The 56769-nt window shown below is 66.4% G+C and carries 53 protein-coding genes (2 of these 53 running past the window's edge); 15 read left to right on the top strand and 38 right to left on the bottom strand.

Going from position 1 to position 56769, the window contains the following annotated elements:
* Positions 1-414, top strand: the 3' end of a protein-coding gene (gene flgE / locus GJG85_RS29155; RefSeq protein ID WP_050011277.1) for a flagellar hook protein FlgE. The gene continues 831 nt to the left of window position 1, outside the view; only the last 414 of its 1245 coding nucleotides appear in the window; its start codon lies off the left edge, out of view; the stop codon is at positions 412-414.
* A 99-nt stretch (positions 415-513) separates the two neighbouring features.
* On the opposite strand, the gene asd is transcribed toward flgE, so the two are convergent.
* From asd to GJG85_RS29115, 8 genes are all read right to left on the bottom strand, one after another.
* Positions 514-1635, bottom strand: coding sequence for an aspartate-semialdehyde dehydrogenase (gene asd / locus GJG85_RS29150; protein ID WP_069618461.1), 1122 nt, complete (start codon positions 1633-1635; stop codon positions 514-516).
* A gap of 85 nt (positions 1636-1720) precedes the next feature.
* The gene (locus tag GJG85_RS29145) at positions 1721-1840 is read right to left on the bottom strand and encodes a hypothetical protein (protein ID WP_006756675.1); all 120 of its coding nucleotides are present in this window, start codon (positions 1838-1840) and stop codon (positions 1721-1723) included.
* Between the two features lie 120 nt (positions 1841-1960).
* Positions 1961-3028: a 3-isopropylmalate dehydrogenase gene (leuB, locus tag GJG85_RS29140; RefSeq protein WP_011548096.1), complete on the bottom strand. Its 1068-nt coding sequence runs from the start codon at positions 3026-3028 to the stop codon at positions 1961-1963.
* A 79-nt stretch (positions 3029-3107) separates the two neighbouring features.
* The gene (gene leuD, locus GJG85_RS29135) at positions 3108-3758 is read right to left on the bottom strand and encodes a 3-isopropylmalate dehydratase small subunit (RefSeq protein WP_050011279.1); all 651 of its coding nucleotides are present in this window, start codon (positions 3756-3758) and stop codon (positions 3108-3110) included.
* Between the two features lie 68 nt (positions 3759-3826).
* Positions 3827-3973: an entericidin A/B family lipoprotein gene (locus GJG85_RS29130; RefSeq protein WP_011548098.1), complete on the bottom strand. Its 147-nt coding sequence runs from the start codon at positions 3971-3973 to the stop codon at positions 3827-3829.
* 3 nt (positions 3974-3976) lie between these two features.
* Entirely contained in the window at positions 3977-5386 is a 1410-nt protein-coding gene (gene leuC / locus GJG85_RS29125; RefSeq protein WP_050011280.1) for a 3-isopropylmalate dehydratase large subunit, read from the bottom strand.
* Positions 5387-5562: 176 nt separating this feature from the next.
* Positions 5563-6492, bottom strand: a complete 930-nt coding sequence (locus GJG85_RS29120) for an alpha/beta hydrolase (RefSeq protein ID WP_050011281.1) — start codon at positions 6490-6492, stop codon at positions 5563-5565.
* A 168-nt stretch (positions 6493-6660) separates the two neighbouring features.
* A complete protein-coding gene (locus GJG85_RS29115) occupies positions 6661-7266 on the bottom strand; it encodes a TetR/AcrR family transcriptional regulator (protein ID WP_080334131.1) in 606 nt (201 codons plus the stop codon).
* A gap of 173 nt (positions 7267-7439) precedes the next feature.
* Here GJG85_RS29115 and GJG85_RS29110 point away from each other — a divergent pair, with 173 nt between their 5' ends.
* Positions 7440-8165, top strand: a complete 726-nt coding sequence (locus tag GJG85_RS29110; RefSeq protein WP_050011282.1) for a glutathione S-transferase — start codon at positions 7440-7442, stop codon at positions 8163-8165.
* Positions 8166-8217: 52 nt separating this feature from the next.
* On the opposite strand, the gene GJG85_RS29105 is transcribed toward GJG85_RS29110, so the two are convergent.
* The 5 genes from GJG85_RS29105 to GJG85_RS29085 form a co-directional block, all read right to left on the bottom strand.
* Positions 8218-9810 carry an amino acid permease gene (locus tag GJG85_RS29105; protein WP_204384144.1) on the bottom strand — a complete coding sequence of 531 codons (1593 nt, stop codon included), beginning with the start codon at positions 9808-9810 and terminating at the stop codon, positions 8218-8220.
* A gap of 102 nt (positions 9811-9912) precedes the next feature.
* The gene (locus GJG85_RS29100; RefSeq protein ID WP_050011284.1) at positions 9913-10377 is read right to left on the bottom strand and encodes an Lrp/AsnC family transcriptional regulator; all 465 of its coding nucleotides are present in this window, start codon (positions 10375-10377) and stop codon (positions 9913-9915) included.
* A gap of 111 nt (positions 10378-10488) precedes the next feature.
* Positions 10489-11247 carry an arginine deiminase family protein gene (locus tag GJG85_RS29095; protein ID WP_050011402.1) on the bottom strand — a complete coding sequence of 253 codons (759 nt, stop codon included), beginning with the start codon at positions 11245-11247 and terminating at the stop codon, positions 10489-10491.
* Between the two features lie 209 nt (positions 11248-11456).
* Complete coding sequence (locus GJG85_RS29090; RefSeq protein WP_050011285.1) at positions 11457-12707, bottom strand: DUF1479 domain-containing protein; 1251 nt, start codon at positions 12705-12707, stop codon at positions 11457-11459.
* 111 nt (positions 12708-12818) lie between these two features.
* The gene (locus GJG85_RS29085) at positions 12819-13208 is read right to left on the bottom strand and encodes a VOC family protein (RefSeq protein ID WP_050011286.1); all 390 of its coding nucleotides are present in this window, start codon (positions 13206-13208) and stop codon (positions 12819-12821) included.
* A gap of 71 nt (positions 13209-13279) precedes the next feature.
* On the opposite strand from GJG85_RS29085, the gene GJG85_RS29080 reads away from it, so the two are divergent.
* Both GJG85_RS29080 and GJG85_RS29075 read left to right on the top strand, forming a co-directional pair.
* Positions 13280-14245 (top strand): AraC family transcriptional regulator, encoded by a 966-nt coding sequence (locus GJG85_RS29080; protein WP_050011287.1) that lies wholly within the window; start codon positions 13280-13282, stop codon positions 14243-14245.
* 580 nt (positions 14246-14825) lie between these two features.
* The gene (locus GJG85_RS29075; protein WP_124593214.1) at positions 14826-15563 is read left to right on the top strand and encodes a hypothetical protein; all 738 of its coding nucleotides are present in this window, start codon (positions 14826-14828) and stop codon (positions 15561-15563) included.
* A 284-nt stretch (positions 15564-15847) separates the two neighbouring features.
* Here the strand turns inward: GJG85_RS29075 and gltA are convergent, their stop codons facing one another.
* The 7 genes from gltA to GJG85_RS29040 form a co-directional block, all read right to left on the bottom strand.
* Positions 15848-17149 carry a citrate synthase gene (gene gltA / locus GJG85_RS29070; RefSeq protein WP_050011289.1) on the bottom strand — a complete coding sequence of 434 codons (1302 nt, stop codon included), beginning with the start codon at positions 17147-17149 and terminating at the stop codon, positions 15848-15850.
* A gap of 66 nt (positions 17150-17215) precedes the next feature.
* Positions 17216-17488, bottom strand: coding sequence for a succinate dehydrogenase assembly factor 2 (locus GJG85_RS29065; RefSeq protein ID WP_050011290.1), 273 nt, complete (start codon positions 17486-17488; stop codon positions 17216-17218).
* 6 nt (positions 17489-17494) lie between these two features.
* Entirely contained in the window at positions 17495-18196 is a 702-nt protein-coding gene (locus tag GJG85_RS29060; RefSeq protein ID WP_050011291.1) for a succinate dehydrogenase iron-sulfur subunit, read from the bottom strand.
* A 21-nt stretch (positions 18197-18217) separates the two neighbouring features.
* Positions 18218-19993 carry a succinate dehydrogenase flavoprotein subunit gene (sdhA, locus tag GJG85_RS29055; RefSeq protein WP_050011292.1) on the bottom strand — a complete coding sequence of 592 codons (1776 nt, stop codon included), beginning with the start codon at positions 19991-19993 and terminating at the stop codon, positions 18218-18220.
* 3 nt (positions 19994-19996) lie between these two features.
* Entirely contained in the window at positions 19997-20365 is a 369-nt protein-coding gene (gene sdhD / locus GJG85_RS29050; RefSeq protein WP_006487767.1) for a succinate dehydrogenase, hydrophobic membrane anchor protein, read from the bottom strand.
* A 4-nt stretch (positions 20366-20369) separates the two neighbouring features.
* Positions 20370-20786 carry a succinate dehydrogenase, cytochrome b556 subunit gene (sdhC, locus tag GJG85_RS29045; protein WP_023474464.1) on the bottom strand — a complete coding sequence of 139 codons (417 nt, stop codon included), beginning with the start codon at positions 20784-20786 and terminating at the stop codon, positions 20370-20372.
* Between the two features lie 168 nt (positions 20787-20954).
* Complete coding sequence (locus GJG85_RS29040) at positions 20955-21779, bottom strand: GntR family transcriptional regulator (RefSeq protein WP_006479356.1); 825 nt, start codon at positions 21777-21779, stop codon at positions 20955-20957.
* Between the two features lie 288 nt (positions 21780-22067).
* Here GJG85_RS29040 and GJG85_RS29035 point away from each other — a divergent pair, with 288 nt between their 5' ends.
* The 5 genes from GJG85_RS29035 (at position 22068) to acnA (ending at position 29484) form a co-directional block, all read left to right on the top strand.
* Complete coding sequence (locus GJG85_RS29035; protein ID WP_006479357.1) at positions 22068-23054, top strand: malate dehydrogenase; 987 nt, start codon at positions 22068-22070, stop codon at positions 23052-23054.
* A 184-nt stretch (positions 23055-23238) separates the two neighbouring features.
* Positions 23239-24246, top strand: a complete 1008-nt coding sequence (locus GJG85_RS29030) for an aldolase/citrate lyase family protein (RefSeq protein ID WP_204384142.1) — start codon at positions 23239-23241, stop codon at positions 24244-24246.
* Positions 24247-24476: 230 nt separating this feature from the next.
* Positions 24477-24992: a hypothetical protein gene (locus GJG85_RS29025; protein WP_050011294.1), complete on the top strand. Its 516-nt coding sequence runs from the start codon at positions 24477-24479 to the stop codon at positions 24990-24992.
* Positions 24993-25014: 22 nt separating this feature from the next.
* Positions 25015-26466, top strand: coding sequence for a bifunctional 2-methylcitrate dehydratase/aconitate hydratase (locus tag GJG85_RS29020; RefSeq protein WP_124630531.1), 1452 nt, complete (start codon positions 25015-25017; stop codon positions 26464-26466).
* A gap of 300 nt (positions 26467-26766) precedes the next feature.
* A complete protein-coding gene (acnA, locus tag GJG85_RS29015; RefSeq protein WP_050011296.1) occupies positions 26767-29484 on the top strand; it encodes an aconitate hydratase AcnA in 2718 nt (905 codons plus the stop codon).
* A gap of 173 nt (positions 29485-29657) precedes the next feature.
* On the opposite strand, the gene GJG85_RS29010 is transcribed toward acnA, so the two are convergent.
* The 3 genes from GJG85_RS29010 to GJG85_RS29000 are packed head-to-tail and all read right to left on the bottom strand — an operon-like array spanning position 29658 to position 30849.
* On the bottom strand, positions 29658-30098 hold the full coding sequence (locus GJG85_RS29010; RefSeq protein WP_089489157.1) for a DUF1801 domain-containing protein: 441 nt from the start codon (positions 30096-30098) through the stop codon (positions 29658-29660).
* A complete protein-coding gene (locus GJG85_RS29005) occupies positions 30095-30526 on the bottom strand; it encodes an SRPBCC domain-containing protein (RefSeq protein WP_089489156.1) in 432 nt (143 codons plus the stop codon). The genes GJG85_RS29010 and GJG85_RS29005 overlap by 4 nt, the downstream gene beginning before the upstream one ends.
* The gene (locus tag GJG85_RS29000) at positions 30526-30849 is read right to left on the bottom strand and encodes a metalloregulator ArsR/SmtB family transcription factor (RefSeq protein WP_050011403.1); all 324 of its coding nucleotides are present in this window, start codon (positions 30847-30849) and stop codon (positions 30526-30528) included. The genes GJG85_RS29005 and GJG85_RS29000 overlap by 1 nt, the downstream gene beginning before the upstream one ends.
* A 647-nt stretch (positions 30850-31496) precedes the next feature.
* On the opposite strand from GJG85_RS29000, the gene GJG85_RS28995 reads away from it, so the two are divergent.
* On the top strand, positions 31497-33230 hold the full coding sequence (locus GJG85_RS28995; RefSeq protein ID WP_050011299.1) for a S53 family peptidase: 1734 nt from the start codon (positions 31497-31499) through the stop codon (positions 33228-33230).
* A gap of 62 nt (positions 33231-33292) precedes the next feature.
* On the opposite strand, the gene GJG85_RS28990 is transcribed toward GJG85_RS28995, so the two are convergent.
* The 5 genes from GJG85_RS28990 to GJG85_RS28970 all read right to left on the bottom strand — a co-directional run bounded on the left by GJG85_RS28990 (position 33293) and on the right by GJG85_RS28970 (position 39523).
* On the bottom strand, positions 33293-34711 hold the full coding sequence (locus GJG85_RS28990) for an MFS transporter (RefSeq protein ID WP_124630533.1): 1419 nt from the start codon (positions 34709-34711) through the stop codon (positions 33293-33295).
* A gap of 334 nt (positions 34712-35045) precedes the next feature.
* On the bottom strand, positions 35046-35882 hold the full coding sequence (locus GJG85_RS28985; protein ID WP_050011405.1) for an ABC transporter permease: 837 nt from the start codon (positions 35880-35882) through the stop codon (positions 35046-35048).
* Between the two features lie 37 nt (positions 35883-35919).
* Entirely contained in the window at positions 35920-37176 is a 1257-nt protein-coding gene (locus GJG85_RS28980) for an ABC transporter permease (RefSeq protein ID WP_050011300.1), read from the bottom strand.
* Between the two features lie 111 nt (positions 37177-37287).
* Positions 37288-38334 carry an ABC transporter substrate-binding protein gene (locus GJG85_RS28975; protein ID WP_050011301.1) on the bottom strand — a complete coding sequence of 349 codons (1047 nt, stop codon included), beginning with the start codon at positions 38332-38334 and terminating at the stop codon, positions 37288-37290.
* Positions 38335-38410: 76 nt separating this feature from the next.
* Positions 38411-39523 carry an ABC transporter ATP-binding protein gene (locus GJG85_RS28970; RefSeq protein WP_050011302.1) on the bottom strand — a complete coding sequence of 371 codons (1113 nt, stop codon included), beginning with the start codon at positions 39521-39523 and terminating at the stop codon, positions 38411-38413.
* A 108-nt stretch (positions 39524-39631) separates the two neighbouring features.
* On the opposite strand from GJG85_RS28970, the gene GJG85_RS28965 reads away from it, so the two are divergent.
* A complete protein-coding gene (locus GJG85_RS28965; RefSeq protein ID WP_089489154.1) occupies positions 39632-41155 on the top strand; it encodes a PLP-dependent aminotransferase family protein in 1524 nt (507 codons plus the stop codon).
* A gap of 30 nt (positions 41156-41185) precedes the next feature.
* Here the strand turns inward: GJG85_RS28965 and GJG85_RS28960 are convergent, their stop codons facing one another.
* The 5 genes from GJG85_RS28960 to GJG85_RS28940 form a co-directional block, all read right to left on the bottom strand.
* On the bottom strand, positions 41186-42220 hold the full coding sequence (locus GJG85_RS28960) for a lipase secretion chaperone (RefSeq protein WP_089489153.1): 1035 nt from the start codon (positions 42218-42220) through the stop codon (positions 41186-41188).
* 3 nt (positions 42221-42223) lie between these two features.
* A complete protein-coding gene (locus GJG85_RS28955; protein WP_050011305.1) occupies positions 42224-43318 on the bottom strand; it encodes a triacylglycerol lipase in 1095 nt (364 codons plus the stop codon).
* 221 nt (positions 43319-43539) lie between these two features.
* Complete coding sequence (locus tag GJG85_RS28950) at positions 43540-45672, bottom strand: TonB-dependent copper receptor (RefSeq protein WP_050011306.1); 2133 nt, start codon at positions 45670-45672, stop codon at positions 43540-43542.
* 81 nt (positions 45673-45753) lie between these two features.
* Positions 45754-46122, bottom strand: coding sequence for a DUF2946 domain-containing protein (locus GJG85_RS28945; protein WP_050011406.1), 369 nt, complete (start codon positions 46120-46122; stop codon positions 45754-45756).
* Between the two features lie 157 nt (positions 46123-46279).
* Entirely contained in the window at positions 46280-46816 is a 537-nt protein-coding gene (locus GJG85_RS28940; RefSeq protein WP_050011307.1) for a cytochrome b, read from the bottom strand.
* 228 nt (positions 46817-47044) lie between these two features.
* Here GJG85_RS28940 and GJG85_RS28935 point away from each other — a divergent pair, with 228 nt between their 5' ends.
* A complete protein-coding gene (locus GJG85_RS28935) occupies positions 47045-47683 on the top strand; it encodes a Pr6Pr family membrane protein (protein ID WP_124638283.1) in 639 nt (212 codons plus the stop codon).
* Between the two features lie 78 nt (positions 47684-47761).
* On the opposite strand, the gene GJG85_RS28930 is transcribed toward GJG85_RS28935, so the two are convergent.
* Complete coding sequence (locus GJG85_RS28930; RefSeq protein WP_050011308.1) at positions 47762-48496, bottom strand: M23 family metallopeptidase; 735 nt, start codon at positions 48494-48496, stop codon at positions 47762-47764.
* A 416-nt stretch (positions 48497-48912) separates the two neighbouring features.
* Here GJG85_RS28930 and GJG85_RS28925 point away from each other — a divergent pair, with 416 nt between their 5' ends.
* A complete protein-coding gene (locus GJG85_RS28925; RefSeq protein ID WP_011694691.1) occupies positions 48913-49233 on the top strand; it encodes a hypothetical protein in 321 nt (106 codons plus the stop codon).
* A gap of 110 nt (positions 49234-49343) precedes the next feature.
* On the opposite strand, the gene GJG85_RS28920 is transcribed toward GJG85_RS28925, so the two are convergent.
* The 4 genes from GJG85_RS28920 to GJG85_RS28905 form a co-directional block, all read right to left on the bottom strand.
* The gene (locus GJG85_RS28920) at positions 49344-49688 is read right to left on the bottom strand and encodes a DUF4148 domain-containing protein (RefSeq protein ID WP_069618486.1); all 345 of its coding nucleotides are present in this window, start codon (positions 49686-49688) and stop codon (positions 49344-49346) included.
* A 200-nt stretch (positions 49689-49888) separates the two neighbouring features.
* Positions 49889-51301: an NADP-dependent phosphogluconate dehydrogenase gene (gene gndA, locus GJG85_RS28915; protein ID WP_050011310.1), complete on the bottom strand. Its 1413-nt coding sequence runs from the start codon at positions 51299-51301 to the stop codon at positions 49889-49891.
* Positions 51302-51398: 97 nt separating this feature from the next.
* Entirely contained in the window at positions 51399-52040 is a 642-nt protein-coding gene (locus GJG85_RS28910) for a DUF938 domain-containing protein (protein ID WP_050011311.1), read from the bottom strand.
* Positions 52037-52945 (bottom strand): NAD-dependent protein deacetylase, encoded by a 909-nt coding sequence (locus GJG85_RS28905; RefSeq protein ID WP_089489150.1) that lies wholly within the window; start codon positions 52943-52945, stop codon positions 52037-52039. Before GJG85_RS28905 ends, GJG85_RS28910 begins: the two co-directional genes overlap by 4 nt.
* A gap of 1213 nt (positions 52946-54158) precedes the next feature.
* Here GJG85_RS28905 and GJG85_RS28900 point away from each other — a divergent pair.
* Positions 54159-55118: an LLM class oxidoreductase gene (locus GJG85_RS28900; RefSeq protein ID WP_204384140.1), complete on the top strand. Its 960-nt coding sequence runs from the start codon at positions 54159-54161 to the stop codon at positions 55116-55118.
* 339 nt (positions 55119-55457) lie between these two features.
* Positions 55458-56769, top strand: partial view of a mechanosensitive ion channel domain-containing protein gene (locus GJG85_RS28895; protein ID WP_089489149.1) — the 5' portion only. It continues 1079 nt past the right edge of the window; only the first 1312 of its 2391 coding nucleotides appear in the window; its start codon is at positions 55458-55460; its stop codon lies beyond the right edge, outside the window.

Raw genomic sequence — 56769 nt, 5'->3', positions numbered from 1 at the left:
ACGACCCAGTACGGCGGCAAGGACGGCGTGAACAACCTCGCGCAGGACGGCTTCGCGAGCGGCACGCTGACGACGTTCTCGATCGGCACCGACGGCAAGCTGACCGGCAACTACTCGAACGGCCAGAGCGCGGTGCTCGGCCTGATCGCGCTCGCGAACTTCAACAACCCGAACGGGCTCGTGAACATCGGCGGCAACCAGTATGCGGAAACGGCCGCGTCGGGCGTGCCGCAGATCTCCGCGCCGGGCAGCACGAACCACGGCACGCTGCAGGGCAGCGCGCTGGAAAACTCGAACGTCAACCTGACGACCGAACTCGTGAACCTGATCACCGCGCAGCGCAATTACCAGGCGAATGCGCAGACGATCAAGACCCAGCAGGCCGTCGACCAGACGCTGCTGAACCTGCGCTGAACCGCGCATGAAAAACGCGCCGCGCCGGCCCTGAATCCCAAGGCCGACGCGGCGCGTCGTATCGTGCAGCCCGGCCCGCGGGCCGGACAGCCAACGTGCTTACTTGTCGAGCAGGATGCGCAGCATGCGGCGCAGCGGCTCGGCCGCGCCCCACAGCAGCTGATCGCCGACCGTGAACGCCGACAGGTATTCGCCGCCCATCGCGAGCTTGCGCAGGCGGCCGACCGGCACCGTCAGCGTGCCGGTGATCTTCGCCGGCGACAGGTCGCGCATCGACGCTTCACGCTCGTTCGGCACGACCTTCACCCAGTCGTTCGCCGATGCGAGGATGCCGTTGATCTCGTCGAGCGGCACGTCCTTCTTCAGCTTGATCGTCAGCGCCTGCGAGTGGCAGCGCATCGCGCCGATCCGCACGCACAGGCCGTCGACCGGGATCGAACCCGGCTCGCCCATCGCGGGCTTGCCGAGGATCTTGTTGGTTTCCGCGCCGCCCTTCCACTCTTCCTTCGACATCCCGTTGCCGAGATCCTTGTCGATCCACGGAATCAGCGAACCGGCCAGCGGCACGCCGAAGTGACTCGTCGGCATCGCGTCGCTGTTCATCGCGGCCAGCACGCGGCGGTCGATGTCGAGGATCGCGGAAGCCGGATCGGCAAGCTGTTCCTGCACCGCGCCGTTCAGCGTGCCCATCTGCGACAGCAGCTCGCGCATGTTCTGCGCGCCCGCTCCCGATGCGGCCTGGTACGTCATCGCGGTGATCCAGTCGACGAGGTTCTCGCGGAACAGGCCGCCGAGCGCCATCAGCATCAGGCTGACCGTGCAGTTGCCGCCGATGAAGTTCTTCGTGCCCTTGACGAGCGCGTCCTTGATCACGTCGAGGTTGACCGGATCGAGGATGATGACCGCGTCGTCCTGCATCCGCAGCGACGATGCCGCGTCGATCCAGTAGCCGTTCCAGCCGGCCGCGCGCAGCTTCGGGAACACGTCGTTCGTGTAGTCGCCGCCCTGGCACGTGATGATCACGTCGCACTTCTTCAGCTCGTCGACGTTGGTCGCGTCCTTGAGCGTGGTCTCGTTTTTCGCGAACGACGGCGCCTTGCCGCCCGTATTGCTGGTGCTGAAAAACACCGGTTCGATCAGGTCGAAATCGCCCTCTTCCTGCATGCGCTGCATCAGGACGCTGCCGACCATGCCGCGCCAACCTACGAGACCTACGTTCATGACTAACCCTTTGCTTTGAATGGAGCTTCCCCGCCATTTCCGTCCCCGCGTGACCGCGCGGGGAAACAGGCGGGCACGACGGCGATCAGCGTTTAATGATCGTTTTCGTGGTAATGGTTTTCGTGATGACGATGGCGCGCGCACCCGCACGGGCAGTGTTGCCGTGGAGTTTCAGGACCGGGGAGATCAGGGAAATCAGCGCCATCGTTCGAGTCTACACAAAGCCGGTGGCCCGCACAACGGCCAACCGTGCGCGAACCGGCCGATTTTTCCGGCCCGTTCGCACCCTTTTCCACATTAATTACCGCACTTCATTGCCACGCGCTTACAACGCGGCGACCACCGCATCGCCCATCGCGGCCGTGCCGACCTGCTTGCAGCCCGGCGTCGCGATGTCGCCGGTGCGGTAGCCCTGTTCGAGCACCGTTTTCACCGCGCGCTCGATGCGATCGGCCTGCTCGGCGCGATTCAGCGAGTAGCGCAACAGCATCGCGGCCGACAGGATCGTCGCGAGCGGGTTCGCGATGCCCTTGCCCGCGATGTCCGGCGCCGAACCGTGCGACGGCTCGTACAGGCCCTTGTTGTGCTTGTCGAGCGACGCCGACGGCAGCATGCCGATCGAGCCCGTGAGCATCGACGCTTCGTCCGACAGGATGTCGCCGAACATGTTGCCGGTGACGATCACGTCGAACTGCTTCGGCGCCTTCGCGAGCTGCATCGCCGCGTTGTCGACGTACATGTGCGACAGCTCGACGTCCGCGTACTCCTTCGACACGTCGATCATGATGTCGCGCCAGAACTGCGACGTCTCCAGCACGTTCGACTTGTCGACCGACAGCAGCTTCTTCGCGCGCTTTTGCGCGGCCTGGAACGCGACGTGCGCGATGCGGCGCACTTCCGGCTCCGAATAGCGCATCGTGTCGAAGCCTTCGCGCTCGCCGGCGAACGGGCCGTCCGGCGCCGCACGCACGCCGCGCGGCTGGCCGAAGTAGATGTCGCCGTTCAGTTCGCGCACGATCAGGATGTCGAGGCCCGCGACGAGTTCCGGCTTCAACGGCGATGCATCGACGAGCTGCGGATAGCAGATCGCCGGGCGGAAGTTCGCGAACAGCTCGAGGTGCTTGCGCAGCCCGAGGATCGCCTGCTCGGGGCGCAGCGCGCGTTCCAGCGAGTCGTACTTCCAGTCGCCGACCGCGCCGAACAGGATCGCGTCGGCCTGCTTCGCGAGCGCCAGCGTCGCGTCGGGCAGCGGATGGCCGCTCGCCTCGTAGCCCGCGCCGCCGACCGGCGCCTGTTCGAGTTCGAACTTCTCGTCGAGTGCGTTCAGCACCTTCACCGCTTCATTGACGATTTCCGGACCGATGCCGTCGCCGGGCAGCACTGCAATCTTCATGCGAAATTCCTGACTGGGTAGAGTGTGATGGAGGCAGGCCGGCGAGCGCGCGCAAAGCGCGCCCGCCTCGAACGCGATGTCAGCGGACCAGCTTGGTGTTGAGCCAAGGCTGCTTCACGAGCCGCTCTGCCTCGAACTGGCGGATCTTGTCCGCGTGGCGCAGCGTGAGGCCGATGTCGTCGAAACCGTTCAGCAGGCAGTACTTGCGGAACGCGGCGATCTCGAACGGATACTCGCGGCCGTCGCCCGCGCGCACGACCTGCGCGTCGAGATCGATCGTCAGTTGAAAGCCGTTGAACGCGGCCGTCTCGTTGAACAGGTGATCGACCTGCTGCTCGGTCAGCACGATCGGCAGCAGACCGTTCTTGTAGCAGTTGTTGAAGAAGATGTCCGCGAAGCTCGGCGCGATGATCGCGCGGAAGCCGTACTGCTGCAGCGCCCACGGCGCGTGCTCGCGCGAGCTGCCGCAGCCGAAGTTCTTGCGGGCGAGCAGCACCGACGCGCCCTGGTAGCGCGGCTGGTTCAGCACGAAGTCCGGGTTCAGCGGACGCTTCGAGTTGTCCTGGCCCGGCTCGCCGTGATCGAGGTAACGCCACTCGTCGAACGCGTTCGGACCGAAGCCCGTGCGCTTGATCGACTTCAGGAACTGCTTCGGGATGATCGCGTCGGTGTCGACGTTCTCGCGATCGAGCGGCGCCACGACGCCGGTATGTACAGTGAATTTTTCCATGATCCGTCTATCCGGTTGAAGGGCCGGCAGTCAGCCGGCGCACATCGACAAATTCTCGGCGGGAAACGTCACTCCGCGGCGCGCTTGAGCGCGCTGCCGGCGGCGTTGACGTCTTCCCCGAAGCCTCGGACGGTATTGCAGCCGGCCAGGCCGAAGCCCAACCCGGCCAGCGCCAGCGCGGCAACCAGCCGCGCGATGACCTTCGATGCCGTCACGTGTTACCCCAGCTGGCGAATGTCGACGAAGTGACCTTCGATCGCCGCGGCCGCCGCCATCGCGGGGCTCACGAGGTGCGTGCGACCGCCCGCGCCCTGCCGCCCTTCGAAGTTGCGGTTCGACGTCGACGCGCAGCGCTCGCCCGGCTCGAGCCGGTCGGCGTTCATCGCGAGGCACATCGAGCAGCCCGGCTCGCGCCATTCGAAGCCCGCATCGGTGAACACCTTGTCGAGCCCTTCGCGCTCGGCCTGCGCCTTCACGAGGCCCGAGCCCGGCACGACCATCGCGAGCCGCACGTTCGACGCGACGCGGCGGTTCAGCTTCTTCACGACGTACGCGGCCGCGCGGATGTCCTCGATGCGCGCGTTCGTGCACGAGCCGATGAAGATCTTGTCGACCTTGATCGATTCGATCGGCGTGTTCGGCTCGAGCGCCATGTACGCCAGCGCGCGCTCCATCGCGTCGCGCTTGACCGGATCCTTCTCGCGCTCGGGATCGGGCACGCGACCGTCGATCGACGTGACCATTTCCGGCGACGTGCCCCACGTGACCTGCGGAACGATGTCGGCGGCATTCAGCTCGACCACGCGGTCGAATTGCGCGCCGTCGTCCGACTTGAACTGGCGCCAGTACTCGACCGCCTGATCCCATTCCGCGCCGGTCGGCACGAACGGGCGGCCCTTCAGGTATTCGATCGTCGTGTCGTCCACCGCGACCATGCCTGCGCGCGCGCCGGCCTCGATCGCCATGTTGCACACGGTCATGCGGCCTTCCATCGTCAGCGCGCGAATGGTCGAGCCGCCGAATTCGATCGCGTAGCCCGTGCCGCCCGCGGTGCCGATCTTGCCGATGATCGCGAGCACGATGTCCTTCGCGGTACAGCCGCGCGGCAGCGCGCCCTCGACCTTCACGAGCATGTTCTTGCTCTTCTTCTGCAGCAGCGTCTGCGTCGCGAGCACGTGCTCGACTTCCGACGTGCCGATGCCGTGCGCGAGCGCGCCGAACGCGCCGTGCGTCGACGTATGCGAATCGCCGCACACGATCGTCATGCCCGGCAGCGTCGCGCCCTGCTCCGGCCCGATGATGTGGACGATGCCCTGGCGCACGTCGTTCATCTTGAACTGCGTGATGCCGAACGCGTCGCAGTTCGCGTCGAGCGTGTCGACCTGCAGCTTCGAGACGGGATCGGCGATGCCGTGGCTGCGGTCCGTCGTCGGCACGTTGTGGTCCGACACGGCCAGGTTCGCGCTGATGCGCCACACCGGACGCTGCGCGATCTTCAGCCCTTCGAACGCTTGCGGGCTCGTGACTTCATGCAGCAGCTGACGGTCGATGTAGAGCAGGGTCGTGCCGTCTTCCTCGGTGTGGACCACGTGGGTGTTCCACAGTTTGTCGTAGAGAGTCTGTGCCATGGGTATGCGGGGTCGTTGTGACTACAAGCCTTGCGGATGCGGTCGATTATGCCACGCAAAATCGGCCCATGGAGTACCACGATAACGAAAAAAGTGAATAAAAACAGTGAGTTGGGTGGTACACGCGATACCCGGATAAGCATTACCCGGCAAGCGCGGCTGCTTGCGGCGGCGTGCTACCGGAAGAAATTGCGCAGCTCGCGCGCCAGCGCCTGCGGTTGTTCCTCGGGAATGAAATGCCCGCTATGCGCGATCGTCGCGGCCGTCACATCTTCCGCCACGTGTCCGAGCGGCCCCGCCATGTCGGGTATGGACCCCTGATCCGCACTGACAGCGAGCACGGGCATCTTCAGCTTCCCCAGCGCCTGCAGCGTGCGGTTCTGAGCCGACGACGCCGACACGGCCCGGTAGAAGGCCAGCCCCGCTCGCAACCCGCCGTCCCGGGTGAACACCCGGAGATACTCGTCGACATCCGCGTCGGAGAACGACTCGGGATTGGCCGCCTTGCGACGCAAGAACCAATCGAGATACTCGCGCTCCTTGCCGGCAATCAACGTCTCCGGCAGGTCGGCGACGGTATGAAACGCGAAGTGCCACGTGCGCCATGCGTTGCCGGGCTCGATCGGCAGTACGGCGGGCAGCGTGATGCCGGGTATCCCCGCGTCGAGCAACGCCAATCGCTTCACCGCATCGGGATACATCGCGGCAAACGGATAGGCGACCCACGCGCCGACGTCGTGAGCGGCCAGGTAAAAGCGCGCGATCTTTTGCTGCTCCAGCAGGCGCGCAAGCGTTGCCGCGACGGTCTGCGTGTCGTAACCGACGAGTGGACGGTCCGAATCGCCTTGTCCGGGAAGATCCGGCGCCACGATCCTGAATTCGTCCGCGAGAAGCGGCATGACTCTCCGCCACGCGTACCAGCTTTCCGGAAAGCCGGCGAGCAGGACGATGGTCTCGCCGTCGGCGCGGCCTCCTTCGACGAAATGAAGGCGCACCCCGTCTACCGTATCGAACCGATGACGAAAGCCGCTGAGCCGCGGGTCTTCCCGAAAATAGGGCGCGGCCTCGAGATGCGAAGCATCCGCGGTGGATTGATGCTGGTACATAAGTTCGTCCTCTCCACAGAATCGACTGCGCTGGATGATGGCCCCCGAGCAGCGGGAGCACTTCCGTTCGGAAATATTTGTTTCCTAATTCGGCGAAACCGAATCACGCGCATGCGCGGTTTCGCGTGTTGCTTCACATCGCGTCGCCTGTCGGGTGACGCACAAACCTTAGTCGAGCAGCCGCATTGCCTCGTCAACCAGCATCGACATGTCGCTCCGGCTCTGGCCGAGCTTCCCCACCACTCGAAGCCCCTGCACCATGGCAAACAGACAGCTCGACGTGGCTTGCGCGTTCAGCGCGGCATCGACGGATCCATCGGCCTGCCCCTGCTTGATCAAATCGCGAAGGAGACGCTCGATCCTCTGCATCGATCTGTGGACGATGCCGGCGATCTCGCTATCCAACGCACTCAGAACCATGGCGCCGCCGACGACCAGACAGCCCTTTCGACCCTCGTCTCCATGCGAGACGTCCGCGTAAAAGCGCAGGAGCGCTCGCACCTTGTCCCGTCCGTTTTCTTCATCGGCAAGGATCATGTTGAGCTCGCTGACGCGCCGATCGATGTACCGGTTCAACGCGGCAACGAAGATGGCGTTCTTGTCGGCAAAGGCTTTGTAAAGACTGCCTGCGGTGAGCCCCGTCGCCCGGGACAGATCGCCGATAGAAGTCGCGTGATAGCCACGCTCGCGAAAGACGCGGATGAAGCCGTCCAGCGCTTCATCCATATCGAATTCTCGCGGCCTGCCCACGTTCGCTGCAATTTTCCTAGCCATGCGCCATTATAGGAAATGATCATTTCCAAATCAAGCCATGCGAACCGTACAGGCGTCACTGGCATTTCGCACTCGATCTCATAGACTGTCTATTCGCAACGGGCGGCGCGCGGCTGCCCTCCCCGCCATCGCGATGCGTGCGTCCCGGCGCATCGACCGGACAGGAGCCTTGCATGCGGTACGAACTCTATTACTGGCCTGAAATCCAGGGCCGCGGCGAATATGTGCGGCTCGCGCTCGAAGCGGCCGAAGCCGATTACGTCGACGTCGCGCGCGAATCGGGGCGCGGGATGGGCGTGTCGGCCATGATGCGCATGATGGACAGCGCGAAGGCCGAATGCGTGCCGTTCGCGCCGCCGTTCCTGAAGGCGGGCGACGTGGTCGTCGGGCAGACCGCGAACATCCTGCTGTTTCTCGGCGCGCGGCTCGGGCTCGCGCCCGACGACGAAGCCGGCCGGCTGTGGGTCCATCAGATCCAGCTGACCGCCGCCGATTTCATCACCGAGATCCACGACACGCACCATCCGATCGGCAGCGGCCTGTACTACGAGGACCAGCAAGCGGAAGCGGCCGAGCGCGCGGCCGATTTCCTCGAGAACCGGCTGCCGAAATTCCTCGGCTACTTCGATCGCGTGCTCGAACAGAACCCGCACAAGCGCGGCTATATCGCGGGCAGCGCGCTCAGTTACGCGGACCTGACGATGTTCCAGTTGATCGAGGGCCTGCGCTATGCGTTCCCGAAAGCGATGAAGCGCGCGGAGCGCAAGGTCGCGACGCTCGTCGCGCTGCACGATCGCGTCGCGCGGCATCCGCCCGTCGCGCGCTACCTCGAGTCGGAACGCCGCATCCCGTTCAACGACATGGGGATCTTCCGGCACTATCCGGAGCTGGACAAGTAACGGCCCGGCACGTACCGCGGAACGTGCGCGCACGGGCGAATTTCACGCAGGATCAGCGCGGCTGCCCGTGCTGCGCGGCGGCCGCGTCGACGGCTTCCACCGAGCGCGTGAGCCACGGCCCGATGTCCATCTCCTCGTAGCGCACGAGCCGGCTCTTGCGCGCGCGGCGATACGCCCACCAGATCGCGACGAACAGCGGAATCCATACATAGATCGACAACACTTCCATCCAGTCGATGCGCGCCGCGAAAAACGCCTGGTAATCCTGCCCGAGCGAAATCACGATGCAGACCGCGACCGCGAACACCGGCCCGAACGGAAACCATTTCGCGCGATACGGCAGTTGATCGAGTCGATAACCCTGCTTCAGGAATCCCCTGCGGAACCGGTAATGGCAGACCGCGATGCCGAGCCACGCGATGAAGCCGGTGATGCCGACCGTATTCAGCAGCCACAGATAGATGCGCTGGTTGTTGGTCAACGACGTGAGGAAACACAGCCCGCCGACGGCCATCGTCGCGTACAGCGCGTTGCGCGGCACGCCGCCCGGCGACAGCGTCGCGAACACGGCCGGCGCGCGCCCTTCCGATGCGAGGTTGTACAGCATCCGCGTCGCCGCGTAGGTGCCGGAATTGCCGGCCGACAGCACGGCCGTCAGGATCACGAGATTCATCGCGCCGGCCGCGAGCGGGAATCCCGCGTGGCTGAACACGAGCGTGAACGGGCTCACGCCGATGTCGGTCACGTCGCTCTTCAGCAGGTTCGGATCGGTGTACGGCACGAGCAGGCCGATCACGAAGATCGCGAGCACGTAGAACAGCATGATCCGCCAGAAGATCTGCTTCACCGCGCGCGGGATCGTCTTGCGCGGGTTCTCCGATTCGCCGGCCGTGATGCCGACCAGCTCGGTGCCGAGAAACGAGAAGCCCGCGATCAGCGCGACGCTCATCATCGCGTGCACGCCGCCGACGAACGGCGCGTCGCCGGTCGTGAAGTTGCGCCAGCCGACCGGATGCCCGGTGCCGGTATGCCCGCCGCCGGTATGCCCGCCGCCGGTATGCCCGCTGCCGGTATGCCCGCCGCCCAGCACGCCGGCCGCGATCAGCAGCCCGGCCGCGATGAACGCGATCACGGTGACGACCTTGATCAGCGAGAACCAGTATTCCGATTCGCCGAAGCCGCGCACCGACAGCGTATTGAGCAGGAAGATCAGCACGAGGAAGCCCGCGCCCCACCACACGCCCGGCACCGACGGAAACCAGTAGCGCATCACAATCTGCGCGGCGACCAGCTCGATCGCGATCGTCACCGCCCAGCTGTACCAGTAGGTCCAGCCGAGCGCGACGCCGAAGCCTTCGTCGACGTACTTCTCGCCGTAGATCGCGAACGAGCCCGATACCGGCATCAGCGCGGCCATCTCGCCGAGCCCGGTCACGACGAAGTAGACCATGATCCCGATCGCGATATACGCGGCGATCGCCCCGCCCGGCCCCGCCTGCGCGACCGACGCGCCCGACGCGACGAACAGCCCCGTGCCGATCGACCCGCCGATCGCGATCATCGCGACGTGGCGGCCCTGCAGACGGCGCTTCAGCGCCGTCCCGGACGGTGCGGCCGTGTCCGTCGCCGCTTGCATGGCATCCATGGTGTTCCCCCTGATTGTGAGCCGGCCAGCCGATTCGATTCGGAATGCAAATCGATTGACCCGGTCATTCGCATCCAAACCGGCCCTGCCGGGCCGGTCGCATCATGCGACGCTGCGCTTGATCGACTGCAGTTCGGCCGTCGTCACGATCTTCTCGATCCGGAACCGCGGGCTTTCCAGCCACGCGTTCGCGATCCGCCGGTACTCGTCGAGGTCCTCGCACGCGAGCCGCACGAGAAAATCGAACGTGCCGCTCACCAGCCAGCAATCGAGCACGGCCGGATTCGCGCGCATTTCCTCTTCGAACGGCGCTTGCGAACGCCCGTGGTCGGCCAGCACGATCTGCGCGATCACGACGATCGGCTTGGTCGCGCGCGGCGCCTTGATCACCGCGCGGTACCCTTCGATCACGCCGAGCGCCTCGAGCCGCTCCACGCGCGCCTGGCACGGCCGCGGCGTGAGATTCACGAGCTCCGACAGCTTCCGGTAGGAAATCCGTCCGTCGGTACGCAGGATGTCGAGGATCCGGAGATCGATCTTGTCGAGCTGCATCTTCTTGTCGGTCATCCGCGTTCGCTCCGGTCGGGTCGTGGCTCGTGGCTCGTGGCTCATGCGCGGAACGTCTGCCATTCCGCGCGGGGCCACATTATCCGGCCGAAGCCGCCGCGCGCCAATCGGCTAGAACCGCAGCGACAGGCAGGTCAGGCCGCCGTCCATCTTGCGGAACTCGCTCGTGTCGATCACGTGCAGCGGCATGCCGAGCGGCGCGATCGCGTCATGCACGCGCGGATAGCCGGCCGGCGTGATCAGCGTGCCGTTCACGCGCAGCGTGTTGCCCGCGTATTCGTCGGCGGCCGGGATCGCGATCCGGCGATAGTCGGCGAACGCCGGATGCGCGGCCAGCGCGTCGGTCACGAGCAGCGTGTCGTCGCCGAGCGCGTTGACGACCGATTTCAGGTGCAGGCCGGCGCCGACCGGCACCGCGACGACCGAATAGCCATGGCGCGACACCAGCGACTCGAACGCGGCGATGCCTTGCGCGTCGGTGCGGCTCGTCAGGCCGATGAAGAAGCGCTTGCCGACCAGCATCACGTCGCCGCCGTCGAGGCGGCCCTGCTGCATCGGCAGCAGTTCGCGATGCACGCGCAGCGCCGCTTCGATGTGCGCGGTCTCGCCGCGCCGCGCGAGCGCGCCGGGGCGCGTGATCACCGCGAATTCCGGCGTGACGACCGCGACGTCCTCGACGAAATGCGAATCGGGAAACGCATCGAGCGGCGGCAATTCGGTCAGTTCGACGCCGAGCATGCGCAGCGCGTCGCAGTATGCATGGAACTGCGTGAGCGTCTTGTCGTAATCGGGTGCGCCGAGTTCGGCGGTGGTCAGGCCCGCGCCGCAAGACGGCGCGGGACGGCGAACGATCGCTTGCGTGAATTGCATCGACTCCTCCATGATCTGCGCCGCCTCCGTGCGGTGCACGGGCCGGCAGCGTTGTGTCCGGACCATTATCGGAAGCCAATTTGCGCAATTCGCGTCGATTTCGGCGCCACCGACAGCCGATTGCGTCGAATTGCGCGCACCACGCAGCGGATTCGGCAGACGGGCCGCCCGCCGTCTCGCGAATGGCCGTTTCGCCCGCCGCCCGCGCGTTACGCGCCGGGCTCGAATCCCATCTGCGCACGGCCGAGCGCCGTGAGATCGCCCTCCCCCGCACGGCCATCGAAATCGGCCTCGAAATGGTCGGCCGGGAAATCGGGCGGGCTGTCGCCACGCAGGAACGCGAGCCGCTGCCGCTGCAGGTATGCATCGTTCTTCGCGCAGCCGGGCGCGGCCGCGATGTACATCACGTTGCTGTCGCCGCTGCCGCGATGCGCGTCCTCGACCGCATGCACGACGTCGCCGTGCCAGAACACCGCGTCGCCCGGTTCCATGTGCGGGATCGGCACCAGTGCGTCGAGCAGCAGCGCGTGCCATTCGGGGCGGATCGACAGCGCGCGGCCGGGACGCGCGCCGCACAGGTCGTCGTCGGCGACGTCGTCCTGCAGCGCGCGCAGCACGACATAGGCCATCGCGTTCGCGACCGGGATCAGCTGCAGCGTGCCGTCGCCGGGCCCCTGCGGCGTCAGCGCGGTCCAGCCCTGGAACGTGCGGAACATCGAACACACGGCCGGCGACGGAATCTCCTCGACGTCGGGGCGGAACGCCGCATCGAACGGATCGTAATCGCGCCAGCGGCCGGCCAGCACGTGGCGATAGACCTGGCGGAAATTCGCGCCGAGCCAGCGCTCGACGGAGCCGCCGTCGACGTGCGGCGACAGCCCGAGCGACGTCGACCCGGGCGGCCGGCGACGAATCCGGTCCGCATAGGCGGGCACCTGGTCGGAATCGAAATGCGTGCGCGTACCGTCCGCATGCCGCCACAGACGGTTCAGGAACACCCGCGCCTGCGTGAGCGCCGGCGACTGGCGCGCGGCCACCTGCGGCTTCGACCAGTAGACGCCGTAGATCTGCGGCTTGCCCGACGCGAGGTTGCCGAAATAGCGGTCTTCCGCGCGCGCATGCAGCCGCTCGGTGAAACGGTTCGCATCCAGATACGCGCCGATCTCGTCGTTCCAGTCGCGTGCCTGCTGCGCATCCAACACGCCGCGGATCACGACCGCGCCGTGCGTGCGGATCGCGGCAATCGCGAGCGGATCGACGGTCCCGCTCGCGACATCCGCGAACGGCACGACCGGAATCACGTCATCGCCATGCGCGTGCGCGCGGCGGATCGCGTCGACCTGCCGCGCGATGTCGCCCTCCACTTCGCGGAACGTGGCCGCGTAGCCGGGCAAGTCGGCGCGTAGCGCCCGTTTCGCCGTGCGGATCGCGGCCGGCAGATCGTCAATCGTCAGGTGCATCGCTTGTCTCCTCGCTGAATCGCGTTTTGATGAGCACTCAGCGTACGGCCGCCGCACGGTCATCATCGATACTATCCAGCCAATAATCGATACAATCCTGACAACCGCGCGTTACTCGGGACGATGGCAGACCACGCACAGCTTGTTGCCGTCCGGGTCCCGGAAATACGCGCCGTAGTAGTCGCGGTGATAGTGCGGTCGGAGGCCCGGCGGCCCTTCGCAGGCGCCGCCGTGCTGAAGCGCGAGCGCATGGCAGCGATCGACGTGATCGCGGGTCGGCGCATCGAACGCGATCGTGTGGCCGTTCCCCGGTTCAGGCGCGCGTCCGTCGAGCGGCTTGCCGAAGAAGAACAGCGGCCGGTCGGCGTCGGCCGGCATCCAGCCCGACCAGCCGTCCGGTTCGTGGAATTTGACGCGCAACCCGAGTTCGGCGAACAGCGGCGCGTAGAAATCGTAGGCGCGCGCCGTATCGCCGACGCCCACGCAAACATGTGAAAACATGGCATCGCTCCGTCGTGAAGATCGCTCACGATCATGCCACGGCGCGCTGCCCGCCCCTACCGGAGGCCGCGATGAAACCGCAATACGAGCATGTGACGTTCGCGTCCGGCTGTTCGATCCGCGTGTATCACCGTCAGCTCGCGCGCATTCCGTTCGAGTGGCATCGCCATCCCGAGTACGAACTGACGCTGACGCTCAACAGCCGCGGCCAGCGCTTCATCGGCGATCACGTCGCACGCTACGCGGATGACGATCTCGTGCTCGTGCCGCCGAACCTGCCGCATACGTGGTCGTCGAACGCGCGCATCGATCGCGGCGCGCCCGAGGTCGCGCTCGTCGTCTGGTTCGACGGAGACTGGGTACGGCGGCTGGCCGACTGCTGCCCCGAATACGCGCCGCTGCGCTCGCTGCTGCGGCGCGCGGCGCCGGGCCTGCGCTTCGACGTGGAGACGGCCCGCGCGATGCGCGCGCGGCTGCCGCGGTTGCTCGATCCGTCGCCGCGCGTGCGGCTCGCGGCCACGCTCGATACGCTTGCCGATCTCGCGGAAGCCGGCGGCGAACCGCTCGCCACCTCGCAGGCCTACGATCGCTCCGACGCAGCCACGTCCTCGGTCGACTCCACCGCATCCGGCGCCGAACGCCTCGATCGCGTACTCGACGCGATCGACCGGCAGTTCCACGAACCGCTGCGCATCGACGCGCTCGCGGCCGTCGCGCACCTGTCCGAACGCACGCTGCAGCGGCTGTTCGCGCGTCATATCGGCGAAAGCGTCGGCCGCTACGTGCAACGGCTGCGGCTCGCGCACGCGTGCCGCCATCTCGCCGGCACCGACTGGCCGATCGCGACGGTCGCCGCGCGCTGCGGCATTGCGAATGCCGCGAACTTCAACCGCCAGTTCCTCGCTGCGCACGGCATGACGCCCGGCGCGTACCGGCAGTTCTTCAAGCAGCACGGCCACGCGCCCGACGACGATGCGCCAGCGCTCGACACACGGCCGCCGTCGCTGGAGCGCCGCGCCGGATCGCGTATCGCCTGATCGGCACCGCACGCCTGAACGGCGTCGATCCCGACGAGTGCGAGCCCAATGACGCCCGCACCTTCGATTCGACTTCGCGCGCGATCAGCGCCCGCATCTGCTGCCAGAGGTTCTGCTCGCGCCGGCCGAGCTCGTCGCGCATGCGGAAGAATGCCTTCACAGGTGCAATCTTTAGTTGCACTCCTCCCGGTCAATTGCCGCTTCCGGATTGAAGCGTTCTCCGGTTCGCGTTTCATGCTTTTACTGCGCATGAGTGAGGCTTCCGGGTCGGCGTACATCATTAATATCGGCACTACACCTTGTGTTAACCGGAGAAGAAACCGACATGACGGGCGGCAACAGCTTTCCTCGAGTTACGAATGGCAATAACGCTTACACGACTGATTTTCATGAACCTTACCCAGCGCCCGGCTCGGGGGCAGGGTCGCGGACTGGGCCCGCCTCTCACACGCAGCCGCCTATCCATGGGATGCCTCCGGCATTCAATGGGCGTCCATCTTCTGCGCCAACGACGACTGATCCCGCGTTTGCTGGCCCCTATAGCAGCGTAAGGCGACACGGTATCCTTTCTCAAGACCAGATGCGAGATCAGCACATTGCATTTAATCAATCACACGACGGTCAAGTGGCGCGGAGCGATATCGATGTTACCCGGATACACGGTAGCCCGGATCCTCAACAGAGGGCGCGCTCCGCGCGCATGGCAGTGGAAAACTCTGCGCATGGGGCGCTGTCCGTCGCGCTCGAACGCCATGGATACGGCCCGCTGCATACTGAAACACACGCGCCATCAACGGAAGAGGTGCTTCGCTCGTTGAGTCCCGAACAACGTAAAGAGTTTGAGGCAGCGATGGAGTACGGTATGAAGCCTGAGCAGATTCTCGAGATGATGGCGACGGATCAACGAACAACAAGTTTGTCGCCGCACGGGCAATCGCAGGCCTACCATCGGATGCAGAGTACTTTTATGGTGACAGCGCACGCCAGTGCCCCAGCGGCCTATGCCTCCCCGTACGAAGATACCCGTCACAGTATTCCGCCGTCAGAGTTTCGTGGCGTTTACGTCCCGCAATCGCATGCGCACACCGCTCGCCAAGTTGATCGGGAATTAGCCGCGCGTCAGCCGGTATATCCGCGGGCCGTCGTCGTGCCGGATCAGCCCGGAATGAACCCATATTATCAGGCGTCAAATGGTAACCAGCATCAGGTCCATGGTGTTCAAGCTCCTGACTATTACAATGCCCTTAGAGCCCAGCTCAGTTCCGAGGACGACTATGACGCACACATCGTAAAGACCGGCATTCGGCGCGAATGGTAAGAACGCCTTTAGCCGATCGGCAACGAACGTTGGGAGCGTAAAGCATGACCTTGACGTCCTCCCTGCCCGAAGGCAGCGGAGGATATCAATCCCATTGCACATCTGATGGGAATCAGATTGCCCGTGCCGCACGCTCATGAACGGACGGTGTGCATCGAGCGCTTACCTCGCGCCAGCGTCGGCCGCACAAATGAAAACACCCCGGCGGGATGACCCACCGGGGTGTCGTGGCGTTGCGATTGCCGGACGCGAGCGGCCTGACGACCGTTCGCGCCGCGCACGGTTTAACGTGCGTTGAGCGGCTTCGCTTCGCGCGGCGTGTCGCCGATGAACAGCTGACGCGGACGGCCGATCTTCTGTTCCGGATCGGCAATCATTTCGTTCCACTGTGCGATCCAGCCGACCGTACGTGCCATCGCGAAGATACACGTGAACATCGACGTCGGGATGCCCAGCGCGCGCTGAACGATACCCGAGTAGAAGTCGACGTTCGGGTACAGCTTGCGCGACACGAAGTATTCGTCTTCCAGCGCGATCTTCTCGAGCTGCATCGCGAGCTTGAACAGCGGGTCGTCGTGCAGGCCCAGTTCGTTCAGCACTTCGTAGCAGGTTTCGCGCATCAGCTTCGCGCGCGGGTCGTAGTTCTTGTACACGCGGTGACCGAAGCCCATCAGCTTCACGCCCGAATTCTTGTCCTTCACCTGCTTGATGAATTCGGGGATGTTGTCCGGCGAACCGATCTGCTCGAGCATGTTCAGCGCGGCTTCGTTCGCACCACCGTGCGCCGGGCCCCACAGACACGCGATACCGGCCGCGATACACGCGAACGGGTTCGCGCCCGACGAGCCGGCCAGGCGAACCGTCGACGTCGATGCGTTCTGCTCGTGATCGGCGTGCAGGATCAGGATGCGGTCGAGTGCGCGGACCAGCACGTCGTTGACCTTGTACTCTTCGCACGGGTTCGAGAACATCATGTGCATGAAGTTCGCGCTGTACGACAGTTCGTTCTTCGGATAGACGAACGGCTGACCGATGCTGAACTTGTACGCCATCGCGACGAGCGTCGGCAGCTTCGCGATCATGCGGATCGCCGACACTTCGCGGTGACGCGGGTCGTTGATGTCGAGCGAGTCGTGATAGAACGCCGACAGCGCGCCGACGGCCGCGACCAGCACCGCCATCGGGTGCGCGTCGCGACGGAAGCCGCGGAAGAAGAAGTGCATCTGCTCGTGCACCATCGTATGCTTGGTGACGGTGTCGACGAACTCCTTCTTCTGCGCCGCGTTCGGCAGTTCGCCCTTCAGCAGCAGGTAGCAGCTTTCGAGGAAGTCGGCGTTTTGCGCGAGGTTGTCGATCGGGTAACCGCGGTACAGCAGCTCGCCCTTGTCGCCGTCGATGTACGTGATCGCCGAATTACAAGCTGCCGTCGACATGAAGCCCGGGTCGTACGTGAACTTGCCGGTCTGGCCGTACAGCTTGCGGATGTCGATTACGTCCGGGCCCATCGTGCCCTTGTAGATCGGCATTTCGACGCTCGGCGAGTTGTCGCTGAACGATAGCGTGGCTTTAACATCAGACGGAGTCATGGCACATCCTCAATCGAAATAAAGAAACGGGATTCGATAACGGGCACAGCGTGTTACATGTTGGCGTTACACGTTGCGCAGCATCTCCAACAGCCGGTGAATCTCCGGGCTGTCTAGGTCGCCCTCTGGTTCCTTGCGCGCGAGGAGCAAGTCCATCAGGTCGTTGTCGCTCAGATCGAGCAGGCGCGACAACGCGCCTACGTCTGCATCGGTGAGGTCATGCTCGTATCGGCTGAAGAAACGCTCGAATACGATGTCGTTCTCCAGCAGACCCCGCCGCGCGCGCCAGCGCAGGCGCGCGCGGCGGTGCGGGTCGGATTGATGCGAATCGTCGCTCATTAAAATTTATACCGCGCGGCGAACCATCAGTTCCTTGATCTTGCCGATCGCCTTCGTCGGGTTCAGGCCCTTCGGGCAAACGTCGACGCAGTTCATGATCGTGTGGCAACGGAACAGACGGTACGGGTCTTCCAGATTGTCGAGGCGCTCGCCGGTGGCGGTGTCGCGGCTGTCCGCGATGAAGCGGTAAGCCTGCAGCAGGCCGGCCGGGCCGACGAACTTGTCCGGGTTCCACCAGAAGCTCGGGCACGACGTCGAGCAGCTCGCGCACAGAATGCACTCGTACACGCCGTCGAGCTCGTCGCGCTCTTCCGGCGACTGGAGGCGTTCCTTCTCCGGCGGCGGCGCGTCGTTGATCAGGTACGGCTTGATCGAGTGGTACTGGTTGAAGAAGTGCGTCATGTCGACGATCAGGTCGCGCACGACGGGCAGGCCCGGCAGCGGACGCAGCACGACCTTCTGCGGCAGGTCGTTCAGGTTCGTCAGGCACGCGAGACCGTTCTTGCCGTTGATGTTCATCGCGTCCGAACCGCACACGCCTTCGCGGCACGAACGGCGGAACGACAGCGTCTCGTCCAGGGCCTTCAGCTTGACCAGCGCGTCGAGCAGCATGCGCTCATGCTGGATATCGAGCTCGTACGTCTGCATGCGCGGCGCTGCGTCCTTGTCCGGATCGTAGCGGTAGACTTCAAAAATGCGTTTTGCCATTTCGGATTCCTTTGACTCGGCTTAGAACGTGCGCGGCTTCGGCGGCACGGATTCGACCGTCAGCGGCTTCATTTGAACCGGCTTGTAGTCGAGGCGATCGCCTTCGCTGTACCACAGCGTGTGACGCAGCCAGTTGTCGTCGTCGCGGTGTTCGTAGTCGCTGTGCGCGTGTGCGCCGCGGCTTTCCTTGCGCGCTTCCGCCGACACCATCGTCGCGCGGGCCACTTCGATCAGGTTCTCCAGCTCGAGCGCTTCGACGCGCGCGGTGTTGAACACCTTCGACTTGTCCTTCAGGTGGATGTTTTCCACGCGCGCCTTCAGGCCGGCCATCTGGTCGACGCCTTCCTTCAGCAGCGCCGACGTGCGGAACACGCCTGCGTGCTTCTGCATCGTTGCGCGGATGTCGTTCGCAACGTCCTGCGTGTACTCGCCCGAGCTCGACGTGTCGAGCTTGTTCAGGCGCGCCAGCGAGAACTCGCCCGCATCGGCCGGCAGCGGCTTGTGTTCCTTCTGGTTCTTCACGTGCTGAACGATGTGGTTGCCGGCCGCACGGCCGAACACCACGAGGTCCAGCAGCGAGTTCGTGCCGAGACGGTTCGCACCGTGCACCGACACGCATGAGCATTCGCCCACTGCGTAGAAGCCGTTAATCGGTTCCTTGTGATCGCGCGACGTGCCGACGACCTGACCGTGGATGTTGGTCGGGATACCGCCCATCTGGTAGTGGATCGTCGGGACGACCGGGATCGGTTCCTTGATCGCGTCGACGTTCGCGAACTTCAGCGCGATTTCGCGGATCGACGGCAGACGCTTCATGATCGTCTCGGCGCCGATGTGCGACAGGTCGAGCAGCACGTGATCCTTGTTCGGACCGACGCCGCGACCTTCCTTGATTTCCTGGTCCATCGAACGCGACACGAAATCGCGCGGCGCCAGATCCTTCAGCGTCGGCGCGTAGCGCTCCATGAAGCGCTCGCCGTTCGCGTTGCGCAGGATACCGCCTTCGCCGCGCACGCCTTCGGTGATCAGCACGCCCGCGCCGGCCACGCCGGTCGGGTGGAACTGCCAGAACTCCATGTCCTGCAGCGCGACGCCCGAGCGGGCCGCCATGCCGAGGCCGTCGCCGGTGTTGATGAACGCGTTCGTCGACGCCGCGAAGATCCGGCCTGCGCCGCCCGTCGCGAACAGCGTCGTCTTGCCTTCCATGATGTAGACGTCGCCCGTCTCCATCTCGAGGGCCGTCACGCCGAGCACGTCGCCGTCCGCGTCGCGGATCAGGTCGAGCGCCATCCATTCGACGAAGAACTGCGTCTTCGCCTCGACGTTCTGCTGGTACAGCGTGTGCAGCAGCGCGTGACCGGTACGGTCGGCGGCCGCGCAAGCGCGCTGGACCGGCTTCTCGCCGTAGTTCGCGGTGTGGCCGCCGAACGGGCGCTGGTAGATCGTGCCGTCCGCGTTGCGGTCGAACGGCATGCCGAAGTGTTCGAGTTCGTACACGACGTTCGGCGCTTCACGGCACATGAACTCGATCGCGTCCTGGTCGCCGAGCCAGTCGGAGCCCTTGATCGTGTCGTAGAAGTGGAAGTGCCAGTTGTCTTCGCTCATGTTGCCGAGCGACGCGCCGATACCGCCTTGCGCGGCCACCGTGTGCGAACGCGTCGGGAACACCTTCGACAGCACGCCGACCGACAGGCCCGCGCGCGACAGTTGCAGCGCTGCGCGCAAGCCGGAGCCGCCTGCGCCGACGATCACGACGTCGAACTTGCGGCGCGGGAGGGAAGTTTTGATTGCAGCCATTCTTTACACTCTCCAGAGAATCTGCGCGGCGTAGCCCGCACATGCGAGCAGCCAGACGATGGTCAGCGATTGCAGCAGCAGGCGCACACCGACGGGCTTCACGTAGTCCATCCAGATGTCGCGCACGCCGACCCATGCGTGGTAGAAGAGGGAAAGCAGCATCACGAAGGTCGCGAGCTTCATCCATTGCGCGGCGAAGATCGATGCCCAGCCTTCGTACGAAAAATCGTGCGCGCCGAAGAACAGGACGAGCAGAATGACCGTGTAGACCGCCATGATCGTGGCGGTGACGCGCTGCGCGAGCCAGTCGCGCAGGCCGTAGTGAGCGCCGACGACGAGGCGCTTCGAGCCGATTCGGTTGTTGGCTGCCATTTTCTTAGAATGCTCCGAACAGTTTGAGTGCCATGGCGATCGTCAGCGCGATCGAGACGACAAAGACGACGACGGCCGTCCGCTTGCCGCCTTCCTTCGTGACGGCGTCGTGGTTGACGTCCATCAGCAGGTGGCGAATGCCGGCGCAGAAATGGTGGAAGAAGGCCCACGACAACGCGAGGACGATCAGCTTGACGACGATGTTGGAGAGGAAAGCCTTGAAGACTTCGAAGCTGAGCTCGGACGTGAGGCTCTGGTCGAAGAGGAACAGCAGGAACGGCAGGAACAGGAACAGCAGCGCGCCGCTGATACGATGGAGAATCGACAATATCGCCGCCAGGGGCATGCGATATTTCAACGTGATGTCGCCGATTCCGATGTTCCGGTATTCCGGCCTCGGCTTTCTTACTGCGTCAGTCATGCTAGACCCCTACTATGTTGTCACACTAATCCGCGATTTTAGCGCCTTTTTATATCGCGCTGCAGCGAAAGTCTGCTCTGGATCATTGCGCGAACACGAACAAAGGCGGCCCGAAACGTGCTTCGCGAGCGTGGGAAACGCGAATGCACGCGGCTGAACCGAACGTCGTCAGCTCAAGTCATTCTGATAGTAGTACCCGGTTGTGACATACCAGCCGCGACGCACTTCCACCGGCCGGTCCCCATACGTATAGGACACGCGCTCGACCGACAGCAGCGGGAAGCCCGCCGGCACGTGCAGCAGGTCGGCCACCGCCGGATCCGCCGCGACCGCACGGATCTTCTCCGTCGCGCGGATCATCCGCGTCCCGAACTCCGTCTCGAACATCGCGTAGAGCGGCCCCTTGTACTCGCTCAGCCGCTCGAACGTCAGCCCGCGGAACATCGCGCCCGGCAGCCAGATCTCGTCGAGCACCGTCACTTCGCTGTCGAATTCCAGCAGGCGGCGCACCTGCACGACCGGATCGGCGGGCTTCAGGTCGAGCTGCCGCGCGATCTCGGCCGGCGCGCGCAGGCGCCGGCATTCGAGCAGGCGGCTCACGTGCGGGTGCTCGGCGCCGTCGTCGGCCAGCAGACGCAGAAAGCGGAATTGCGCGCGATCTTCGTTGTGCGTTGCAACAAAAGTGCCCTTGCCCTGCCGCCGGACCACGAGGTTTTCGGCGGCCAGCTCGTCGATCGCCTTGCGCACGGTGCCCTGGCTGACCTTGTAGCGGGCCGCGAGCTCCACTTCGCTGGGAATGATCTCGCCCGGCTTCCATTCGCCGGATTCGAGACTTTGCGTGATCAATGACTTGATCTGCTGGTATAACGGGCTGAACGTCGGCGACGCGGACGCCGCGGGCGAGGCTGCGGGATCGCCCGCGCCCGGCTGCCCTGGGCCGCCTGCGCCGGTTTGATTCGCGGTGTTCGCCTGGTTCGATGTCATGGCGCGCATTTCATCACAAACCGCACTTTTTCGTCCACTCAATTTCCGCAAAACATCTGTCTTATATAAGACATATGATACCGTTTGACTTTGCGCGTGACGGCTCCTACACTCCCGGTCGAGCAAGGGTTCGCGGGTGCAACAGCGCGTCCCCGGCTACGTGCCACGGCCGTCTCCAGGTTCACTGCGTCTGCCATCGCGAGTCCTCCGCCCTGCTTCAATGCAACGCTACGCACAACGCGCATAGAATGGCGTTTTCGCTCGCGTCCAACGCTTCACCCGTCCTGGAGATTTTCAATGGCTAAGCCCGCAAAGCGCGTTGCCGTCACCGGCGCCGCAGGTCAAATCGCTTACTCCCTGCTGTTCCGCATCGCGAACGGCGACCTGCTCGGCAAGGACCAGCCGGTCATCCTGCAACTGCTCGACCTCCCGCAAGCCCAAGGCGCCGTCAAGGGCGTCGTGATGGAACTCGACGATTGCGCGTTCCCGCTGCTCGCAGGCGTCGTGATCACCGACGATCCGAAGGTCGCATTCAAGGATGCAGACGTCGCGCTGCTGGTCGGTGCGCGTCCGCGCTCGAAGGGCATGGAGCGCAAGGACCTGCTGTCGGCGAACGCCGAAATCTTCACGGTTCAGGGCGCCGCGCTGAACGAAGTCGCGAGCCGCGACGTGAAGGTGCTGGTCGTCGGCAACCCGGCGAACACGAACGCGTACATCGCGATGAAGTCGGCGCCGGATCTGCCGAAGAAGAACTTCACGGCCATGCTGCGCCTCGACCACAACCGCGCGCTGTCGCAGCTCGCCGCCAAGTCGGGCAAGCCGGTCGCGTCGATCGAGAAGCTCGCCGTGTGGGGCAACCACTCGCCGACGATGTACCCGGACTTCCGCTTCGCGACCGCCGAAGGCGAATCGCTGCTGAAGCTGATCAACGACGACGTGTGGAACCGCGACACGTTCATCCCGACCGTCGGCAAGCGCGGCGCGGCGATCATCGAAGCGCGCGGCCTGTCGTCGGCGGCGTCGGCAGCCAACGCGGCGATCGACCACGTGCGTGACTGGGTGCTCGGCACGAACGGCAAGTGGGTCACGATGGGCATCCCGTCGGACGGCTCGTACGGCATCCCCGAAGACATCATCTACGGCGTGCCGGTCACCTGCGAAAACGGCGAATACAAGCGCGTCGAAGGCCTGGAAATCGACGCGTTCTCGCGCGAGAAGATGGACGGCACGCTGGCCGAGCTGCTCGAAGAGCGCGATGGCGTCGCCCACCTGCTGAAGAACTAAGCATCACGCATCGTGCCGGGCAGCCTTCGCGGCGCCCGGCTTCGGCACGGGCCGGCACGCCGCCGGCCCGGCCCGCCGATCCGATTCGCGCACGTTTTGCCGCCCGCGCCGCGCCGCGCACCGGCCCAGAGCCTGCCCGAATCCGATTTCCGCCACGTTGACCCGCTTCCCTCACGTAGAAGACATGGCCGCGCTCACTCCTGCACAAGTGCTGTACGACGGGGCGTCCCCGCCCGCGATCCTGCCCTGCTGCGATCACTACGCGGGCAGCGAGAAGCTGATGCGCAAGTCGCTCGCGCTGCAGGCCGAGCTGGGTCCCGTGTTCGACCTCACGCTCGACTGCGAGGACGGCGCGGCCGTCGGCCAGGAAGCCGCGCACGCGGCGCTCGTCGCCGACTTGCTCGGCAGCGCCGAGAACCGCTTCGGCCGCGTCGGCGTCCGCATCCACGACTTTTCCCACCCGCACTGGCGCGACGACGTGCGCATCGTGCTGCGTGCGTCGCGCGCACCCGCCTACATCACGCTGCCGAAGATCGCGAGCGCCGCCGACGCGGCCGAAATGACCGCGTTCATCGAAGGCACGCGCCGCGAGTTCGGCATCGCGCAGCCGATCCCGGCCGACGTGCTGATCGAGACGCACGGCGCGCTCGCGCAGGCGGCCGCCCTCGCCGCGCTGCCGACGGTCGGCACGCTGAGCTTCGGGCTGATGGATTTCGTCTCCGCGCACCACGGCGCGATTCCCGATTCCGCGATGCGCTCGCCCGGCCAGTTCGATCACCCGCTCGTGCGCCGCGCGAAGCTGGAAATCGCCGCCGCCTGTCACGCGCACGGCAAGACGCCGTCGCACAACGTGACCACAGAAGTGCGCGACATGAGCGTCGTCGCCGGCGACGCCCGCCGCGCGCGCGACGAATTCGCGTTCACGCGAATGTGGAGCATCCACCCGGCGCAGATCCGCCCGATCGTCGACGCGTTCGCGCCGCGCGCCGACGAAGTCACGCTGGCCGCCGAGATCCTGCTGGCCGCGCAGGCCGCCGACTGGGGCCCGACGCGCCACGGCGATACGCTGCACGATCGCGCGAGTTATCGGTATTACTGGTCGGTGCTGCGCCGTGCGCGGGCCACCGGCCAGCCCGTACCGGACGAGGCTGCGCCGCTGTTCGGCCCGGCCGCCGCGGGCGTCGCGCCGTGAGCGCGCGCCGCCCGTCGATACACGCGTTTCATGCATTCGACGTTTCGCCAACCGGACAGACGTTTGCGAAACGACAAAAAACGTAACGGAGCCCGAAAACCTGATATACGCGCGGCCAAATAGGTGAAAATAGCGGCCGCTGCGCGCTTTCGGGGCGCGTGCAGTTTCAAACCGGCCGGCAGTTTCGATTGCCGGCCCTTGTCAACTGATTATCGAAAGGTTCTGACTCCATGAAGAAACTCCTGATCGCTACCGCCATCGGCGCCTTGTCCGCCACGATGCTGGTGTCGGCTCCGAGCGCGTTTGCCCAGGGTACGGCCACCACGACCGCGAAGAAGGCCACGGCCAAGCGCCCGGCGCCGGCCAAGCGCATCATCCCGCGCAGCAAGAAGGCGCAGGCACGCGCGGCCGCCAAGGTCGATCCGGTACCGGACGGCGCGGTCAAGTGGTCCTGTAAGGAAGGTCTGTCGTTCGACCTCGCCGGCGACATGAAGCGCGACCAGGTCGTCACGGTTCACTGGGCGAAGAAGAACTACAAGCTGCCGCGTCAAGCCACGACGACGGGCGCCGACACGTTCTACGATCCGGCCGCAGGCTTCAAGCTGGTCGTGATCCCGACCAAGGCGATGCTGTTCTCCGACGCCAACGGCGGCGAGCGCCTCGCGGACGAATGCGTGACGCCGGAAATGGCGCAAGGCACGGCAGCACCGACGCAGTCGAACGAGCTGAAGCCGGCAACGAACTAAGCGCGTTCCCTCCGGCCCCTCGATGTCCGCCCCGGTCTCCAACGTCCGCCCCGCGCCGGATTCGGTACTCGTCGACATCGTCGACTACGTGCTGAACACCGGCCTCGACAGCGCGCTCGCGCTGGAGACGGCGCGTCATTGCCTGATCGACACGCTCGGATGCGGACTCGAGGCGCTGTCCTACCCTGCCTGCACCAAGCTGCTCGGCCCCGTCGTGCCCGGCACGATCGTGCCGAACGGCGCGAAGGTGCCCGGCACGTCCTTCCAGCTCGATCCCGTCCAGGCCGCGTTCGGCATCGGCGCGATGATCCGCTGGCTGGACTTCAACGACACCTGGCTCGCCGCCGAATGGGGTCATCCGTCCGACAACCTCGGCGGGATCCTGGCGACGGCCGACTGGCTCTCCCGCACGGCCCGCGCGGCCGGCCGCCAGCCGCTCGCGATGCGCGACGTGCTGGTCGCGATGATCCAGGCCCACGAGATCCAGGGCTGCCTCGCCCTCGAGAATTCATTCAACGCGGTCGGGCTCGACCATGTGCTGCTCGTGAAGGTCGCGTCGACGGCCGTCGTCGGGCGCCTGCTCGGGCTCACGCGCGACGAGCTGATCAACGCGGTGTCCAACGCATTCATTGACGGCCACGCGCTGCGGACCTACCGCCATGCGCCGAACACCGGTTCGCGCAAATCCTGGGCGGCCGGCGACGCGACGTCCCGCGCGGTGCGCCTCGCGCTGATCGCGAAAACGGGTGAAATGGGCTATCCGTCGGCGCTCACCGCCAGGACGTGGGGCTTCTACGACGTGCTGTTCGACGGCAAGCCGTTCCGCTTCCAGCGCCCGTACGGCACGTACGTGATGGAAAACGTGCTGTTCAAGATCGCGTTCCCCGCCGAATTCCATGCGCAGACGGCCGCCGAGGCCGCGCTGCAGCTGCATGCGCAGCTCGCCGCGGCGGGCCGCACGGCCGACGACATCGGCCGGATCACGATCCGCACGCACGCGGCCGCGCTCCGCATCATCGACAAGCAGGGCCCGCTCGCCAATCCGGCCGACCGCGACCACTGCATCCAGTACATGGTCGCCGTGCCGCTGCTGTTCGGCCGGCTGACCGCGGCCGACTACGAAGACGCGGCCGCGGCGGACCCGCGCATCGACGCGCTGCGCGCGAAAACCGTGTGCGTCGAGGATCCGCAGTTCACGCAGGATTACCACGATCCGGACAAGCGATCGATCGCGAATGCGCTGACGGTCGAGTTCACGGACGGATCGAAGCTTGCCGAAGTGGCGGTCGAGTATCCGCTCGGCCATCGGCGGCGCCGTGCCGAAGGCGTCCCGCTCCTGGTCGAGAAGTTCCGGACCAACCTTGCCCGCCGTTTCCCGGCCAAGCAGCAACAAGCGATTCTCGACGTGTCGCTGGACCAGGCAAAGCTCGAAGCGATGCCGGTCGATGAGTACGTCGACTTGTATGTGATATAGGGGGCTGTTTGCGGATGAAACGGACATGCGAATGCCCCAAATCGGTCGCAGGACAAGAAGTGAGGAGCGCCGTTTGGCCGTGCCAAACAAGCGACGAACGACGCCGTCATGCGGCCGATTTGGGGCATTCCCGTGGAATAAATTTTAAATTTGGGGTTGCCCCGAGAAAGGCCGCTCGCTGCGTCACGCTCCTTGCGAGCGGCCTTTCTCGGGGCAACGCATGTCCGTTTCATCCGCAAACAGCCCCCTGGTCATCTACAGGACTCTTTGTTTCCTAGCCTTAAACCCAGGAAAATCACCATGGCCCACAATCTCCACAAGACCCTCAAGGAATTCGACAGCGGTTCCGGCAAAGGCAAGTTCTACTCGCTGCCGCAGCTCGGCAAGGAACTGAAGACGAAGATCGAACGCCTGCCGGTGTCGATCCGCATCGTGCTCGAGTCCGTGCTGCGCAACTACGACGGCAAGAAAATCACCGAAGAGCACATCGAGCAGCTCGCGAACTGGAAGCCGACCGCGAAGCGCGTCGACGAGATTCCGTTCGTCGTGTCGCGCGTCGTGCTGCAGGATTTCACGGGCGTGCCGCTGCTCGCCGACATCGCGGCCATGCGCGGCGTCGCCGAGCGCACGGGCAAGAACCCGAAGAAGATCGAACCGCTGGTCCCGGTCGATCTCGTCGTCGACCACTCGGTCCAGATCGACTACTTCCGCCAGAAGGACGCGCTCGACCTGAACATGAAGCTGGAATTCCAGCGCAACAACGAGCGCTACCAGTTCATGAAGTGGGGCATGCAGGCGTTCGACACGTTCAAGGTCGTGCCGCCGGGCGTGGGCATCGTCCACCAGGTGAACCTCGAGTATCTGGCGCGCGGCGTCCACAAGAAGTCCGACGGCGCCGACACCGTGTACTATCCGGACACCCTCGTCGGCACGGACAGCCACACGACGATGATCAACGGCATCGGCGTGGTCGGCTGGGGCGTGGGCGGCATCGAGGCGGAAGCCGGCATGCTCGGCCAGCCGGTGTACTTCCTGACGCCGGACGTCGTCGGCGTCGAGCTGAAGGGCAAGCTGCGCGAGGGCGTGACGGCCACCGACCTGGTGCTGACGATCACCGAAATGCTGCGCAAGGAGAAGGTCGTCGGCAAGTTCGTCGAGTTCTTCGGCGAAGGCACGCGCTCGCTGTCGCTGCCGGACCGCGCGACGATCGGCAACATGGCGCCGGAATACGGCGCGACGATGGGCTTCTTCCCGGTCGACGAAAAGACGATCGACTACTTCGAAGGCACGGGCCGCACGAAGGCCGAAATCGCCGCGTTCGAAAACTACTTCAAGGCGCAGAACCTGTTCGGCATCCCGAACGCCGGCGACATCGACTACACGAAGGTCGTGACGCTGGATCTGACGACGGTCGCGCCGTCGCTGGCCGGCCCGAAGCGCCCGCAGGACCGCATCGAGATCGGCCACGTCAAGTCGACGTTCACCGACCTGTTCTCGAAGCCGGTCGCGGAAAACGGTTTCGCGAAGAAGGCGGACGACCTGGGCACGCAGTACACGACGAGCAACGGCGTCGACGTGAAGAACGGCGACATCCTGATCGCCGCGATCACGTCGTGCACGAACACGTCGAACCCGAGCGTGCTGCTGGCCGCCGGCCTGCTCGCGAAGAAGGCGGTCGAGGCCGGCCTCACGGTCGACCCGAAGATCAAGACCTCGCTCGCGCCGGGATCGCGCATCGTCACCGAGTACCTGACGAAGACGGGCCTGCTGCCCTACCTGTCGAAGCTCGGCTTCGAAGTCGCGGCGTACGGCTGCACGACCTGTATCGGCAACGCGGGCGACCTGACGCCGGAACTGAACGAAGCGATCACGAAGAACGACATCGTCGCGGCGGCCGTGCTGTCGGGCAACCGTAACTTCGAAGCGCGTATCCACCCGAACATCCGCGCGAACTTCCTCGCGTCGCCGCCGCTCGTCGTCGCGTACGCGATCGCCGGCAACATCACGCGCGACCTGATGACCGAGCCGGTCGGCAAGGGCAAGGGCGGCCGCGACATCTACCTCGGCGACATCTGGCCGACGAGCGATGAAATCCACGCGCTGCTCAAGTTCGCGCTCGATCCGAAGAAGTTCGAGGACAACTACTCGAAGCTGACCAAGAAGGGCGACCTCTGGAGCAAGATCGAGGGTGAGACGGGCGAGGTCTACGACTGGCCGAAGTCGACCTACATCGCCGAGCCGCCGTTCTTCGGCAACGACTTCTCGATGGAGCCGGCTGCGTCGATCCCGACCGTCAAGGGCGCGCGCGCGCTGGGCATCTTCGGCGATTCGGTCACGACCGACCACATCAGCCCGGCAGGCTCGATCAAGGAAGACTCGCCGGCAGGCAAGTGGCTGAAGGAAAACGGCGTGCAGAAGGCCGACTTCAACAGCTACGGCTCGCGCCGCGGCAACCACGACGTGATGATGCGCGGCACGTTCGCGAACGTCCGGATCAAGAACCTGATGATCCCGGCGAAGGCGGACGGCACGCGCGTCGAAGGCGGCCTGACGATCCACCAGCCGAGCGGCGAACAGCAGTCGATCTACGATGCGGCGATGCAGTACGTCGCCGCCGGCACGCCGACCGTCGTGTTCGCGGGCGAAGAGTACGGCACGGGCTCGTCGCGCGACTGGGCCGCGAAGGGCACGCAACTGCTCGGCGTGAAGGCCGTGATCGCACGCAGCTTCGAGCGGATCCACCGCTCGAACCTGGTCGGCATGGGCGTGCTGCCGCTGCAGTTCAAGGGCGCGGACAGCGTGCAGTCGCTCGGCATCACCGGCGAAGAGACGTACGACATCGAAGGCCTCGGCGACGACTTCAAGCCGCAGCAGGACGTCACGCTCGTGATTCACCGCAAGAACGGCGAAACGCAGCGTGTGCCGGTGCTGCTGCGCATCGATACGCCGATCGAAGTCGATTACTACAAGCACGGCGGGATCCTGCCGTTCGTGCTGCGCTCGCTGCTCGCAGCGTAAGCGCGCGGCCGTTGCAGGTGCCGCAGCCGCCTCGCGGGCGGTTGCGGCCGATTTGGATGCCCGACTTCGTGTCGGGCTTTTTTTCGCCTGTGCGCCGGCGGGCGTCGTAGCGACGATCGCACGGCGGCGCCCCGCTTTCGCCGAACGTCACCCGCCGGTATGCGGCTCGCGCGTCACGCCGCCTTGCTACTTCGTGCCTTCGCGCCTGCGGAAGAACCAGATCGCGCGTTCTTCTTCAGATGCGTGCGGTTGTATTCGATCGCCGCGCGCACGAGGTGCTTCAACGCCCGCTTGTCGATCTTGTCGCCTTCGAAGAAATCGATCGCGCGCCGCGCATTGCCTTCGAGACCGTCGTTGAACAGCTGGTCGGGATCGGACAGTTTCGCCCCGTGCATGAACGTGAGCTTCACCTTGCCCTTGTGCGCGTTCGCGACCGCGATCATCCCGTCGCACGACCACACGGGGCTGCCCATCCACTTCCATTCCTCGACGATGCCTTCGTCCGTCGCGAGGATCGTCTGGCGAAGCTCGGCGAACGTCTTGCCGCGCCAGTCGGTGATGCCGGCGATCAGTGCGTCGATGCGCTCGGACGGTTGCAGCTCCGTTGCACTCATGCGCGGGCCTCCGTTTGCGTGTCAGGACGCGACAACACCTGTTCGAGCGATTCGAAGAACCGTACCCAACCATACTGCGCGCCGCGGTACGCCTGCTCCTGGTCGGGGCGGAAGCCGACCTGTTCCATACGCAGGTGCGTGCCGGCCGGCGTCGGCGTGAGCGTCCACGTGACGACGCTTTCGAGGCCGTGCGCCGCCCACGTATAGGACAGCGTACGGTGCGGCTCGATCGCGAGGACCGTGCAGTCGACCGAGCCCCAGTCCGCCCGGAAACTGAACGCACGGCCCGCGACGGGCTCGAAGTCGCTCTTCATCAGCCACGCCTCGATCAGGTGCGGTTGCGTGAGCGCGCGCCAGATCTTCTCCGGCGAATGGGGCAGTTCCCGGTCAACGACGACGGAGCGCGTTTCGGTAGTGGCTTGGTTCATTACTGATCCATCCTTTTGAGCAGATCTTCGAGGGCATCGAACCGGCGCTGCCAGAAGCCTGCCATCTGGCTCGTCCAGTCGATCAACGGGGCCAGCGCTTGCGGCTGCGCGCTGTAATGCGTCTGCCGGCCTTCGTGACGGTCGTTCACGAGCCCGGCCTGCTTCAGTACGCCGAGATGCTTCGACACGGCCGGCTGCGACACGCCCGCATGGGCGGTCAGCGCGGCAACCGTCAGCTCGCCCTCCGCGCAGAGCCGCTCGAAAAGCGCGCGGCGCGTGGGATCGGCGAGTGTCCTGAAAAGCGTGTCCTGAGCTTTTTGCATGTCGTCCAAAATCCATAACCAACGGGTTATGTATTGAAGGATATCCGCTGATCGGCGCGCGTCAAGGCGGGATTTCATGAATGACATGGCTCGATCCCGCGCGACCGGCGGGTTCGTCACACCGGCTCTCGTCCACGCCCGATTCGAGCATTTCCTCTAATCCACGATGGCGACGCGCGATCCGAAAGCGGCCTGCAAGACTGGCCGATGCGCTGTTCCACAGTTCGGGAAACGTTCGGGGTCCGCCTGCCCCGTTGTTGTGCCCGCGCGAAGCGGTTCCTGACGAGTCGCTTCCAATGACCACATAGTGCGATACGGCGCGCCGCCATTGACACGCAAACGCCGTGCATCCACGCGGCGCTTCCTTCCACGCCCGCTCACATTCCGATGCTGCAACGAACGACTCGTGCGTGCGAGCGACGCGCATTGTCGCGCCGCCGTGCCGCGAACCGGTTCCGCTCACCGGCTCCGCCATTACCGTCGCGCACGACGCCACGCGTGCAGTGATGCCCCCCGTTGTCAGAACTGACAGCTATGGAAAATGGCAGCTACCCGAACGGCATCGACGCCCTACGCTCGTCACCGCTCGCGGCCCCACAAGGGCCGGGGGTTCCAGTAACGTCGCCTCTCCTAAAAAAGGACTCCCGATGAAAAGGAACGCCTGGTTTGCCCTTCCCCTTCCGTCGCCCCGCCGCCTGGCGTGCGTGGCACCGCTCGTGTTTGCCGCCGCCGCGGCGCACGCAGCGACGGATTGGGTCGATACCCATACGAAGGCCTTTCTGACCGGCCCGCAGTTGATGGCGCGCAGTGCGGCGCCGTCGCTCGAACTGGCGGCCGGTGAAACGACCAACGTCGTCGTCAGCCTGAAGCTGCGCAACGCCGCTCAGCTCAAGCAACTGGCGCGCGACGTGAACCGGCCCGGCAGCGCGCATTACCGCCAGTACCTGACGCACGAGCAGTTCCTCGCGAACTACGCGCCGACCGATGCGCAGGTGAAGTCGGTCGTCGACTATCTGCACAAGAGCGGCTTCACGAATGTCGAGGTCGCGCCGAACCGGCTGCTGATCTCCGCCAGCGGCACGGCCGGCACGGTGAAGGCCGCGTTCAACACGTCGCTCGTGCACTTCGAGTACGCGGGCCGCTCGGGGTTCGCCAACACGTCGACCGCGCAAGTGCCGCGCGCGCTCGGCGACGTGGTCGGCTCGGTGCTCGGGCTGCAAAGTGTCGCGCGTGCACGGCCGATGCTGCGCATCGGCAACGTGGCGAAGCCGCAGGCGCTCGCGGCCGGCACGGCGACGGGCCACTATCCGAAGGAATTCCCGGGCCTCTACAACGCGACCGGCGTGCCGACCGCGGCCGGCGTGACCGTCGGCATCGTCACGATCGGCGGCGTGTCGCAGACGCTGCAGGACCTGAAGCAGTTCACGTCGAGCAATGGCTACGGCACGGTCTCCACGCAGACCGTCAAGACCAATGGCACGGGCGGCAGCTACTCCGACGACCAGGACGGCCAGGGCGAATGGGATCTCGACAGCCAGTCGATCGTCGGCTCGGCCGGCGGCCAGGTCGGCAAGCTGGTGTTCTACATGGCGGACCTGAACGCCGCCGGCAACACGGGCCTCACGCAGGCGTTCAACCGCGCGGTGTCGGACAACACCGCGAAGGTGATCAACGTGTCGCTCGGCTGGTGCGAAACCGATGCGGACGCGGACGGCACGCTCGACGCCGAGGAGCAGATCTTCACGACGGCCGCCGCGCAGGGCCAGACGTTCTCGGTATCGTCGGGCGACGAAGGCGTGTACGAGTGCAACAACCGCGGCTATCCGGACGGCTCGAACTACACGGTGTCGTGGCCAGCTTCGTCGCCGCACGTGCTCGCGATCGGCGGCACGACGCTCTACACGACGTCGGCGGGTGCGTTCTCGAACGAGACGGTGTGGAACGAAGGGCTCGATTCGAACGGCAAGCTGTGGGCGACGGGCGGCGGCGTCAGCACGATTCTGCCCGCGCCGTCGTGGCAGTCGGGCAGCAATCGTCGGTTGCCGGACGTCGCGTTCGACGCCGCGCAAAGCACGGGCGCGTACATCTACAACTACGGCCAGTTGCAGCAGATCGGCGGCACGAGCCTCGCCGCGCCGATTTTCACGGGCTTCTGGGCGCGTCTGCTCGCGGCGAACGGCACGGGCCTCGGCTTCCCGGCCGGCAACTTCTATGCGGACATTCCGTCGCATCCGTCGCTCGTGCGCTATGACGTCGTGTCGGGCAACAACGGCTATCAGGGGTATGGCTATACGGCGGCCACCGGCTGGGATCTGACGACCGGCTTCGGCAGCCTGAACATCGCGAACCTCAACCAGTTGATCAAGTCGGGCGGGTTCTGAGCGATGCATGAAGACCGGCGCGCGGCGATGGCTTGCCGCGCGCCGGTTGTAACTGCCCCGCGCTACTCCGTCGCCGGCTCCTCCACGCGTTCCGACACGACCGGCGCGCCGGCCCGATGCGACGGCGCGAACAGCCGCAGCCCGCTCGCGACGCTCGCCGCACCCGCGAAACCCGCACCGAGCATCAACGCAAGCGTCGGCCCGTGGCGGCCCGCGATCCCGAACGACAGCGCAACCAGCGCCGCACCCGTCGCCTGCCCGATCAGCCGCGCGGTCGCGATGATCCCGCTCGCGCCGCCGCTGCGCTCGGGCGGCGCGCTCGACATCAGCGCTTTCAGGTTCGGCGACTGGAAGAAGCCGAAGCCCGCTCCGCACAGCATCATTCTCCAGCCGATGTCGACGACGCCCGGCGACACCGGCAGCGCGGCAAGCGACACCATCCCCGCACTCAGCAACGCGAGGCCGATCGCGCCGAGCAGCCCGGGCGGATAACGGTCCGACAGCCGCCCCGCGATCGGCGCGGCGAGCGCGACGATCGCCGACCACGGCGTCATCAGGAATCCCGTCTCGACCGCACTGCGATGCAGGACGGTTTCGAAATAGAACGGCAGCGACACGAACGCGAGCCCCTGCGCGGCGAACGCGCAGACGGCGGTCAGCGCGGACAGCGTGAACACGGGCCGGCGGAACAGGTCGACCGGCAGCATCGGCGCCGGATGCCCGGCCTGGCGGCGGATCAGCAGCCAGCCGAATGCGAATGCCACCGCGGCCGCGGCGAACACGACGGAGAGCGGCCCGCGCTGCGCGAATTCGCCGAGCGCGAAAATCAGCGACGCGAACGTGATCACGTTGAACAGCGCGGCTACCGGATCGAATACATGCTTGCCGCGCGCCGTCTGCGGCAGCGACGGAATCGCCACCGCGAGCGCGAACGCGCCGAGCGGCACGTTCACCGCGAACAGCCACGGCCACGCGGCCACCGACAGGATCAGCGACGCGATCGTCGGCCCCACCGCGAACGACACGCCGACGACGAGCGCGTTGAAGCCGACGCCGCGCCCGAGCCGGTGTGCGGGAAACAGACCGCGGATCAGCGCGACGTTGACGCTCATGATCGCGCTCGCGCCAAAGCCCTGCACGATGCGCGCGGCCGTCAGCATCGGCAGTGTCGACGCGAGCGAACAGCCGAGCGACGCCAGCGTGAACACCGCCAGCCCGGCGACATACACGCGCTTGTGGCCGACGATGTCGCCGAGCGACGCGAACGGCAGCAGCGTCGCGACCATCGCGAGCTGGTACGCGTTGATGATCCACACGGACGCGGCCGGCGACGCATGCAGGTCGGTCGCGATGGCGGGCAGCGCGGTGTTCGCGATCGCGGTGTCGAGCGTCGCGAGCGCGACGGCCAGCAGCACGGCGGACATCGCACGCCAGTTGACGGCCGGCTCGTGCGCGCCGGTGGGGGAAGCGATTTCGGACAAGATGGGCTCGGCTGACGAGCGACGCACGGCGTCGCGGATTGAGCGGCGCGGCGGCGGGCGTACCGGACGGCAAGACCGGCGCGCGCGTTGCCGCGATCCGTATTGTTGCAGAGCCGCATCGAACGTGCAGGCGACCGCTTCGTCAGTCAGCGAAACGAAAGCTTGCGGGATGCCGTGCCTGGCGCGCGGCATCGTTGAGTGCACAACGATCGACGATCCGGCGGCTGCCGGGCGGCCCGTCGGGCTCGCGCGCAGCGTCGTCGTGCGGCGCCGGGGGCCGGCCCGGCCGCGGCTGCCGGCGACGCCGTCGCGCCATCACGTCAGGTCGACCAGGTCACGACACCGCACGCCGCGCATTGCGGCCGCGCAGCCATTCAAGCGCGAGCAGCAGGCTCGTCGAGAAGATGATCAGGATCGTGGCGAGCGCAGCGATCGTCGGACTGATGTTCTCGCGGATGCCCGTGAACATCTGGCGCGGCAGCGTCGTCTGGTCGGCGCCCGCGAGAAACAGCGTGACGACCACTTCGTCGAACGACGTCGCGAACGCGAACAGTGCGCCCGACATCACGCCCGGCGCGATCACCGGCAGCGTCACGCGGAAGAACGTCGTAACCGGGTTCGCGCCGAGCGACAGGCTCGCGCGCACGAGGTTATGGTTGAAGCCCTGCAGCGTCGCGGCCACCGTCGTCACGACGAACGGCACGCCGAGCGCCGCATGCGCGGCGATCAGCCCCGTGTAGGTATTCGCGAGCCCGAGCGGCGCGAAGAACAGGTACATGCCGACGCCGACCACGACGACCGGCACGATCATCGGCGACAGCAGCACGGCCATCAGCAGCCCCTTGCCGCGGAAGTCGGCTTTCGTCAGGCCGATGGCCGCGAGCGTGCCGAGCACCGTCGCGACGACGGTCGCCGACGGCGCGACGATGAAGCTGTTTTTCGCGGCCATCCGCCATTCGTCCGATGCGAGCAGGTTCTCGTACCAGCGCGTCGAGAAACCCGGGATCGGATAGACGAGGAACGTGCTCGACGAGAACGACAGCGGCACGATCGCGAGCACCGGCAGGATCAGGTACAGCAGCGTCAGCACGACGAGCACGCGCAGCGCGACGTACCACGCGCGCTCGACGAACGACATGTGCGGCGCGAACAGCGGCCTGGCGAGTTTCATGGTCGGCATCCCCTTCCCGTTTCCCTGTGCCCGGCGCTCAGCCGAGGCTCACGTTGGTGCGCGTGAAGCGCCCGTACACCGCATACAGCACGAGCGTCGCCGCGAGCAGCAGCCCGCCGAGCGCACACGCCATGCCCCAGTTGATCGTCACGTTCGTGAAGTACGCGACGTAGTAGCTGACCATCTGGTCGTTCGGCCCGCCGAGCAGCGCGGGCGTGATGTAGTAGCCGATCGCGAGGATGAACACGAGCAGCGCGCCCGCGCCGACGCCCGGATAGGTCTGCGGCACGTACACGCGCCAGAACGCGGCGAACGGATGGCTGCCGAGCGACACGGCCGCGCGCTGGTAGGTCGGCGGAATCGACTTCATCACGCTGTAGAGCGGCAGGATCATGAACGGCAGCAGGATGTGCGTCATCGAGATATACACGCCGACGCGATTGAACAGCAGCGTCAGCGGATGCGAGATCAGCCCGCTGCCGAGCAGCGCCGTGTTGATCAGCCCTTCGCTCTGCAGCAGCACGATCCATGCGGCGACGCGCACGAGTACCGACGTCCAGAACGGAATCAGCACGAGGATCATCACGAGGTTCGCGCGCCGTTCCGACAGCGTCGAGATCCAGTACGCGAGCGGATAGCCGAGCAGCAGCGCGAACACCGTGACGGCCACGCCGATCACGAACGTGCGGCCGAAGATCGCGACGTAGATCGACTGGTCGGGGTCGGCCTGCACGATGTGGCCGAAGCCGTCCTGCTTGTGGTCGAGCGCGGCGAGCAGATAGAACGGCGACACCTGGCTGCCGTTCTTCGCAATCGACTGCCAGTACGCGACGTCGCCCCAGCGCGCATCGAGATCGATGAATTTCGCGCGCGTCTGCGCGGGCGTCAGCGCCGCGTCATTGTCGCCCTTCAGCGGCATCGCGCGCGCCGTCTTCGCGACGAGCGAGCGATAGCCGGGAATCTCGGTGTTCAGGCGCCGTGCGAGCGCACCCATCGCTTCGCTGTCGGCCACCTTCGTCATGTCGGCCGCGAGCGCGACATAGGCCGCATCCGCCGGCGGCGTCTTGCGATCCCAGCCCGACAGCGCGGCGACCGTGTTCGGCAACGCGGTCGCGATCTCCGGGTTCTGCACCGCGCGCGTGAGCAGCGTGCCGATCGGCACGACGAAAATCAGCAGCAGGAAAATCGCGAGCGGCGCGATCAGCAGCAGCGCCATCGTGCGCTTGCGGGACTCGGCGGCCTTCAGCTCGCGCTTGAGCGCGGCGGTCGACGGCGAGGAAGGCGCGATCGTCATCGTATTCAAGAGTTCTCTCCGGCCGGGCACGTTCCGGCGGAATGCCGCGCGACGCGATCGACGCGTCGCGCGGCCGGTTGCATCACGACACCCGTGAGGACGCCTGATCGCTTACTTCGTTGCCCACGCGGCGAAGCGCTGTTCGAGCTCGTCGCTGTGGTCGGTCCAGAAGCCGATGTCCTCCAGTACCGCATTCTTGCCGTTGGCCGGCGAGTTCGGCAGGTTCGCGAGCGTCTTCGCATCGAGCGCCTTGATCGCGGCGACGTTCGTCGGGCCGTACGCGATGTGCTGCGCATACGCCTGCTGCGGCTTCGGCGTCAGCGAATACGCGATGTACTGCTCGGCCAGCGCCTTGTTCGGCGAGCCCTTCGGAATCGCCCAGTAGTCGAGGTCGTAGATGCTGCCGTTCCACACGACCTTCAGGTTCTTGCCTTCCTTCTGCGCGGCGTCGATGCGGCCGTTGTACGCGGTCGACATCACGACGTCGCCGGCGACGAGGAACTGCGGCGGCTGCGCGCCCGCTTCCCACCACTGGATGTACGGCTTCAGCTCGTCGAGCTTCTTGAACGCGCGATCCTGGCCGGCCTTCGTGCCGAGCACCTTGTAGACGTCCTTCGTCGCGACGCCGTCGGCCATCAGCGCGAATTCGAGGTTGTACCGCGCGCCCTTGCGCATCCCGCGCTTGCCGGGGAATTTCTTCACGTTCCAGAAATCGGCCCAGCCGGTCGGCGCAGACTTCAGCTTGTCCGCGTTGTACGACAGCGCGGTCGACCACACGAAGAACCCGACGCCGCATACCTGCGGCGCTTCCGGAATCAGGTCGGATTTCTTCGCGATCTTCGACCAGTCGAGCTTCTCGTACAGCCCTTCGTCGCAGCCGCGGTTCAGGTCGCCCGATTCGACTTCGACCACGTCCCAGTTGACGTGCTTCGCCTCGACCATCGCCTTCACCTTCGCCTGCTCGCCGTTGTACTCGACGGCCGTGACCTTGTTACCGGTCGCCTTCTCGAACGGCTGGTTGAACGCGGCCTTCTGCGCGTCGCCGTTCGCGCCGCCGAAGTTGACGACCGTGAGTTCGGCAGCGCTGGCCGATGCGCCAAACGCGACCAGTGCCAGCGCGAGCGCCGTACGGCGCGCGGTAAAGCTTGCTCGTTTCATGATGGTTCCTCTCCTCTCGTGGTGGAAGTGGGCATTGTTGTTGACGACGTGCTGCGGAAAACCGGGTAAACCATGCTCACGCGAACACGCGCAGGTGTTCGGGCGAGAATGCAAGCGAGACCGGTGCGCCGGGCGAGAACGCGTCGAGCGCGCCGGTGCCGAGCGGCACCTTCACGAAACATTCGTCCTGGCCGGGCAGTGCGCAGCGCATGCGCACGTGATCGCCGAAATAGATGAGGCTGCGCGCCTCGCCGCTCACGCAATTGGCGGCGGCGCCATTCGCGCCGTTTGCGCCGTTCGAGCCATGTGCGGCGAGGCTCATGCGCTCGGGGCGGATGCACGCGACGGCCGGCGCGCCCTCGGCGGCTTCGCCGATATGGCGGCCGACGAGCTTCGTGCCGTCGTCGAGCCGGAATTCGCAGAATTCGCCGTCGACGCGCGCGATGGTGCCGCGCAGCCGGTTGCTGTCGCCGATGAAGTTCGCGACGAATTCGTTGCACGGCGATTCGTACAGGCGGTCGACGGTGTCGAGCTGCTGCACGATGCCCTTGTCGAACACGGCGACGCGATCGGACATCGTCAGCGCCTCGCCCTGGTCGTGCGTCACGTACACGAAGGTCACGCCGAGCTTTTCATGCAGCGCCTTCAGTTCGTACTGCATGTGTTCGCGCAGCTGCTTGTCGAGCGCGCCGAGCGGCTCGTCCATCAGCACCAGCTTCGGCTCGAACACGAGCGCGCGGGCCAGCGCGATGCGCTGCTGCTGGCCGCCCGACAGTTGCGCCGGATAGCGTTTCGCGAAGCGTTCCATCTGCACCATCTTCAGCGCATGCGCGACGCGCTCCGCGCGCTCGCCGACCGGCAGCTTGCGCACCGTCAGCGGATACGCGACGTTCTGCTCGACCGTCAGATGCGGAAACAGCGCGTAGTTCTGGAACACCATGCCGATGTTGCGCTTGTGCGGCGGCACGCTGTTCAGCAGCTCGCCGTCGAGGCGGATCTCGCCGCCGGTCGGGAATTCGAAGCCGGCCAGCATCATCAGGCAGGTCGTCTTGCCCGAGCCGGACGGCCCGAGCAGCGTCAGGAATTCCCCCCGGTGGATGTCGAGGTCGAGCGATTTGACGACCAGCGTCTCGCCGTCGTAGGTCTTCCGCACGCCGCGAAAGCTGACGATCACATCATCGGACTTCATCGTGGCTGTCCCCTTGCTGCGCAACAAAACGTTTTTGAGATGGACCCACTATACGGCCCGCACGGTTCTATACTAGGGAACCATTTCAATATTCCTAGTAGGACCACTTTGGATACCGTGATCCTCGCCGACTGGCTGTCCGCCCGTCTGGACCGCAGTTCGCCCGAACCGATGTACCGGCAACTGCTGCAACTGATGCAGCAGGCCATCCTGACCGGCGAATTGGGGCCCGGCACAAAGCTGCCGAGTTCGCGCACGCTCGCGGGCGACCTGTCGATCGCGCGCAATACGGTGCTGCACGTATACGACCAGCTGACGGCCGAAGGCTACGTGCTGACGACGACCGGCAGCGGCACCTACGTGGCCGACACGCGGCCGGACGCCGCCGCGATCCGCGTGCCGGGCGCCGCGCCGCCGGCGTCGGCCACTGGCGAACCGCCGCCGCCCGACGCGCAGCGCAGCCTGTCGATGCGCGGGCGGCAACTGGTCGAGCATGCGGGCGTGTCGCGGCGCCAGTGGGGGGCGTTCATGCCGGGCGTGCCGGACGTGTCGGAATTCCCGAGCCGCACGTGGAGCCGGCTGCAGGCGCGACTGTGGAAGGAAGCCAATCCGGAGCTGCTGACCTATGCGCCGGGCGGCGGCTACCGGCCGCTGCGGCGCGCGCTCGCCGACTACCTGCGCGTCGCACGCTCGGTCAAATGCTCGCCGGACCAGGTGATCATCACGACCGGTATTCATCAGTCGATCGATCTCGCGGTGCGGCTGCTGTCCGACATCGGCGATCGCGCGTGGGTCGAGGAACCGTGCTACTGGGGCGTGCGCAGCGTGCTGCAGGCGGCCGGCCTCACGCTCGCGCCGGTGCCGGTCGACCAGGAAGGGCTCGACCCGCGCGCGAGCGACATGCAGCATCCGCCGCGGCTCGTGCTCGTCACGCCGTCGCACCAGTACCCGCTCGGGATGGTGATGAGCCTCGCGCGGCGCCGCATGCTGCTCGAATATGCGCGCCAGCACCGCTGCTGGATCATCGAGGACGATTACGACAGCGAATTCCGTTACGGCAGCCGCCCGCTCGCGTCGCTGCAGGGACTCGACGAGGGGGGCCGCGTGATCTACGTCGGCAGTCTCGGCAAGATGCTGTTCCCGGGGTTGCGGATGGGCTACATGGTCGTGCCCGAGCATCTGGTCGACACCTTCCGCACCGGGCTGTCGGAGCTGTATCGGGAAGGCCAGCTGATGCAGCAGGCCGTGCTCGCCGAATTCATCATGGACGGCCACCTCACTTCGCACGTCAGACGAATGCGCACGCTGTACGGCGAGCGCCGGCAACTGATGATCGACGCGATCCGCGCGCGCTTCGGCGACGCGCTGCCGGTGATGGGCGACGAGGCCGGCCTGCATCTGGTGCTCGGCCTGCCCGACGCGTGCGACGATCGCGCGGTCACGCAGAGCGCATTCGACGCGGGCGTGATCGTGCGCCCGCTCACCAGCTACTACAGCAGCCTCGACACCGCGCGGCAGGGTTTGCTGCTCGGCTATGCATGCGTCGCGCACGAAGGCATTCGCCCCGCGTTCGACACGCTCGCCGATACCATCGAGCAACATCTGCCGCGGCACATCACGCGCGCCGCGTGAAGCCTGCCGCACACGGCGGCGCGCGGTTCGTCAATGCGCGCTGCCCGCGCCGCGATCGAGCGACGCCGCGCGCACGGCTTCGCCGGGCTTCGTGAACACACGCTGCCGCAACGCGGCAATCTGTGCGTCGCGATCCTGCGGCGACAGGCCGGCCGATTCGATCTGCGCACGCTGCGCCGCATAGTCCGCGTAACGGCCCTGCCACGACGCGTCGTCCTGCTGCATCTGCGCAACGCGCGCGGCGGCCTCGGGGCCGAGCGTCTGCGTCAGTTGCGCGCGCATCGCGTCAGGCGTCGCGCCGCGCTTCTGCAATTGCGCGATCCGGTCGATCGCGGCGCGTTGTTGGTCCACCCGCTGCTGCGCCGCGCGTTCGTCGGCCGGCATCTGCTGCTCGAGCGCCGCGAGCCGCTCGGCCTTCTGCGCATCGGTCAATGAGCGATCCTGAGTGATCTTCAATCGTGCGAGGTCGTAGCGCTGCCGCCACTGCTCCGCGCCGAAGAACGGCTGGCTCCAGTCGCCGAGCGTGCGATAGGCGATCGACGCGCGCTGGTCGAGCGCGAGCTGCAACGCGCCCAGGTCGGACTTGTCGACCGCGCCGGCATCGCTCAATTTGGCGAGCGCATCGAGATACGCGCGATACCGGTGCCACACGTCGAGCGCCTCGGCCTGCGCGACCGTGCCGTCGAGCTGCGCGGCGATCTCGCGCACGACGAACGCATCGAGCGCCACCGCGCTCAGGTCGCTCTGCGCGGTCAGGCAATAGTCGAAGAAATCGCGCACCGCGCGCGACTTCGCAAGATGGCCGCCTGCATCGAGCGGCAGGCGCGGCGCGCTGGAACCGGCGAGCGACGTCGGCAGGTCTGTACTCGCCGGTACGGCCGGCTGCGGCGCGGCGGCCGTCACGCGGCTCGTCGCGGGTGCATCCGGCACGTCACCCGCGGCGCCCGTGCCGCGATGCGATCCCGCCGCGCTCCACATCGCGACGCCGGCAATCGCCGCCAGCCCCACGACACCATAGATCGCCGCGCGCCGCGCCAGCGGCGCGCGCCCTTCACGTGCCGCCATCGATCACACGCCCGCGATTTTCAACCGGTTCGCATGCGTGCGGATCACCGCGACCGGATCTTCCGCATACGCGCCACGCACGCCGAGCAACTGGTTGATCTCGTCGATGTGGTTCCACTTGTAGCTCGTGCTCAGCACCTTGCCGTACAGCGCGCTGCACTTCGATACGAGCCCGTCGTTCTGGCCCGAGCCGCGGTTGATCATCACCGTGCCGGTTCCATACAGCGCAAGCGTCGACAGATCGAGCGCGTTCGCCGGATCGATCACCGGAATCGTGCTCGTGTCCGTCGCGCCCGTCGCGCCGAGCACGGAAAGCGTCGGCTGGATCGCCGTGCCGGCCCACGAATACAGCAGATGCGTGTTGCCGCCGACGGTTTCGGTCGGTGCACCGGTCTGGCAGCTCCCTGGCGCGCCGAGGCCCGCGCTCGGATAGTTCTGGTTGTAGGCGGCGGCCTGCGCGGTCGTCAGCGTCTTCAGTGCAGCGAGGGCATCCTGGTTCGTGTTGTGGCTGCTGTTCGTCAGGATCCCGAATACATTGACGAACGCGGCGATCACCGTCGAAGACAACCCGGTCGGATCGTATGCGAGCACGCCCTGCACGAAGTCGGCGAACTCGGAGCCGCGATGCGGCGTGCCGATCGTCGTCACCGACGCGACGAGATCGGGTGCGACGGCCGCGACATAGCGCGACGTCAGCCCGCCCTGGCTGTGCCCGACGAGATTGACCTTGGTCGCGCCGGTCGCCGCGAGCACCGTCTTCACGTAAGCGAGCAGTTGTTCGCCGCGCCCGTTCGGGCCGTCGTCGCTCTGGAAGCCCGACAGGTTCGCGACGTAGACGGTCGCGCCATGCTGCTGCAGGTCTTCCTGGATGCCGTACCAGTAGTCGAGTACGCCCGCATACTTGTCGGTGCCGGTCAGCCCGTGCACGAGAATGATTGGATAGCGCGTCGTCGCATAGTCGTCGGCGGGCGCGGTTGCCGCCATCGCCGTGTGCGTCGTCGCGAGCGTCGTCAGCGCGGTCGACGCCGCGAACGGCGCGACGCTCATCGCGCATGCCACTGCCCCTGCCATTACCCTGGAACGCATCGATCTGGCCATGCATGTTCTCCTGATTATTGTGCTGCCGGTGCGAATGACACCGGATCGACACGCACGCCGCATTGCGCGCACCGCGCGGGTCGAATGCGGGAGTGAAGCACGACTCGCGAACGTTTGCGCCCCGACTAGATACGGTTCTCTAATCGGTTGACGCGCGCCGCCCGTTCGGGCGGTGCGGCGTCCAGGCACGCGCATGCTGCGACGCACACGCGCGATGCACGCTACAGCTTCGCGCTCACGCGCACCCATGCGGTACGCCCCGGCTCCATCACCGGCGCGTTCGCCGGATAGCCGAAACCGGCATTGCCGGCGAGGTTCAAATGCTCGGTGTAGGCCTTGTTCAGCACGTTGTCGACGCCGACCGAGATCTGCACGGTCTTGCTGACGTTGTACTGCGTATGCAGCGACAACACGCCGAATCCGGCGCTCGGGCCGAAGTCCTTGCCGACCACGTTGCCCTCGTTCGGCGCATAGCGATGCTGCGGCGCAACGATGCGCCACAGGCCGCCCGCCGACCATGCGCCGCGCGTGTATTCGAGCCCGATGCGCGCTTCGAGCGGCGGCATCTGCGGCAGCGGATCGCCGCTCGCCACGTTGCGCCCCCACGCATACGCGAGCGACGTCTCGATGCGCAGCGGCGCGACCGGCCGCCACGACACACCGGCTTCGCCGCCCATGATCTGCGCGTTGACGTTGGTCGCTTGCGTGGTCGGGCCCATCATGCCGGCCGCATAGTTGAACAGGATGAAGTCCTGGACGTAGCCCGCGTACGCGGACACCCACGCATCGAAGCGGTCGCTCTTGTATTGCGCGCCGACGTCGAGCTGGGTGGTTTTCTCCGGCTGCACCGCCGAGAACGCGTTGACCGAACCGGCCGGCCCGCGCGTCGCGGAAAACAATTCCCAGTAGTCCGGATAACGCTCTGCGTGGCCGATCCCCGCGTACCATGTGACGGGCAGCGACGCGAGATCGCGCTCGTAGCGCACGAAGCCGCTCGGCAGCACCTTCATCCGATCGTCGTCGAACGTCGGATTCGGCTTGCTCGTCATCATCCCGGGCGTCATCGCGCGCTTGTCGCCTGCGCTCGCATAGTCGACGCGCGCGCCGCCGATCACGCGCGCGACGTCGCTCGTATACCACGTCAGTTCGCCGAACACGCCCGCGTTCCACATCGTCGCCTGCGCATCCCACGGCTGGTTTCGGTAGTTCTGCCGCCCCATCGACGAACGCGAATCGAGCCGGTTCGACTGCGCATCGACACCCGTGACGAGCTTGACGTCGTCGCCGAAGCGCAACGTCGCGGCCGCACGCGCGCCGACCGTGCGGCGGCGTACGTCTGCGGCCATCCGCATCGGCATGCTGCTCGTCGGATCGGGCTGCCGCAACGTGGTGTTGTCCATCACGTGATCGGCTTCGTTGTAGTACACGCGCGCCTCGATCCGGTCGAGCACGTCGCCGAGATGTCGCTTGTCGAACGACAGCCCGAACGTCTCGCGGCGGAAATGCGCGCCGTCCATCCCGCGGCCCGCATAGCGCGCATAGCCGTCGCCGGTGCCGGCGGTCAGCTCGACACGCGTATGGTCGTCGGGCGTCCAGCCGAGCGCGGCATCGGCGTTCCATTTGTCCCACTGCGACGGCACGGTGTGGCCGTTGCCGTCCTGGTAGTCCTGCGAATGCGCGTGGTTCGCGGTGACGCGGCCATAGACGTCCGGCGTGCCGGCGGTCAGGTCGAGGTTCTGGTCGTTGCGGCCGAACGATCCGCCGACGAGGCTGCCGTCGAAGCGCATGCCGGGGCGCTCGAAACGCGGCGTCACGCGTTCGAACAGCACGGTGCCGGCCGACGCGCCCGGACCGTACAGCACGGTCTGCGGCCCCTTCACGACGGTGACCTCGTCATAGCTTTCCGGCGCGATGTACGACGTCGGCGCATCCATCCGGTTCGGGCACGCGCCGAGCGTCGGCATCCCGTTCGCGAGGATGTTCAGCCGCGATCCGAACATCCCGCGCAGCACGGGGTCGCCGTTCGTGCCGCCGCTGCGGATCGACGTGAAGCCCGGAATCGTCTTCAGGTAATCGGCGCCGTCGCTGGCGGGCAGCGGCTGGCGCGGCGCCTTCGGATCGGTGACGACGACGAGCGGCGTCGACAGCGGCGACGCGACGACTTCGACGGGCGGCAACAGCATGGCCGCATCGCCCGTCGGCGCACCGGCAGCATGCGCGGTGTCGGCTGCGGCAGCGCCCGCGGTCAGCGCGCCGACGGCCAGCGCGCGGACGGTGAGTTTCAGCATGCGCGGTAAAGGCCGCGCACCGGCATTGCGTGGCGCACGCGGCGCACGCAACTGGAAATTGGTCATGATCGAAAGCCCGAGTGACGCCCTCCACGCGGCCTCGACGGTCGCACGGATATCGGCGGTGATAAGAACGGAAGAAACGCGTCAGGCGCGCTCGGGCGGTGCGCGCGGATAGGCGCGCGGATAACGGTCGCCGCGCGCCGCGACGGCAGGCGACGCGGCGGCGGAAACGGAAACGACGGGAAGGGAGTCGACCGACACGGCGGCAGGCGCGCCGATGGCCGGGCTATGCGCGAAGAAACCGCAGTAGCCGCACGCGTCGAGATGCAGCGCATGATCGTGCATGCCGCGCGCATCGGACGGACGATGCGCGCCATGCTCGGTACTGCAGACGATCGCCTCGGGCGTGGCCGCATGGGCGATACGCCACTGCGACACCAGCGGCGCCGCGATCGCGATCCAGATCGCGAGCAGGCCAAGCCAGGCAGTCAGGTGACGATGTCGGTGCAGCATGTACGGCAACGAGTCAGCGGAATGTAAAAAACAGCCGCGATGTTACAGAATGTTCAACGTGATGACCAGTGCGGGCGCACGGTAAACGAACCGGGGGCGCATGGTTGTCAACACAACCATGCGCCCCCGCGTGCTGCGCGTGCCGGCAGCCGGACGATCAGGGCATCATGCGGCGCAGCACGTCGTCGCGCCGGATGAAATGATGGTAGAGCGCGGCCAGCGCATGCAGGCCGATCACGAAGTAGAACGCATTGCCGATCAGCTCGTGCACCTCCTTGATCGTCGGCCGCAGCGCCTTGTCGGGGCCGAACAGCGTGAACGACACGCCGAGCCAGTCGAGCGACACCGGCTTGCCGCCCATGTTGATCGTCATGATGCCGAGCAGCGGCTGCGCGATGACGAACGCGTAAAGCGCAAAATGTGCGAGCTTCGACAGCCAGCGCAGCAGCGTCGTCTGCGGAATCGGTTCCGGCACGCGGCTGACGACGCGCCACAGCACGCGCAGCACCGACAGCACGAGGACGAACGTACCGGCCGTCAGGTGCACGCTCATCCAGAACGCCCGGCTGTCGCTGCCCTTCGGTCCGCGGATCTCGATGGCCAGGTAGGCCAGCGCAACCAGCAGGAAGATGGCCCAGTGGAAGAAGATCGCGGGCGAGCTGTAGCGCGTCTGTTTCGCGAGGATGTTTTTCATGCTTCGTCTCGTGTCGTATTCGGGGAGGGGCGCCCATTGCAAACGGCCTGCGCCCGGCAAAGCTGTGGCGATTGTAGCCGCACGGGCGTCCAGTTTTGCACGGCGCGGTCAAATAACCGATGAATCGTCGGCGCGCGCCGCGTGACGGCTTGCCCTATGGAAAATCCGCATCGCGCGGGCGGGCGGCTGTGGCACGATGAAGCTTTGGTGCGACGGCGCGCGGGCATCATGAGCAAAGCGTTCTTCGTTGCGGCCTACCGGCTGATCGCCGCATTGCTCGCGGTGTCCACCACGCTGCACAGCGTCGCCGACTACTGGCGCCTGCCAAGCTTCCATCTCGGCAACTACCTCAGCTACTTCACGCAACTGAGCAGCCTCTACGCGGCCGCGATACTGGCCGCGGGGCTGTGGCGCATCGCGCGCCCCGGCTCGGCCCGCTACGAATCGATGCGCGGCGCGGCCGTGCTGTACGTGCTGATCACCGCGATCGTCTACGAGCTGCTGCTTGCGCGGCTCGATGCGCTGCTCCACGTCACGCCGGCGTTCAACAACTGGGTATTGCACCGGATCGTACCGCTCGTGATGCTGTGCGACTGGCTGTATGTCGAACCGCGCTCGCCGATTCCGCGCCGCAGTGCGTTCGCGTGGCTCGGCTTTCCGGTCGTCTATCTCGGCTATACGCTCGTGCGCGGCGCGGCGGAGAACTGGTACCCCTACCCGTTCGTCGATCCGCGGCCGCACGGCTACCTGCCCGTCGCGATCCAGTGTTCGCTGATCGCGCTGGGCGCGGTGGCGCTCGCGTTGTGCATTTGCTGGCTCGGTAATCATGCGAGACAGTCTGGCAGCGCGACGCTTAAGGAAGGATGAAGGCGGAAAGGTGAAAGAGGCGGGGGAGAAAGGTGGGAACGTGTGCGCCGCCCGGCGCACACGTGGCGATGCCGACGATCAGCCGCCGTTGCGCGGCAGGAAGTTCATCGGATCGACGACCTTGCCGTTCTGGCGGACTTCGAATTCGAACGTCGAACGACCGCTCGCGTCGGCGCCCATTTCGGCGACCGGCTGGCCCTGACGCACCGCGTCGCCTTCGTTGACGAGCAGCTTGCCGTTGTGCCCGTAGGCCGTGATGAGCCCGTTGTCGTGCTTCAGGATCACGAGCGGACCGTATGCCTTGACGCCGGTGCCGGCGTACACGACGCGCCCGTTTGCCGCGGCCCGCACCGAATGGTCGGGCCCGGATGCGGCGATCACGACGCCGCGCGTCTTGCCGGCCGAGAACGGTGTCGCGACGACGCCCGTGGCCGGCCATGCGAGCGAGCCCGGCTGGGCGGCCGCCGCGGGCGGCTGCCCGTACGAAGTCGCGGCCTGCGGCGGCGCGACCCGCAATACCTGGCCCGGCGACACGGCGTCCGTGGGCGCCATGCGGTTCCAGTTGGCGACGTCCTGCACGCGTTGCCCGTAAGCGTTCGCGATGCCCGCCAGCGTATCGCCGGGGTTCACGCGGTAATAACCGGCAATCACGCCCGGCGTCGCCGCCGACGTGGACGCCGGCTGGCGCGTGGGCTGCCAGCTGTCGGTCCACGGCGTCATCGTGCAGCCCGTCAGCGCGATGGCCGCGGCGACGAGCGCCGCCTGCGGCAGCCAGCGCGTGAGCGCGCCGTGGATGGGAATAGTTTCTCTCAAGGGTCCTCCCGGATTTGCGTCGTTGCGCCGCCCACCGCCCCCCGGCGCGCGACGCACGATGTCCGGCCGAACGGCCGGATCAATCAGTATCCGACCGCTTTCGCGGCCGTCAGTTTCCACAGCGGAACGTGGTGCGAAGCGCTCATCGGCCCTTTTTCGCGTCGTCCCGATCGGCAAAGATACCATTTGTCGCGGTCAAGGCTCCGACAGTTGCCCGATCCGGAAACAATCTTGCGGCGTCGCACGGGCGCCGGCGGCCTGCTGGCCGGGCCGGGCGGGCCGCCCAGTGGCTGCTCGCGGTTTGTCGCGGAGGCGCACCGCCGCCTGCCGTATCGGCGGCGTCATATTGTCCGCTTCGATCGCCGCCTATACTCGGTGATGCGCAGCGCGATCCAACGACAACGAGGACCATGACAATGAATAACGCGACGTTTCTCTCCGTGCAGCTCGACGCCGACGATTTCGCCGGTTCCAGCGGTCTGGTCGAATTGCTCAACCGGCACCTGCTGTTCGCGACCGACGTCGCCGAAGCGGCCGATGCGCTCGTCCAGCTGGCGAGCGTCACGCACCTGACCGGCGCCACGCGTCACAGCGTCGAGCTGCCGGTCCTCGCGATCGAACGGCTGCGCGACGCGCTCGACACGCTGAGCGGTTACGACGAAACGTGGCTGCAGGTGCTGGAACCGGCGGAAGCGCTGTTCCGCGATATCGGGCGCGGCAGACGCCCGCTGCACTGAACGACGGCGCATTGCGCGCCGCCAATGAAAAAGCCCGTCGTTCCGCTATGCGGAACGACGGGCTTTCGTACGACAGGGGGTCGGATGCGGTCGCCAGCGCGGCCGTACCATTAACGACCCTTGTAGACCGGTGCGCCGTCAGCGATGCGCTTGACTTGCCAGCCGGTTTTGGCAGCAGCCGGTACGCCCGATTCCTGGCCGGCGGCCGGTTGTGCGCCGTAGCCGGTCGTATCGGCGGCGGCGACGTTCTGTTGCGGGTTCACACGCGCTTCAGCGGCCTGGATGCCTTCCGGGTAGTTCGTACGGTCGCTGCCCAGCTTGTAGCCGGCCTGTTGCAGTTGAACCAGTTCGGCCTTCACCTGGGCACGGGTGACGGGCGCGTTCTGTTGAGCGAACGAGACGGCGGGGACAGCGAGGACGGCAGCAGCAGCGAACGTTGCGATCAGCGATTTCATGATTACCTCCGGGATTTTTTTGCTCCGCCGCACACACCATGTCTGCAGCGATGGAACAGAGTTTAGTCCCGGCAGCACCTAGGGAAAACCATGAAAGAACGAAAACACTGTTTCCCCGGAGCCAACAATGCTGGCATCCGGGATGGAAAAACCCTATTCAGAGCATAGATTTTCGCAACAATGCTGCTCCCGCTCGCCGGTCAGGCCCAGTTCGCGTGGAAGCTGCCCGGCTTGTCGGTGCGCTCGAACGTGTGCGCGCCGAAGAAGTCGCGCTGCGCCTGCACAAGGTTCGCCGGCAGCCGCTCGGAACGATAGCTGTCGAAGTACGCGACCGCCGACGCGAACGCCGGGACCGGCACGCCGGCCTTCACCGCGGCCACCACGACGTCGCGCAGCGCGGTCTGATAGTTCGCGGCGATGTCCTTGAAGTACGGATCGAGCAGCAGGTTCGCGAGCGCCGGATCCTTCGCGTAGGCGTCGGTGATCTTCTGCAGGAAGCGCGCGCGGATGATGCAGCCCGCGCGGAAGATCTTCGCGATCGTTCCGAGATCGAGGGTCCAGCCGTATTCTTCCGACGCCGTGCGCAGTTGCGCGAAGCCCTGTGCGTACGAGATCACCTTGCTCAGGTACAGCGCGCGGCGCACTGCTTCGACGAACGCGGCGCGATCGCCGTCGAACGGCGCGGCCGCCGGGCCCGACAGGATCTTGCTGGCGGCGACGCGCTCCGTCTTCAGCGACGACAGCACGCGCGCGAACACCGATTCGGTGATGAGCGGCAGCGGCACGCCGAGATCCAGCGCGTTCTGGCTCGTCCACTTGCCGGTGCCCTTCTGCGCGGCGCGATCGAGGATCACGTCGACGAGGTGCTTGCCGGTCTCTTCGTCCTTCTTGCCGAAGATCTTCGACGTGATCTCGATCAGGTAGCTGTCGAGCTCGCCCTGGTTCCATTCGGTGTACACCGCGCCGAGTTCGTCGTTGGTCAGGCCCGCGACGTCCTTCAGCACCGAGTAGCTTTCGGCGATCAGCTGCATGTCGCCGTATTCGATGCCGTTGTGGACCATCTTCACGTAGTGGCCCGCCCCGTCCGGACCCATGTACGCGACGCACGGCTCGCCGTCCGACGGCGCCTTCGCGGCGATCTGCTTGAGGATCGGCTCGACGAGATCGTACGCGTCGCGCTGGCCGCCCGGCATGATCGACGGGCCGCGCAGCGCGCCCTCTTCGCCGCCCGACACGCCGGTGCCGATGAAATGCAGCCCCGATTGCGCGAGTTCCTGGTTGCGGCGGATCGTGTCGGTGAAATGCGTATTGCCGCCGTCGATCAGCACGTCGCCCTTCTCGAGCAGCGGCTTCAGCGATGCGATCGTCGCATCGGTGGCTTCCCCGGCCTTCACCATCATCAGGATCCGGCGCGGCGTTTCGAGCGACGCGACGAATTCCTCGAGCGTATAGGTCGGCACCAGATTGCGGCCGGGGAATTCGGCGATCAGTTCGTCGGTTTTCTCGCGACTGCGGTTGAACACCGACACCGCGTAACCGCGGCTCTCGATATTGAGTGCGAGATTGCGGCCCATCACCGCGAGCCCGATCACACCGATTGCTTGTTTGCCCATTAGTCAATTCTCCGGAAAAAACGGGGCGCGACCCGAGCCGGGCCGCGCGCACAGGCGAAAGGATAGTGGAAACCCGGCGGCGCTGCCCGCTTGCGTGTCATTGCTCCGCGTGCGGCAGGCGCCGGAATGCGACGCTCAGGTTGTTCGCCGGCATCTCGACGACCTCGATGCAGTCGAGCCCGCGATCGAGCCCGAGTGCGACGACGGTCTCGAGATCGCGCACGCCCCACGACGGGTCGCGGCTGCGCAACTGCCGGTCGAAGGCCTCGTTCGACGCCGCCGTATGGCGGCCTTCGCGACGGTACGGGCCGTACAGGAACAGCACGCCGCCCGGCCGCAGCACGCGCGACGCGCCCGCGAACAGCGCTTCCGTACAGGCCCACGGCGAGATGTGGATCATGTTGATGCAGACGATCGCGTCGAGCGCCGCGACCGGCCACGGCGTGTCGCGCACGTCGAACGCCAGCGGCCCGGCGACGTTCGCGAGGCCCGCATGCGCGACCCACGCGGCGATCGAACGCCGCGCGTGCGCGTCGGGATCACTCGGCTGCCAGTGCAGGCCCGGCAACGCCTGCGCGAAGTGAACGACGTGCTGCCCGGTGCCGCTCGCGATTTCGAGCACGCTGCCGGTCGCCGGCAGCACGCGGCGGAGCACGTCGAGGATCGGCCCGCGATTGCGTTCGGCCGCCGGCGCCGACAGCCGCGCGGACGGATCGTGAGAAGAAGCGGCGCCGGTCACGATGCACGCTCCGCAGTGTCGCTGTTGCTGTTGCGCCCGAGCCCCAGCCGCGTCACCAGTGCGTCGAGCGCGGGTGCGCAGCGCGCCTCGACCTTCAGCGTCAGCATCGGGTCGGCGCGCGTATGGCCGAGATTGAGTGCGGCAACCGGCTTGTGCTGCGCCTGCGCCCACACGCAGAACCGGTAGCCGGAATACACCATCAGCGACGAGCCGACGACGAGCAGCGCGTCGGCTGCGTCGAGCGCCTGCGACGCCAGCGCCACGCGCTCGCGCGGCACGTTCTCGCCGAAGAACACCACCGCCGGCTTCAGCAGGCCGCCGCACGCGGGGCACGCCGGGATGCGGAACGTATCGAGCGCGGCCCATTCGAGATGCGCGTCGCCGTCCGCGGCCGGCTCGGCCTGCGCGCCCAGCAGCTCGGGATTGTCGGCTTCGAGCACGGTCTGGATCGTCGCCCGCGCATGATGCGCGCTGCAGTCGAGGCAGGTCACGCCGTTGATGCCGCCATGCAGCTCGATCACGTCGTCGCTGCCCGCGCGCTGATGCAGGCCGTCGACGTTCTGCGTGACGAGACGCTCGATCCGGCCCGCGCCGCCGAGCCGCGCCAGCGCGACATGGGACCCGTTCGGCCGCGCGCGGCCGACCACGGGCCAGCCGATCATGCTGCGCGCCCAGTAGCGGCGCCGCGCGGCATCGGAGCCGAGGAATTCCTGGAGCTGGATCGGCGGCGAGCGCATCCATTGGCCGTTGCGGTCGCGGTAGCCGGGAATGCCGGAATCGGTGCTGATGCCCGCGCCGGTCAGTACGAGCAGGCGCGGATGACGCTCGACGAACGCGTGCAGCGCATCGAGCGCGGCCGGATCGACGTCGGCGATGGAGGAGTCGGGCAAGGCTGTGTCGTTCATGTTGGCAACGTGATCGGTCGCGCGGGCAGGTCGTGCGCCCGCACGGGCGGCCACGCGCGCCAGCACATGATACAGAACGCCGTGCGATCGGGCGGGCTGCCGCCGCGGCTAGCCGCGGCACGCAACAGCACGCAAAAAGACGCCCATCGCCGCTCGGCGACGGGCGCTTCAAACAATTGATCCATCGGGGTAGTGGATCAACTGACAGCACAATGTTGCGACGTCCGTCATACCGCGATCGACGGACGCTCCCCCGGACTTCACGTGTTCCGCACTGCCGCGCCCATCGGCGCGTCATCGGCTTTCCCGACCCGATCCCGTTCGTCGCGCTCGTCACGCCGATGTCATGCGCGGCGTGCAAACGCATTCGCCGCGCGACGGGGTGCGTTGCGCCATGGAATGACGATTCGGGATCCGGGCCGCGGCCATCCGCCAGCGTTCGCGGTTCATCCTGGACGGCCGACCGACATTGGTCGGACGCGCGCGTCACCCATGCACGCCGTCGTTCAGAACGAACCCGATCGTTCGGATGGAACGGAAAGCCGCTCGCTCACGTCGCCGCGATCAGCGGCGAAGCGAATACCCTGGCAGGTCGGCGATTCATGTTTGCAACACGGCATGTTGCGTTTCGGTCTTTTTTCATTCTCTTGTCCCCGTCTTCGATACATCCGACCCACTGAAGCGATTGCCGGGCCAACTGCACCTGCAATCGCGCTCACGGCGCATACAACCATGCAAGGAGCGCACCATGCTTCATGCCGCAAGGCCGCGCGGGCACATCAGGGGCCGCGGGCAGGCATCGTGCCCCGTCAGAAAGCGCGAATGTTTCGAAACTGAAACGCACCGGCGGTGGCGTCGGTATCGTCGGGTTGGCGCGTTGCAGGGCGGCCAGTCGCCTTACAATCGCCCCACGATCGGCGGCGCGCGTGCGCCCGGACTTGCCCTTTCCCGCGGCGCACCACCGCCCGACCGGAACCCGAACTCGCTGCCTGTCCGACACGAAGCACGGGCCGGATATCGACTACCGCATGCTGTTCTACGGCACCGATCGCGACAACCGCGCGTCGCAATGCGCGGCGTTCCGCCCGGGTCTCGCGTTGCGAAGCGGATAGCGCGGGGTTTGCGCCGTCCCGCTCGTGCATCGCGCAAACACGCTAGCATTCGGACACGGAGCGCCCGCATGCTTCCGCTGCCTCGCCGCCAAGGACCCGACATGACCCCACCCGCTTCCGCCCCTCCCGACGTCGCGCATCGCGTGTTCTCGTCCGGGCGGCTGTCGATCGGCCTCACGCTTCCGCTGCTTCGCGGCGGCCACATCGTCGCGGACTTCAACGAGCAACTCGAACTCGCCGCGCTGGCCGATTCGCTCGGCTTTCGCGCGCTGTGGATTCGCGACGTGCCGCTGAACAGCGCCGACTATCCGGACCCGGTCGGCCACCTCGACCCGTGGGTACTGCTCGGCGCACTGGCGTCGCGCACCCGCCGGATCGCGCTCGCCAGCGGCGCGATCGTGCTGCCGCTGCGTCATCCGCTGCATATCGCGAAAGGCGCGCTGTCGGTCGCGACGCTGTCGGGCGGGCGCTTCATCCTCGGGCTCGGCTCCGGCGACCGGCCACCCGAATATGCGGCGTTCGGCGTCGACGCGGAAACCCGGCGCGACCGCTATCGCGCGCACTGGGACGTCGTCGCGGCCGCGCTCGGCATGCCGTCGCGCGTGCTGCCCGACCAGACGCCACCCGATGCGCCCGCCTTCACGCTGCTGCCGCGCGACGGCGATGCGGTGCCGATGCTGGCGGTCGGCTCGGGCGGACAGAGCGTCGACTGGATCGCACGGCATTCGATCGGCTGGATGACGTATCACCGCGATCCGGATACGCAGCGCTCCCGCTATTCGATGTGGCGCGCGGCGGTCGAGCGGCTCGCGTCGCCGCAATTTCGCGCGTTCGGCGTATCGATGCGGCTCGATCTCGCCGCGCATCCGGATACGCCCGCCACCGCGCTGCCGCTCGGTTATGCGACCGGGCGCCGCGCGTTGGTCGATATCCTGCGGGACATGCGCGCGGCCGGGACGCACCATGTCACGCTGAATCCGGGATCGGACCGGCCGGTGCGCGACGTCGTCGAGGAAATCGCCGAGCATGTGTTGCCGGTCTTTCACGACGAACAAGCGTGATTCATCAGGAATCCAAATTCACATGATGCGACGCGAGCGCTGATCGTGGCCGGGCGAATGCTCCCGCAACGGCGCATCGCTGACAGGAATCGGCAACGGCGCGTTACAGACGCCTTACGACCGGGCCAACATGACGTTCCTGTCGATATCGGACGGTCGACCGTCCGTATCCGGCACACGGCTTGCCGGCATGTGCCGCCGACGCCCGTGCCGGCGCCTTCATGCCCGATTCAACTCGTCGACGACGGAACTATTCGGTTTCGATCGCGATCATGTTAACTTCCGTCCATCGTTCAGCCTGGCGGGCCGCGTGACGAGACGCACCCGCATGCCCATTCCATGCGACATATCCTCCTCGGCTGGCTGCTCGCCGCCGTCGTCTCGGCCGCTCACGCGGCCGCTCCCGCACCGGCCGCCGCGTCGGCCGCCTCCGGCGCCGCGCCCGCACTGACGCCGCAAGAGGCGCGGCAGGCACTGAATGTGCTCGAAAACCCGCGCGAGCGTGCGCAGGTCGAAACGACGCTGCGCGCGATCGCGGCCGTCGGCGCGTTGAGCGCACCCGCCGTGCCGGCAAGCGCGGCGCCGGCAGCCAGCGGCGCATCGGCTGCCGCGGCGCCGGCCGCGCTCACGTCGAACGGGCTCGCCTCGATGCTCGTCCGTCAGGGCTCGCGATGGGCCGCGCAGATCGGCAACGCGCTGCAGGAGTCGCTGCGCTCGCTGCTCGATATCGGTTCGGTGGGAAGCTGGTGGCGCGACAAGCTCGTGCGCGCCGACGAGCGTGCGAACCTGACGCGCACGCTCGGCATCCTCCTCGCGGTGCTGCTGCCTGCGCTCGTCGTCGAATGGCTCGCGAAGCGGCTGCTGCGACGCGCACTGGCCGCGGTGGCCGCGCGCCGCGCGGCGCCCGATGCCGCCGCATCGGACGAGGACCACGCGCCCCCGCCGTCGCAAAGCCGAGGCCACGCCCGCCGGCACACCACGCTGCTGAACCGGATGCCGCGCGCACTCATCAGTCTCGCGCTACGCGCGGTACCGCTGCTCGTGTTCGTCGGCGTCGCGAGCCTGACGATGTCGTTGCTCGTCGAAGCCGACACGCCGATCGAAGCCGCGCTCGAAGCGTTGATCGACACCTACGTGATCTGCCGGCTCGTCACGATCGTCAGCCGGCTGTTCTTCCAGCCCGACGCGCGGCAGTTGCGGCTGCTGCATATCAGCGACGCATGGGCCGCGTTCGCGCAACGCTCGATCGCGCGGATCGTGATCGCGGTCGGTGCATGCACGGCGGCCGTCGAGATCGCCGCGAACTTCGGCCTGACCGAAGCCGGCCATGTCGCGCTGCTGAAGGCCGTCGCGCTCGTCGGGCACGTGATGATCTCGGTGCTGATCCTGCAGTGCCGCCGGCCGGTCGCGGCACGCATCCGCGCCGCCGGCGCGGATCGTCCGACCTTCACCGTCGTCGGCAACGCGCTCGCGGACGCGTGGGCGCCCGTATCGGTCTTCATCGTGATGGCGCTGTGGTTCGTGTGGGCGCTCGACGTCCACAACGGCTACCGCGTACTGATCGCGCTCGGCGGCCGGTCAATCGCCGTGATGATCGCGATGCGGATGGTGTCGATCGTCGTGTTCGGTGCGCTCGCGCGGCTGTTCCAGC

This window comes from Burkholderia sp. MS389, assembly GCF_016899425.1.
In the GTDB taxonomy this organism is placed as follows: Bacteria; Pseudomonadota; Gammaproteobacteria; order Burkholderiales; family Burkholderiaceae; genus Burkholderia; species Burkholderia sola.
The sequence above is the reverse complement of the archived record's forward strand: the minus strand, read 5'-3'. Positions and strand labels throughout refer to the sequence as shown.

Excerpts from the sequence above, each read along its gene's own strand:
- sdhD (WP_006487767.1), bottom strand. The coding sequence starts at position 20,365 with ATGGCAGCCAACAACCGAATCGGCTCGAAGCGCCTCGTCGTCGGCGCT.
- GJG85_RS29115 (WP_080334131.1), bottom strand. The coding sequence starts at position 7,266 with ATGGCTAGGAAAATTGCAGCGAACGTGGGCAGGCCGCGAGAATTCGAT.
- GJG85_RS29035 (WP_006479357.1), top strand. The coding sequence starts at position 22,068 with ATGGCTAAGCCCGCAAAGCGCGTTGCCGTCACCGGCGCCGCAGGTCAA.
- GJG85_RS28920 (WP_069618486.1), bottom strand. The coding sequence starts at position 49,688 with ATGAAATCGCTGATCGCAACGTTCGCTGCTGCTGCCGTCCTCGCTGTC.
- sdhA (WP_050011292.1), bottom strand. The coding sequence starts at position 19,993 with ATGGCTGCAATCAAAACTTCCCTCCCGCGCCGCAAGTTCGACGTCGTG.
- GJG85_RS28980 (WP_050011300.1), bottom strand. The coding sequence starts at position 37,176 with ATGACGATCGCGCCTTCCTCGCCGTCGACCGCCGCGCTCAAGCGCGAG.
- sdhC (WP_023474464.1), bottom strand. The coding sequence starts at position 20,786 with ATGACTGACGCAGTAAGAAAGCCGAGGCCGGAATACCGGAACATCGGA.
- GJG85_RS28940 (WP_050011307.1), bottom strand. The coding sequence starts at position 46,816 with ATGAAAAACATCCTCGCGAAACAGACGCGCTACAGCTCGCCCGCGATC.
- GJG85_RS29105 (WP_204384144.1), bottom strand. The coding sequence starts at position 9,810 with ATGGATGCCATGCAAGCGGCGACGGACACGGCCGCACCGTCCGGGACG.
- GJG85_RS28950 (WP_050011306.1), bottom strand. The coding sequence starts at position 45,672 with ATGACCAATTTCCAGTTGCGTGCGCCGCGTGCGCCACGCAATGCCGGT.
- GJG85_RS29080 (WP_050011287.1), top strand. The coding sequence starts at position 13,280 with ATGAAACCGCAATACGAGCATGTGACGTTCGCGTCCGGCTGTTCGATC.
- GJG85_RS29000 (WP_050011403.1), bottom strand. The coding sequence starts at position 30,849 with ATGCAAAAAGCTCAGGACACGCTTTTCAGGACACTCGCCGATCCCACG.
- GJG85_RS28900 (WP_204384140.1), top strand. The coding sequence starts at position 54,159 with ATGACCCCACCCGCTTCCGCCCCTCCCGACGTCGCGCATCGCGTGTTC.
- leuD (WP_050011279.1), bottom strand. The coding sequence starts at position 3,758 with ATGGAAAAATTCACTGTACATACCGGCGTCGTGGCGCCGCTCGATCGC.
- asd (WP_069618461.1), bottom strand. The coding sequence starts at position 1,635 with ATGAACGTAGGTCTCGTAGGTTGGCGCGGCATGGTCGGCAGCGTCCTG.
- GJG85_RS28905 (WP_089489150.1), bottom strand. The coding sequence starts at position 52,945 with ATGAACGACACAGCCTTGCCCGACTCCTCCATCGCCGACGTCGATCCG.
- GJG85_RS28925 (WP_011694691.1), top strand. The coding sequence starts at position 48,913 with ATGAATAACGCGACGTTTCTCTCCGTGCAGCTCGACGCCGACGATTTC.
- GJG85_RS29005 (WP_089489156.1), bottom strand. The coding sequence starts at position 30,526 with ATGAACCAAGCCACTACCGAAACGCGCTCCGTCGTCGTTGACCGGGAA.
- gndA (WP_050011310.1), bottom strand. The coding sequence starts at position 51,301 with ATGGGCAAACAAGCAATCGGTGTGATCGGGCTCGCGGTGATGGGCCGC.
- GJG85_RS29020 (WP_124630531.1), top strand. The coding sequence starts at position 25,015 with ATGTCCGCCCCGGTCTCCAACGTCCGCCCCGCGCCGGATTCGGTACTC.
- GJG85_RS29110 (WP_050011282.1), top strand. The coding sequence starts at position 7,440 with ATGCGGTACGAACTCTATTACTGGCCTGAAATCCAGGGCCGCGGCGAA.
- GJG85_RS29065 (WP_050011290.1), bottom strand. The coding sequence starts at position 17,488 with ATGAGCGACGATTCGCATCAATCCGACCCGCACCGCCGCGCGCGCCTG.
- GJG85_RS28960 (WP_089489153.1), bottom strand. The coding sequence starts at position 42,220 with ATGGCGGCACGTGAAGGGCGCGCGCCGCTGGCGCGGCGCGCGGCGATC.
- GJG85_RS28970 (WP_050011302.1), bottom strand. The coding sequence starts at position 39,523 with ATGAAGTCCGATGATGTGATCGTCAGCTTTCGCGGCGTGCGGAAGACC.
- GJG85_RS29120 (WP_050011281.1), bottom strand. The coding sequence starts at position 6,492 with ATGTACCAGCATCAATCCACCGCGGATGCTTCGCATCTCGAGGCCGCG.
- GJG85_RS29040 (WP_006479356.1), bottom strand. The coding sequence starts at position 21,779 with ATGCGCGCCATGACATCGAACCAGGCGAACACCGCGAATCAAACCGGC.
- GJG85_RS29025 (WP_050011294.1), top strand. The coding sequence starts at position 24,477 with ATGAAGAAACTCCTGATCGCTACCGCCATCGGCGCCTTGTCCGCCACG.
- GJG85_RS28985 (WP_050011405.1), bottom strand. The coding sequence starts at position 35,882 with ATGAAACTCGCCAGGCCGCTGTTCGCGCCGCACATGTCGTTCGTCGAG.
- GJG85_RS28945 (WP_050011406.1), bottom strand. The coding sequence starts at position 46,122 with ATGCTGCACCGACATCGTCACCTGACTGCCTGGCTTGGCCTGCTCGCG.
- GJG85_RS29090 (WP_050011285.1), bottom strand. The coding sequence starts at position 12,707 with ATGCACCTGACGATTGACGATCTGCCGGCCGCGATCCGCACGGCGAAA.
- GJG85_RS29030 (WP_204384142.1), top strand. The coding sequence starts at position 23,239 with ATGGCCGCGCTCACTCCTGCACAAGTGCTGTACGACGGGGCGTCCCCG.
- GJG85_RS28975 (WP_050011301.1), bottom strand. The coding sequence starts at position 38,334 with ATGAAACGAGCAAGCTTTACCGCGCGCCGTACGGCGCTCGCGCTGGCA.
- gltA (WP_050011289.1), bottom strand. The coding sequence starts at position 17,149 with ATGACTCCGTCTGATGTTAAAGCCACGCTATCGTTCAGCGACAACTCG.
- GJG85_RS28995 (WP_050011299.1), top strand. The coding sequence starts at position 31,497 with ATGAAAAGGAACGCCTGGTTTGCCCTTCCCCTTCCGTCGCCCCGCCGC.
- GJG85_RS28935 (WP_124638283.1), top strand. The coding sequence starts at position 47,045 with ATGAGCAAAGCGTTCTTCGTTGCGGCCTACCGGCTGATCGCCGCATTG.
- GJG85_RS29100 (WP_050011284.1), bottom strand. The coding sequence starts at position 10,377 with ATGACCGACAAGAAGATGCAGCTCGACAAGATCGATCTCCGGATCCTC.
- GJG85_RS29145 (WP_006756675.1), bottom strand. The coding sequence starts at position 1,840 with ATGGCGCTGATTTCCCTGATCTCCCCGGTCCTGAAACTCCACGGCAAC.
- acnA (WP_050011296.1), top strand. The coding sequence starts at position 26,767 with ATGGCCCACAATCTCCACAAGACCCTCAAGGAATTCGACAGCGGTTCC.
- GJG85_RS28955 (WP_050011305.1), bottom strand. The coding sequence starts at position 43,318 with ATGGCCAGATCGATGCGTTCCAGGGTAATGGCAGGGGCAGTGGCATGC.
- GJG85_RS29075 (WP_124593214.1), top strand. The coding sequence starts at position 14,826 with ATGCGAGATCAGCACATTGCATTTAATCAATCACACGACGGTCAAGTG.
- leuC (WP_050011280.1), bottom strand. The coding sequence starts at position 5,386 with ATGGCACAGACTCTCTACGACAAACTGTGGAACACCCACGTGGTCCAC.
- GJG85_RS29060 (WP_050011291.1), bottom strand. The coding sequence starts at position 18,196 with ATGGCAAAACGCATTTTTGAAGTCTACCGCTACGATCCGGACAAGGAC.
- leuB (WP_011548096.1), bottom strand. The coding sequence starts at position 3,028 with ATGAAGATTGCAGTGCTGCCCGGCGACGGCATCGGTCCGGAAATCGTC.
- GJG85_RS29010 (WP_089489157.1), bottom strand. The coding sequence starts at position 30,098 with ATGAGTGCAACGGAGCTGCAACCGTCCGAGCGCATCGACGCACTGATC.
- GJG85_RS29085 (WP_050011286.1), bottom strand. The coding sequence starts at position 13,208 with ATGTTTTCACATGTTTGCGTGGGCGTCGGCGATACGGCGCGCGCCTAC.
- GJG85_RS29095 (WP_050011402.1), bottom strand. The coding sequence starts at position 11,247 with ATGCAATTCACGCAAGCGATCGTTCGCCGTCCCGCGCCGTCTTGCGGC.